The organism is Leucobacter sp., from assembly GCF_053528595.1.
On the sequence record NZ_JAIVPF010000036.1, the window covers coordinates 55,343 to 111,090 of the forward strand.

General features: G+C 68.4%; 55 protein-coding genes (2 of these 55 running past the window's edge). 26 read left to right on the forward strand and 29 right to left on the reverse strand.

What is annotated here, in order from left to right; all coding sequences use genetic code 11:
• A protein-coding gene (locus ACWKZU_RS07335) for a TFIIB-type zinc ribbon-containing protein (protein ID WP_024356160.1) crosses the window boundary here: on the forward strand, nucleotides 1-186 show its 3' portion. 174 nt of this gene lie to the left of the window's left edge; only the last 186 of its 360 coding nucleotides appear in the window; the start codon falls outside the window, past its left edge; its stop codon occupies nucleotides 184-186.
• Nucleotides 187-225: 39 nt separating this feature from the next.
• Here the strand turns inward: ACWKZU_RS07335 and ACWKZU_RS07340 are convergent, their stop codons facing one another.
• The gene (locus tag ACWKZU_RS07340) at nucleotides 226-1,242 is read right to left on the reverse strand and encodes a DinB/UmuC family translesion DNA polymerase (RefSeq protein WP_017883889.1); all 1,017 of its coding nucleotides are present in this window, start codon (nucleotides 1,240-1,242) and stop codon (nucleotides 226-228) included.
• A 174-nt stretch (nucleotides 1,243-1,416) separates the two neighbouring features.
• Between ACWKZU_RS07340 and trxB the strand changes: the two genes are divergently transcribed.
• From trxB to ACWKZU_RS07365, 5 genes are read left to right on the forward strand one after another with little or no spacing between them, the layout of a single operon-like run.
• Entirely contained in the window at nucleotides 1,417-2,391 is a 975-nt protein-coding gene (gene trxB, locus ACWKZU_RS07345) for a thioredoxin-disulfide reductase (protein WP_449281702.1), read from the forward strand.
• Nucleotides 2,388-2,714 (forward strand): thioredoxin, encoded by a 327-nt coding sequence (gene trxA / locus ACWKZU_RS07350; RefSeq protein ID WP_010157039.1) that lies wholly within the window; start codon nucleotides 2,388-2,390, stop codon nucleotides 2,712-2,714. Before trxB ends, trxA begins: the two co-directional genes overlap by 4 nt.
• Entirely contained in the window at nucleotides 2,711-3,799 is a 1,089-nt protein-coding gene (arsB, locus tag ACWKZU_RS07355) for an ACR3 family arsenite efflux transporter (RefSeq protein WP_010157040.1), read from the forward strand. Before trxA ends, arsB begins: the two co-directional genes overlap by 4 nt.
• Entirely contained in the window at nucleotides 3,796-4,800 is a 1,005-nt protein-coding gene (locus tag ACWKZU_RS07360; protein ID WP_010157041.1) for a metalloregulator ArsR/SmtB family transcription factor, read from the forward strand. The genes arsB and ACWKZU_RS07360 overlap by 4 nt, the downstream gene beginning before the upstream one ends.
• A gap of 16 nt (nucleotides 4,801-4,816) precedes the next feature.
• The gene (locus ACWKZU_RS07365; protein WP_010157043.1) at nucleotides 4,817-5,221 is read left to right on the forward strand and encodes an arsenate reductase ArsC; all 405 of its coding nucleotides are present in this window, start codon (nucleotides 4,817-4,819) and stop codon (nucleotides 5,219-5,221) included.
• Nucleotides 5,222-5,367: 146 nt separating this feature from the next.
• On the opposite strand, the gene ACWKZU_RS07370 is transcribed toward ACWKZU_RS07365, so the two are convergent.
• The 20 genes from ACWKZU_RS07370 to ACWKZU_RS07465 form a co-directional block, all read right to left on the reverse strand.
• Nucleotides 5,368-5,676 carry a hypothetical protein gene (locus ACWKZU_RS07370; RefSeq protein ID WP_010157044.1) on the reverse strand — a complete coding sequence of 103 codons (309 nt, stop codon included), beginning with the start codon at nucleotides 5,674-5,676 and terminating at the stop codon, nucleotides 5,368-5,370.
• The gene (lspA, locus tag ACWKZU_RS07375; protein WP_010157045.1) at nucleotides 5,673-6,227 is read right to left on the reverse strand and encodes a signal peptidase II; all 555 of its coding nucleotides are present in this window, start codon (nucleotides 6,225-6,227) and stop codon (nucleotides 5,673-5,675) included. Before lspA ends, ACWKZU_RS07370 begins: the two co-directional genes overlap by 4 nt.
• Nucleotides 6,224-8,134 (reverse strand): heavy metal translocating P-type ATPase, encoded by a 1,911-nt coding sequence (locus ACWKZU_RS07380; protein ID WP_193743400.1) that lies wholly within the window; start codon nucleotides 8,132-8,134, stop codon nucleotides 6,224-6,226. Before ACWKZU_RS07380 ends, lspA begins: the two co-directional genes overlap by 4 nt.
• Nucleotides 8,131-8,490 (reverse strand): Cd(II)/Pb(II)-sensing metalloregulatory transcriptional regulator CmtR, encoded by a 360-nt coding sequence (gene cmtR, locus ACWKZU_RS07385; protein WP_017883886.1) that lies wholly within the window; start codon nucleotides 8,488-8,490, stop codon nucleotides 8,131-8,133. The genes ACWKZU_RS07380 and cmtR overlap by 4 nt, the downstream gene beginning before the upstream one ends.
• Before the next feature lie 235 nt (nucleotides 8,491-8,725).
• The gene (locus tag ACWKZU_RS07390; RefSeq protein ID WP_031289979.1) at nucleotides 8,726-10,210 is read right to left on the reverse strand and encodes an ATP-binding protein; all 1,485 of its coding nucleotides are present in this window, start codon (nucleotides 10,208-10,210) and stop codon (nucleotides 8,726-8,728) included.
• Nucleotides 10,207-11,058, reverse strand: coding sequence for a hypothetical protein (locus ACWKZU_RS07395; protein WP_017883884.1), 852 nt, complete (start codon nucleotides 11,056-11,058; stop codon nucleotides 10,207-10,209). The genes ACWKZU_RS07390 and ACWKZU_RS07395 overlap by 4 nt, the downstream gene beginning before the upstream one ends.
• Before the next feature lie 61 nt (nucleotides 11,059-11,119).
• On the reverse strand, nucleotides 11,120-12,583 hold the full coding sequence (locus ACWKZU_RS07400; RefSeq protein ID WP_017883883.1) for an SCO6880 family protein: 1,464 nt from the start codon (nucleotides 12,581-12,583) through the stop codon (nucleotides 11,120-11,122).
• Between the two features lie 3 nt (nucleotides 12,584-12,586).
• Nucleotides 12,587-13,909, reverse strand: coding sequence for a hypothetical protein (locus ACWKZU_RS07405; protein WP_017883882.1), 1,323 nt, complete (start codon nucleotides 13,907-13,909; stop codon nucleotides 12,587-12,589).
• Nucleotides 13,910-13,926: 17 nt separating this feature from the next.
• A complete protein-coding gene (locus tag ACWKZU_RS07410; RefSeq protein WP_017883881.1) occupies nucleotides 13,927-14,199 on the reverse strand; it encodes a DUF6112 family protein in 273 nt (90 codons plus the stop codon).
• A gap of 83 nt (nucleotides 14,200-14,282) precedes the next feature.
• Nucleotides 14,283-14,549 (reverse strand): DUF6112 family protein, encoded by a 267-nt coding sequence (locus ACWKZU_RS07415; RefSeq protein ID WP_024356150.1) that lies wholly within the window; start codon nucleotides 14,547-14,549, stop codon nucleotides 14,283-14,285.
• The gene (locus ACWKZU_RS07420) at nucleotides 14,546-15,715 is read right to left on the reverse strand and encodes a M23 family metallopeptidase (protein WP_336992051.1); all 1,170 of its coding nucleotides are present in this window, start codon (nucleotides 15,713-15,715) and stop codon (nucleotides 14,546-14,548) included. Before ACWKZU_RS07420 ends, ACWKZU_RS07415 begins: the two co-directional genes overlap by 4 nt.
• A gap of 16 nt (nucleotides 15,716-15,731) precedes the next feature.
• On the reverse strand, nucleotides 15,732-16,394 hold the full coding sequence (locus ACWKZU_RS07425; RefSeq protein ID WP_024356148.1) for a hypothetical protein: 663 nt from the start codon (nucleotides 16,392-16,394) through the stop codon (nucleotides 15,732-15,734).
• An 87-nt stretch (nucleotides 16,395-16,481) separates the two neighbouring features.
• Nucleotides 16,482-17,585 carry a ParB N-terminal domain-containing protein gene (locus ACWKZU_RS07430; protein WP_017883877.1) on the reverse strand — a complete coding sequence of 368 codons (1,104 nt, stop codon included), beginning with the start codon at nucleotides 17,583-17,585 and terminating at the stop codon, nucleotides 16,482-16,484.
• Nucleotides 17,572-18,450, reverse strand: a complete 879-nt coding sequence (locus tag ACWKZU_RS07435; RefSeq protein ID WP_024356147.1) for a hypothetical protein — start codon at nucleotides 18,448-18,450, stop codon at nucleotides 17,572-17,574. The genes ACWKZU_RS07430 and ACWKZU_RS07435 overlap by 14 nt, the downstream gene beginning before the upstream one ends.
• 93 nt (nucleotides 18,451-18,543) lie before the next feature.
• Nucleotides 18,544-19,020 (reverse strand): hypothetical protein, encoded by a 477-nt coding sequence (locus ACWKZU_RS07440; protein ID WP_449281703.1) that lies wholly within the window; start codon nucleotides 19,018-19,020, stop codon nucleotides 18,544-18,546.
• On the reverse strand, nucleotides 18,993-19,853 hold the full coding sequence (locus ACWKZU_RS07445) for a DUF2637 domain-containing protein (protein WP_449281740.1): 861 nt from the start codon (nucleotides 19,851-19,853) through the stop codon (nucleotides 18,993-18,995). Before ACWKZU_RS07445 ends, ACWKZU_RS07440 begins: the two co-directional genes overlap by 28 nt.
• 2 nt (nucleotides 19,854-19,855) lie before the next feature.
• Nucleotides 19,856-20,761, reverse strand: a complete 906-nt coding sequence (locus tag ACWKZU_RS07450) for a bifunctional DNA primase/polymerase (RefSeq protein ID WP_029746569.1) — start codon at nucleotides 20,759-20,761, stop codon at nucleotides 19,856-19,858.
• The gene (locus ACWKZU_RS07455) at nucleotides 20,761-21,867 is read right to left on the reverse strand and encodes an ArdC-like ssDNA-binding domain-containing protein (RefSeq protein ID WP_017883872.1); all 1,107 of its coding nucleotides are present in this window, start codon (nucleotides 21,865-21,867) and stop codon (nucleotides 20,761-20,763) included. The genes ACWKZU_RS07450 and ACWKZU_RS07455 overlap by 1 nt, the downstream gene beginning before the upstream one ends.
• A 232-nt stretch (nucleotides 21,868-22,099) precedes the next feature.
• Entirely contained in the window at nucleotides 22,100-23,047 is a 948-nt protein-coding gene (locus tag ACWKZU_RS07460; RefSeq protein WP_449281704.1) for a helix-turn-helix domain-containing protein, read from the reverse strand.
• Nucleotides 23,048-23,426: 379 nt separating this feature from the next.
• A complete protein-coding gene (locus tag ACWKZU_RS07465; RefSeq protein ID WP_017883870.1) occupies nucleotides 23,427-24,209 on the reverse strand; it encodes a DNA cytosine methyltransferase in 783 nt (260 codons plus the stop codon).
• Nucleotides 24,210-24,543: 334 nt separating this feature from the next.
• On the opposite strand from ACWKZU_RS07465, the gene ACWKZU_RS07470 reads away from it, so the two are divergent.
• Nucleotides 24,544-24,987 carry a hypothetical protein gene (locus ACWKZU_RS07470; protein ID WP_017883869.1) on the forward strand — a complete coding sequence of 148 codons (444 nt, stop codon included), beginning with the start codon at nucleotides 24,544-24,546 and terminating at the stop codon, nucleotides 24,985-24,987.
• A 342-nt stretch (nucleotides 24,988-25,329) separates the two neighbouring features.
• On the opposite strand, the gene ACWKZU_RS07475 is transcribed toward ACWKZU_RS07470, so the two are convergent.
• The 3 genes from ACWKZU_RS07475 to ACWKZU_RS07485 form a co-directional block, all read right to left on the reverse strand.
• Nucleotides 25,330-27,519, reverse strand: coding sequence for a heavy metal translocating P-type ATPase (locus ACWKZU_RS07475; RefSeq protein WP_076623916.1), 2,190 nt, complete (start codon nucleotides 27,517-27,519; stop codon nucleotides 25,330-25,332).
• Nucleotides 27,520-27,624: 105 nt separating this feature from the next.
• Complete coding sequence (locus ACWKZU_RS07480; protein WP_017883867.1) at nucleotides 27,625-27,894, reverse strand: YHS domain-containing protein; 270 nt, start codon at nucleotides 27,892-27,894, stop codon at nucleotides 27,625-27,627.
• 180 nt (nucleotides 27,895-28,074) lie between these two features.
• Complete coding sequence (locus tag ACWKZU_RS07485) at nucleotides 28,075-29,649, reverse strand: MFS transporter (RefSeq protein WP_339975439.1); 1,575 nt, start codon at nucleotides 29,647-29,649, stop codon at nucleotides 28,075-28,077.
• Between the two features lie 162 nt (nucleotides 29,650-29,811).
• Between ACWKZU_RS07485 and ACWKZU_RS07490 the strand changes: the two genes are divergently transcribed.
• A complete protein-coding gene (locus ACWKZU_RS07490) occupies nucleotides 29,812-30,450 on the forward strand; it encodes a TetR/AcrR family transcriptional regulator (RefSeq protein WP_024356142.1) in 639 nt (212 codons plus the stop codon).
• 27 nt (nucleotides 30,451-30,477) lie between these two features.
• On the opposite strand, the gene ACWKZU_RS07495 is transcribed toward ACWKZU_RS07490, so the two are convergent.
• The 4 genes from ACWKZU_RS07495 to ACWKZU_RS07510 all read right to left on the reverse strand — a co-directional run bounded on the left by ACWKZU_RS07495 (nucleotide 30,478) and on the right by ACWKZU_RS07510 (nucleotide 33,962).
• Nucleotides 30,478-30,726: a hypothetical protein gene (locus ACWKZU_RS07495; RefSeq protein ID WP_017882575.1), complete on the reverse strand. Its 249-nt coding sequence runs from the start codon at nucleotides 30,724-30,726 to the stop codon at nucleotides 30,478-30,480.
• Nucleotides 30,727-30,756: 30 nt separating this feature from the next.
• The gene (locus tag ACWKZU_RS07500; protein ID WP_306407803.1) at nucleotides 30,757-32,310 is read right to left on the reverse strand and encodes a multicopper oxidase family protein; all 1,554 of its coding nucleotides are present in this window, start codon (nucleotides 32,308-32,310) and stop codon (nucleotides 30,757-30,759) included.
• Nucleotides 32,307-33,071, reverse strand: coding sequence for a M23 family metallopeptidase (locus ACWKZU_RS07505; RefSeq protein WP_238560272.1), 765 nt, complete (start codon nucleotides 33,069-33,071; stop codon nucleotides 32,307-32,309). Before ACWKZU_RS07505 ends, ACWKZU_RS07500 begins: the two co-directional genes overlap by 4 nt.
• Before the next feature lie 432 nt (nucleotides 33,072-33,503).
• The gene (locus ACWKZU_RS07510) at nucleotides 33,504-33,962 is read right to left on the reverse strand and encodes a DUF6153 family protein (RefSeq protein ID WP_152424142.1); all 459 of its coding nucleotides are present in this window, start codon (nucleotides 33,960-33,962) and stop codon (nucleotides 33,504-33,506) included.
• Between the two features lie 788 nt (nucleotides 33,963-34,750).
• Between ACWKZU_RS07510 and ACWKZU_RS07515 the strand changes: the two genes are divergently transcribed.
• The 3 genes from ACWKZU_RS07515 (at nucleotide 34,751) to mobF (ending at nucleotide 40,126) form a co-directional block, all read left to right on the forward strand.
• Nucleotides 34,751-35,359 carry a DUF305 domain-containing protein gene (locus ACWKZU_RS07515; protein WP_024356141.1) on the forward strand — a complete coding sequence of 203 codons (609 nt, stop codon included), beginning with the start codon at nucleotides 34,751-34,753 and terminating at the stop codon, nucleotides 35,357-35,359.
• 141 nt (nucleotides 35,360-35,500) lie between these two features.
• Complete coding sequence (locus ACWKZU_RS07520; protein WP_024356140.1) at nucleotides 35,501-36,382, forward strand: sialidase family protein; 882 nt, start codon at nucleotides 35,501-35,503, stop codon at nucleotides 36,380-36,382.
• Between the two features lie 195 nt (nucleotides 36,383-36,577).
• On the forward strand, nucleotides 36,578-40,126 hold the full coding sequence (gene mobF / locus ACWKZU_RS07525) for a MobF family relaxase (RefSeq protein ID WP_193743367.1): 3,549 nt from the start codon (nucleotides 36,578-36,580) through the stop codon (nucleotides 40,124-40,126).
• Nucleotides 40,127-40,208: 82 nt separating this feature from the next.
• On the opposite strand, the gene ACWKZU_RS07530 is transcribed toward mobF, so the two are convergent.
• Nucleotides 40,209-40,406, reverse strand: a complete 198-nt coding sequence (locus ACWKZU_RS07530; protein WP_017882583.1) for a hypothetical protein — start codon at nucleotides 40,404-40,406, stop codon at nucleotides 40,209-40,211.
• A 262-nt stretch (nucleotides 40,407-40,668) separates the two neighbouring features.
• On the opposite strand from ACWKZU_RS07530, the gene ACWKZU_RS07535 reads away from it, so the two are divergent.
• The 15 genes from ACWKZU_RS07535 to ACWKZU_RS07605 all read left to right on the forward strand — a co-directional run.
• A complete protein-coding gene (locus ACWKZU_RS07535) occupies nucleotides 40,669-41,046 on the forward strand; it encodes a hypothetical protein (protein WP_017882584.1) in 378 nt (125 codons plus the stop codon).
• Between the two features lie 499 nt (nucleotides 41,047-41,545).
• Entirely contained in the window at nucleotides 41,546-42,586 is a 1,041-nt protein-coding gene (locus ACWKZU_RS07540) for an LLM class flavin-dependent oxidoreductase (RefSeq protein ID WP_449281705.1), read from the forward strand.
• A 126-nt stretch (nucleotides 42,587-42,712) separates the two neighbouring features.
• On the forward strand, nucleotides 42,713-44,323 hold the full coding sequence (locus tag ACWKZU_RS07545) for an amidohydrolase (protein WP_449281706.1): 1,611 nt from the start codon (nucleotides 42,713-42,715) through the stop codon (nucleotides 44,321-44,323).
• Between the two features lie 39 nt (nucleotides 44,324-44,362).
• Nucleotides 44,363-45,799 carry an NAD-dependent succinate-semialdehyde dehydrogenase gene (locus tag ACWKZU_RS07550; RefSeq protein ID WP_449281741.1) on the forward strand — a complete coding sequence of 479 codons (1,437 nt, stop codon included), beginning with the start codon at nucleotides 44,363-44,365 and terminating at the stop codon, nucleotides 45,797-45,799.
• Nucleotides 45,796-46,137 (forward strand): hypothetical protein, encoded by a 342-nt coding sequence (locus tag ACWKZU_RS07555; RefSeq protein WP_449281707.1) that lies wholly within the window; start codon nucleotides 45,796-45,798, stop codon nucleotides 46,135-46,137. Before ACWKZU_RS07550 ends, ACWKZU_RS07555 begins: the two co-directional genes overlap by 4 nt.
• A gap of 11 nt (nucleotides 46,138-46,148) precedes the next feature.
• Nucleotides 46,149-46,475, forward strand: a complete 327-nt coding sequence (locus tag ACWKZU_RS07560; protein ID WP_449281708.1) for a hypothetical protein — start codon at nucleotides 46,149-46,151, stop codon at nucleotides 46,473-46,475.
• 114 nt (nucleotides 46,476-46,589) lie between these two features.
• Entirely contained in the window at nucleotides 46,590-47,375 is a 786-nt protein-coding gene (locus ACWKZU_RS07565; RefSeq protein WP_449281709.1) for an amino acid ABC transporter ATP-binding protein, read from the forward strand.
• Nucleotides 47,376-47,479: 104 nt separating this feature from the next.
• Nucleotides 47,480-49,207, forward strand: a complete 1,728-nt coding sequence (locus tag ACWKZU_RS07570; RefSeq protein WP_449281710.1) for a helix-turn-helix domain-containing protein — start codon at nucleotides 47,480-47,482, stop codon at nucleotides 49,205-49,207.
• Between the two features lie 182 nt (nucleotides 49,208-49,389).
• Complete coding sequence (locus tag ACWKZU_RS07575; RefSeq protein ID WP_449281711.1) at nucleotides 49,390-50,262, forward strand: substrate-binding periplasmic protein; 873 nt, start codon at nucleotides 49,390-49,392, stop codon at nucleotides 50,260-50,262.
• A 50-nt stretch (nucleotides 50,263-50,312) separates the two neighbouring features.
• A complete protein-coding gene (locus ACWKZU_RS07580; protein ID WP_449281712.1) occupies nucleotides 50,313-51,071 on the forward strand; it encodes an amino acid ABC transporter permease in 759 nt (252 codons plus the stop codon).
• Nucleotides 51,071-51,706, forward strand: a complete 636-nt coding sequence (locus tag ACWKZU_RS07585; RefSeq protein ID WP_449281713.1) for an amino acid ABC transporter permease — start codon at nucleotides 51,071-51,073, stop codon at nucleotides 51,704-51,706. Before ACWKZU_RS07580 ends, ACWKZU_RS07585 begins: the two co-directional genes overlap by 1 nt.
• Nucleotides 51,696-52,109, forward strand: coding sequence for a cupin domain-containing protein (locus ACWKZU_RS07590; RefSeq protein WP_449281714.1), 414 nt, complete (start codon nucleotides 51,696-51,698; stop codon nucleotides 52,107-52,109). Before ACWKZU_RS07585 ends, ACWKZU_RS07590 begins: the two co-directional genes overlap by 11 nt.
• Nucleotides 52,102-53,079, forward strand: coding sequence for a flavin reductase family protein (locus ACWKZU_RS07595; RefSeq protein ID WP_449281715.1), 978 nt, complete (start codon nucleotides 52,102-52,104; stop codon nucleotides 53,077-53,079). Before ACWKZU_RS07590 ends, ACWKZU_RS07595 begins: the two co-directional genes overlap by 8 nt.
• A 322-nt stretch (nucleotides 53,080-53,401) precedes the next feature.
• On the forward strand, nucleotides 53,402-54,889 hold the full coding sequence (locus ACWKZU_RS07600) for an aldehyde dehydrogenase family protein (RefSeq protein WP_449281716.1): 1,488 nt from the start codon (nucleotides 53,402-53,404) through the stop codon (nucleotides 54,887-54,889).
• Nucleotides 54,890-55,171: 282 nt separating this feature from the next.
• Nucleotides 55,172-55,748 carry the 5' portion of a transporter substrate-binding domain-containing protein gene (locus ACWKZU_RS07605; RefSeq protein ID WP_449281717.1) on the forward strand. The gene runs 317 nt beyond the window's last position, so 577 of the gene's 894 nt are visible here — the first part of the coding sequence; it begins with the start codon at nucleotides 55,172-55,174; the stop codon falls past the right edge of the window.

Consider the following 55,748-nt stretch of genomic DNA (forward strand, 5'->3'; position numbering starts at 1 on the left):
CGCTATGACGACTACGAGGCACCCCGGTACGACGATCGACGTCGCGACAGTCATCACGACGACCGCCGACGAGAAGGCCACCACGGTGACCGACGCGGCGGCTACTCCGACGATCGCCAACGCGACCCCCGCTACCGCAAAAAGAAGAGTCCCTTCGAGTTCCTCGGAGACATCTTCGACTCCTGAGAGCTTCAGCACAGTCGTAGCTGCAGACGGTAGTCGGCCCTACGCCCGGACGATCATGAGCTCGTCCCAATGAGTTGTCGCCCTGGGCGTCAGCAGTCCACGCTTCATCTGCCAGGCCGGGCCGGGCCGGAGACCGCCATAGCCGAGCCCGAGCACCTCTCGGCCGGCCTTCTTCTGCACCGCGTCCACGAGCGTCGCGATACTCGCATCCTCGTGGACGTGCCTGAACAACTCGAGGGCCTGGTGCGCCTCAGCCGCGTGCAGATCCGTAAGCAGGAGCCCGGCCCGCGCATACCGCGTTCCCTCCTGAATCTGCGGGAGCAGCAGATGTGCCGCTCGCGTCAGCATGACCGGATCGGCCGTCGGATAGGGGAGCGGCACCCGGACAGCCGGATAGTGCTGCTGCTCGTGCCAGTGACTCGTGCCGGCGAACGCCTGCACCGACTTCGCCACCTGCCGGTGCTTCACCAGGCGCGCCGCGGCCTGCTGCGCATAGATCGAGAGCGCCTGCCGCATCCCCTCAATCGTGGACACCTTCTCTGAGAAGGAACGCGACACGATCAGCTCGTCTTTCTTCCCCGTGCGATCCTCCTCCGGGCCGATGCACGCGACCCCGCGCAGCTCGAGCGCGGTACGCATGACGACCACGGAAAAGCAGCGTCGGATCTGCGCAGGATCCGCGGTGGCGAGATCCCACACGGAGGTGATGCCGTACCCTGCGAGCCGCCGCTCGAGGCGCCGCGCGATCCCCCAGACCTCCGAGACCGGCAGTCGGCGCATCAGCTGCTCGCGCCACGCCTCCCGCGTCGCCGGCCACACGCACACCCCTTCGAAGACCGGGATCTTCTTGGCCGCGCGGTTCGCGAGCTTCGCGAGGGTGCGGGTCGGCGCGATCCCGACGCAGACGGGCACGCCGACGAGCCGGCGCACCTCGTCTCTGATTGTGCGCCCGAGCACCGACATGGCCTCGGGATCGGCCGAAGTCCGACGATCCACCGCGGCGAACGCCTCGTCGATCGAATACACGTCGAGCTCGTGCGTGAAGCGCTCGAGCACCTCTACTGGTAGGTCCGATTGTTGAAGAGTGCACTTTTCATGCACTGTTCGTCGATGATGCGGAGGTCACGCGCGAAGGGCGTTGGCAGCCCTGCCTGAGCACGGTAGGTGAACATCCGGTGACAAAGCCGGCATGGGCTCGCGAACTGATTCGATAGATGTCAATATAGAAGTATGTCGAATCAAGAAGTCGAACTGGTCATCGTCGGGTCCGGTCCCGCCGGATACACCGCGGCGGTCTACGCGGCCCGCGCGGGTCTTGCGCCGAACGTGATCGCGGGCTCGGTCACCGCGGGCGGTGCGCTGATGACGACGACCGAGGTGGAGAACTTCCCCGGCTTCGTCGATGGCGTGCAGGGGCCGGAGCTGATGGAGTCGATGCGGGCGCAGGCTGAGCGGTTCGGCGCTCGGATCGTCTACGACGACGCGATTCGCCTCGAGCTCGACGGCGACGTGAAGACCCTCGAGACGGGTGCCGGGATGACGTACCGGGCGCGGGCGGTGATCCTGACGATGGGTTCCGCGTACCGCAAGCTCGGCCTCCCCGAGGAAGAGCGCCTGTCGGGGCACGGAGTGTCCTGGTGCGCGACCTGCGACGGGTTCTTCTTCCGCGACAAGGAGATCGCCGTGATCGGTGGCGGGGATTCCGCGATGGAGGAGGCGCTGTTCCTCACCCGGTTCGCATCGAAAGTCACCGTCGTGCACCGCCGGGACGAGTTCCGAGCGTCGAGAATCATGGCACAGCGCGTGCTGGACGATCCGAAGATCGAGGTCGCCTGGAACAGCGAGGTCGCCGCGATCCTCGGCGACGAGCAGGTCACCGGGCTCACGCTGCGCGACACGATCACCGGGGCCGAGCGGAGGCTCGACGCGACGGGGGTGTTCGTCGCGATCGGGCACGACCCGCGCTCCGAGCTCGTGACTGGGCAGGTCGACACCGACGCGGACGGGTACGTGCGGGTCGCGCGCCCGTCGACGCGGACGAATCTGGCCGGGGTGTTCGCGGCCGGGGATCTCGTCGACCACACGTATCGGCAGGCGATCACCGCCGCGGGCACCGGCTGCGCGGCCGCGCAGGACGCCCAGCACTACCTGTCGCACCTCGCACCCGCCACCGTTTCCGAGCCTGTTCTGGAGGTCTCCGTATGAGCACCGTCACCCCCGTCACCGACGCCACCTTCCAGGCCGAGGTGCTCGAGTCCGAGCTGCCCGTCGTGGTCGACATCTGGGCGACCTGGTGCGGCCCGTGCAGGGCGATCGCCCCGATCCTGGACCAGCTCGCCGGCGAGTACGAGGGCCGGGTGAAGATCGTGAAGATCGACGCCGACCAGAACCCCGAGACCGTGACCGCGGCCGGCGTGACCTCGATCCCGACCCTCGGCTTCTACCGGAACGGGGAACGTGTCGACGTGCTGATCGGCGCGCACCCGAAACCCGTCTACGTCGCGAAGCTCGAGGAGCTGCTCGCATGACCGACGCCCTGACCCGCACCACCCCGAAACGGCTCTCCACCCTCGACAAGTGGCTGCCGCTCTGGATCGGCCTCGCGATGGTCGCCGGCCTCGTGCTCGGCCGGTTCGTGCCGGCGCTCTCCGACGCGCTGTCTGCGATGGAGGTCGGCGGGATCTCGGTCCCGATCGGGCTGGGCCTGCTGGTGATGATGTACCCCGTGCTCGCGAAGGTCCGCTACGACAAGGTCGCAGCCGTCACGGGTGACAAGAAGCTCCTGGTCTCCTCGCTCGTGCTGAACTGGCTCGTCGGGCCCGCGGTGATGTTCGCGCTCGCGTGGATCTTCCTGCCGGACCTGCCCGAGTACCGGACCGGGCTAATCATCGTCGGCCTCGCCCGATGCATCGCTATGGTCGTGATCTGGAACGACCTCGCCTGCGGCGACCGCGAGGCGACCGCGGTGCTCGTCGCGATCAACTCGGTCTTCCAGGTCGTGATGTTCTCGGTGCTGGGCTGGTTCTACCTGACTGTGCTGCCGGGCTGGCTGGGCCTGGACGCACAGGGACTGGAGATCTCGGTCTGGCAGATCGCGCTGAACGTGCTCGTGTTCCTCGGGATCCCGCTCATCGCGGGCTTCGCGTCCCGCTTCATCGGCGAGAAGCGCAAGGGGCGCGACTGGTACGAAGAGAAGTTCCTCCCGAGGATCGGGCCGTGGGCGCTCTACGGGCTGCTGTTCACGATCGTGCTGCTGTTCGCACTGCAGGGCAACGCGGTGCTGGCGAAGCCTCTCGACGTGGCGCGCATCGCGCTGCCGCTGCTGGTCTACTTCGGCCTGATGTGGTTCGCGGGGCTGCTGCTCGGCAAGGGCATCGGCCTCGGCTACGCGCGGTCGACGACGCTGGCGTTCACCGCGGCGGGCAACAACTTCGAGCTCGCGATCGCCGTCGCCATCGGGACCTTCGGGGCCGCCTCCGGCCAGGCGCTGGCCGGCGTCGTGGGTCCGCTCATCGAGGTCCCTGTGCTCGTCGGCCTCGTCTACGTCTCCCTCTGGGCCGCCAGAGCCTGGTTCCGCACGGATCCGTATACCGCTGAATCGAGGACGTCATGACCGACGCTGCCACCATCCCCGACGCCGAGGCATGCTCGCCGTCGACGACCCACGCAATCGGCGCGGAGGCGGCGAGCACGGTCGCCAGTGCTCTGAAGGCGCTGGCGGACCCGCTGCGGCTGCGGATGCTCTCCGCGATCGCGGCCGACCCGCGCGGCGAGTCCTGCGTGTGCGACCTCGCCGAGCTGGCAGAGGTCTCCCAGCCGACGGTCTCGCACCACCTGAAGGTGCTCAAGGAGACCGGGATGCTGGCCTCCGAGCGGCGCGGCACCTGGGTCTGGTACCGCATCGCGCCGGGCAAGCAGCGCGCCGTCGCGTCCCTCCTCGACGCGTTCGCTCCCGCCGCGGCCGTCACCGACGAACCCGAAGACGCCGCAGCACGGGCCGAGGCCCTGCAGCAGATGGACGCCCGCGTGACCCGCCTCGCCGAAGAGCTCGCGGACGAGCTCACCGGGCTGAACCGGGACCTCGTGATCGCGATCGTGCGCGAGTCCTACGCCGGCCTGGTGCGTTCAGCGAAGCTGACGGCGCACATGATCCCGCTGACCGAACGGTTCGCCCGGCAGCGCCTCGCCGACCTGGCCAGGGACCGCTCGGCCGGGGTGCCGCAGGTGCTGTTTGTGTGCGTGCAGAACGCGGGCCGCTCCCAGCTCGCCGCCGCGATCGTCAACCAGCTCGCAGGCGGTGCCGTGATCGCCCGCTCAGCAGGCTCCGCCCCTGCCTCGGACATGCACCCGCACGTGCGCTCCCTGCTCACGGAGATCGAGGGCGAGCAGGAAGCCGAGACGGCGTTCCCGAAGCCGCTCACCGACGACGCCGTGCGCGCGGCCGACGTGGTGGTCACCATGGGCTGCGGCGACGTCTGCCCGATCATCCCCGGCGTCCGCTACGAGGACTGGGCCGTGGGCGACCCGGCTCTCGCTTCCCCGGACGGGGTCGACGCGATCCGCCACGATATCGAGGGCCGCGTCCGCGAGCTCCTCGCCACGCTCACCGACTGAACGAAAGCGAACAACAATGACTGACCAGAAGCCTTCCGTCCTCTTCGTCTGCGTCCACAACGCCGGGCGCTCCCAGATGGCCGCCGGCTGGCTCCGCGAGCTCGCAGGCGACCGCGTCGAGGTCCGCTCCGCCGGATCCATACCCGCCGACCAGATCAACTCCGTCGCCGTCGAGGCGATGCGCGAAGTCGGCATCGACATCACCGCCGAACAGCCGAAAGTGCTCACCACCGAAGCGGTGCAGGACTCCGACGTGGTGATCACCATGGGCTGCGGCGACGCGTGCCCGTTCTTCCCCGGCAAGCGCTACGAGGACTGGAAGCTCGACGACCCGGCCGGACAGGGCATCGATGCCGTGCGCCCGATCCGGGACGAGATCAAAGGTCGCGTCGAAACGCTGCTGGCGGAACTGCTCGTCTGAGGGACTGCGAGGGACTGCGAGCACGGGAGGGGCAGCGGCCAATGGCCCTGCCTCTCCGCTGTGTTTCCGGGTTTCCTGGTCCCTGCGGCGAACACCGATGTGCCGTGAGGCGTGCGCCATCGATCGCGCTACAGCCCGTTCTTGCTCTACCGGGACGCGCCTCGCAGCGCTGCTTCGATCTGCTCCTGCGTAGGCGCTCCGGCGAACCCGTTCCTCGTCGCATAGACGCGGCACGCGAGCGAGCGGACCGGTGCTGTCGGGAACAGGTCGACGCCGTCGACGAGGATCGTGGGCGAGCCTCCGAACCGGGTGCTTACCGCCTCGGCCTCGGTCCGGATCGTGACCAGCTCGACAGGCACGGCCCTGAATCCAAGAGCGTCCAGTGCTGCGCGCGCGTTGGCTTCGGCCACGTCCGTGTTCGGGCAACCGACAATGTGCAGCAGCTCGACCTTCATGCGGCATCCTCGAATCGCGCGTCGTTCGACGCCCGGTCCGGGCCTGGCGGGAGAAGGATCAGGCAGAGCAGGCCGACACCGGCGACGACGAAGACATCGGCGACGTTCCCGACGAACAGGTCGCCGTAGGCGAGGAAGTCCGTGACCTGCCCCTGTCCGAAGGAGGGCGGGTTCAGGAGCCGGTCGACGAGGTTGCCGACCGCGCCGCCGAGGACCAGGCCCAACGCGGCACCCCACCGCGCGCCACGCAGCCGCACAGCGAACACAACTACCGCGATGGCGGCGAGGAGGCCGACGAGGGTGAAGATCCAGGTGGACCCGGAGCCGAGCGAGAACGCGGCTCCGGGGTTGTAGACCAGGGACAGGCCGAACAGGTCGCCGACCAGCGGAACCCGCTCGCCAGAAGTCAACTGCGCCACAGCGAGGGCCTTCGACCCCTGATCGAGGGCCACGGCGAGCACGGCGACCGCGAGGGCGACGCCGAGTGCCCTCCGACCTTTCGGGGAGGGCGGGCTCGTCCCCTCGGCGACGACGGTGCCCTGCGCGGTCACGCGATCGACTTCCTGGTGCGCGCGGCGCGCAGCCCGTTGAGGATCACGATCACCTCGGCGATCTCGTGCACCAGCACCACCGCGGCCAGCCCCAGCACGCCGAACAGGGCCAGCGGCAGCAGGGCGGTGATGATCAGCAGCGACAGGATGATGTTCTGATTGATAATGCGCCGTCCGCGACGGGCGTGGTCGAACGCCCGCGGGAGGAGCCGCAGGTCGTGGCCGGTGAAGGCGACGTCGGCGGACTCGATCGCGGCGTCGGAGCCGGTCGCGCCCATCGCGATGCCGATGTCCGCGGCGGCGAGGGCGGGGGCGTCGTTGATGCCGTCGCCGATCATCGCGACCGAGCCGTGCCTGCCCAGCTCGCCGATCGCGGCGGCCTTGTCCTCCGGGCGCAGCTCGGCGCGCACATCCTCGATCCCGGCCTGCGCGGCCAGCGCCCGGGCGGTGCGGGCGTTGTCGCCGGTGAGCATGGTCATCCCGACGCCCTGGGCGGCGAGGGTGCGGACCACCTCGGGGACTTCGGGTCGCAGCTCGTCGCGGACCCCGATCGCGGCGACCGGGACGCCGTCGCGGTGCACGATCACGACGGTCATGCCCTGCTCCTCCAGGCCCGCCACCTGGTCCTTGAGCGTCCCGGCGTCCAGCCATCGAGGGCTGCCGACGGTGACTCGGGCCCCGTCGAGGGTGCCCTCGATGCCGTGCCCGGCCTGCTCGGTCACGTCCAGGGCGGCGGGGGCTCCGGGCGAGGCGGCGGTGATCGCGGCGGCCAGCGGGTGGGTGCTGTGCTGCTCCAGGGATGCCGCCCAGGCCAGGGCCTGCGCCTCGGTCACGCCGTCGGCGGTGAGGATGGCGGTGACGGCGGGCTCGTTGCGGGTGAGGGTGCCGGTCTTGTCGACGGCGACGTGGCGGATCACGCCGAACCGTTCGAACACGGCACCGGACTTGATGATCACGCCGAACCTGCTCGCTGAGCCGATCGCGGCGACGACGGTCAGCGGGACGGAGATCGCCAGCGCGCACGGCGACGCGGCGACGAGCACCACGAGGGCGCGGGTGATCCACAGCTCCGGGTCGCCCAGCAGCGAGCCGATGACCGCGACGAGGGCGGCGAGGATCAGCACGCCGGGCACGAGCGGGCGGGCGATGCGGTCGGCCAGGCGGGCGCGGTCGCCCTTCTCGGCCTGCGCCTGCTCCACCAGCTCCACGATCGTGGTCAGCGAGTTGTCGGTGCCCGCTGCGGTCGTCTCGACCTCCAGGGCACCGGCGGTGTTGATCGCCCCGGCCGACACCGCGTCGCCGGGCTCGACCTCCACCGGGATCGACTCCCCGGTGATCGCCGAGGTGTCCAGGCTCGACCGGCCCGTCCGGACGATCCCGTCGGTCGCGATCCGCTCACCCGGACGCACGAGCATCAGCTGACCAACGGCCAGATCCTTCGCGGCGACCTCCACGGGCGCGCCGTCCTGCCGGATGGTCGCGGTCTCCGGGACCAGCTTGAGCAGCGCCCGCAGCCCGCCGCGGGCGCGGTCCATGGCCTTGTCCTCCAGCGCTTCGGCGATGGAGTACAGGAACGCCAGCGCCGCGGCCTCCTCGACGTAGCCGAGGATGACCGCGCCGACCGCGCTGATCGTCATCAGCAGCCCGATGCCCAGCTTGCCCGTGAACAGCTTGCGGATCGCGCCGGGCGTGAACGTCGACGCACCCAGCAGCAGGCCGATCCAGAACGCCACCAGCGCCGGGATCTCCGCACCCGTCCATTCCAGGACCAGGCCCGTACCGAACGCTACGCCGGAGAGCACCGGGACCATGATCCCGCGGTCACGCCACCACGGACGCTCCCGCTCCTCCTCGGCCTCCTCGCCGACCCGGGTCTCCGGCTCGTCGCAGCCGCACGCCGCGCTCACGCGCCCGCTCCCGTCCCACAGCAGCCCGGCACCGTGCACTCGGCGTCCATGCACGGCGCGTGCTCGTCCACGGCCAGCGTCACGTCCACCAGCGCCGTGAGCGCCGCCGCGAGGTGCGGGTCGGCGATCTCGTAGCGCGTCTGCCGACCCTCGGGCTCGGCGACTACGATCCCGCAGTCGCGAAGACAGGTCAGATGGTTCGACACGTTGGAGCGCGTCAGCTCCAACTCGCGCGAGAGCACGGCCGGGTAGCTCGGGCCGTCCAGCAGGGTCATCAGGATCCGGGAGCGCGTCGGGTCCGCCATGGCCCGGCCCAGCCGGTTCATGACGTCGAGACGCGAAGCAATAGTCAGCATGCACTGAACTATACAGCAAGCACTGAACTATTGTCGATGATGGCGAACCATGCACCCGCGACCCAGCAGCGGCACTCCCGCCCCCGCGGAGCCCTCACGACACCCGCACCGGCGGGCGCGGTACAGTCGCAGAGGAGGCAGTTCCTCGAACATCCACCCGCACCCACACCAAAACGACGGCACGGGCGGAAGTTCCCGCCAAAACCGTCAATATTCACCGGAACATCTAGGTTTTTTAGAGCATTCGGGCGCGGGTGTCGAAGAGTTCCAGTTCGGCGGGGTGTAACTGCGCTTGCACGACGAAGCTGCGGTCTTTGATCTTCCAGAGGCCCTGCCCGATGCCGAGCCCAGGGAGAAGTGAGCGTTCGGTTCCGGTGAGTCCGAGGGTTTGTGCGGTGACGCCGAGCTGATCGCTCTCTTGCCGGTACACGATCCTCGTTTCGGCGTTCGCGAGCAGCGACGATGCGAGGGCGCGCATTCTGGAGCCTTGGTCGCCGACGTTCTCCAAGTCGGTGAGCTTGTGGAAGATGAGCAGGTTGCTGATGCCGTAGTGGCGGGCGAGCCGCCATTGCGCATCCATGCGGGCAAGCAAGCTTGGGTAGGACATGAGGCGCCAGGCTTCGTCGTAGACGACGAAGCGCTGACCGCCGGACGGGTCTTGGAGCGCTGATTCCATCCACGCCGCAGAGCAGGTCATGAGCACGGCGAGCAGGGCGCTGTTCTCCGAGACGCGGGACAGGTCGAGGGAGAGCATCGGCAGCGTCGGGTCGAACTTCTCCGTCGACGGCCCATCGAACAAGCCGCTGAGATCCCCGGCGACCAGCCGTCGGAGCGCGTGCCCGAGCATCCGCCCGTCTTCTGCGAGCCGGCCGTCGGGATCGTCCGCCGATGAGGGCGAGAGGATGCGGTCGACGACCATCGGTAGGATCGGCACCTCCGCTGATCTGACGGCGTCTGCGAGAGCGATATCGATCGCGGTGTGCTCGACCGGAGAGAGCCGCCGGTCGAGCACGGTCTCCGCGAGGGCGCCGATGAGATCCCGGCGGCGGGCTGCGACCTGTGTAGCCCAGTCGGCGTCCGGGATGCCCGCGGCCCGGTATCCCTCATCGAGCGGGTTCAAACGGGTCGGGAGCGAGGGGCCGAGGACGATCGCGCGGCCCCCGACGGCGCGGGCGACGGGGGTGTGCTCGCCTTTCGGGTCGCCGGGAACGTAGACGCGCCGCCCGAACGGGAGCGCCCTCGTGTAGAGCGCTTTCGCAAGCGACGACTTCCCGCTTCCGACGATCCCGGCGAGGATCAGGTTCGGGGCGGTGATGACGCCTTGCCGGTACAGCTCCCACGGGTCGTACACGAAAGATCCGCCGGAGTAGAGGTCTTGTCCGATGAAGGTGCCGGCGGAGCCGAGCCCGCCTTCGGCGAGGAACGGGTAATGCCCCGACAGCGTGGCCGAGGTGTCCTGGTGGCGCGGGAGCCGGAACCGGCCCGGCGTGCACAACGCCGCCGGTCCCTCCTCTCCGGCACGAGGCAGGTAGCGAGTGGCACGGCGGGCTTCGCGTGCTGCTGCCGCCTCCGCCCGCAACTTCGCCACAGTTTCGGCGCGGGCTTCGGCGTGGATGCGGGCGGCGGCCTGGGCGCGGGCTTTCCGGTGCCGGCGGAGCTCTCCTTCGGGCCCGACGAGCACCGAGGTATGCAGACGTCCCGGATCGGTGTCGTCGCTCATCGGCCGAGCCCCCGCCCCGTCTGCCTGCCGGGCTGCTCGCGGCGGATGGCCGGGGTGCCGAGGCGGTCTCGCCGCGACTGCTCCCGCGCGGCCTCGCGCGCGAGGATCGGCCCCGCCCGCACCCCAGACGGGGCGGCGATCGCAGACGACGGCGATTCGGTAGTGGTGGCGGCGTGGCGGGGGTCTTCGAGGCCGAGCAGCACCGGGGACGGGAGGACGTCCATGTGCCGGTAGAGGGCGAGGTGCCGGTGATCCTGGTTGTAGACCAGCGTGTAGGCGTCCAACTGGGCAGTGCAGTCGAGGAGGCCTTGCGGCGGCGTGTCGTAGACGTACCCGTTCTCGAGCGCGGCATCCACGGTCTCGTCACCGTAGTCGTAGCCCGCGAGTTCCTGGATCACGGCATCGGCGCCGCCCTGGTCGATGAGGTCGAGGAGCCGGTCGGCTTCGCCGCCTTGCAGGAAGACCACGTTGATCAGATGCCCGACTTCCGGCATTTCTGCGGCGGGGTGCCAGGCGATCCGGCCCGCCGCCGCGGATGCCGCATCGAGGCGTCGTTCCGCCTCACCGATGAGCGCCGCCGCCTGCCGCAGCTCCCCGGCGGTCGTGAGTGCATCGCGGACGCCCGTGGCGCGGTCTCCGGCGTCGTCGGCGGCGCGGTCGCGCGAGCTCTCGTGGGCGGTGGCGATCTGGGTGAGGACTTGTTCGAGGGATCGGACGCTGCCGAGGAGATCGCCGAGCACCCCGTACATGTCCTCCGGCTGCTCGAAGGTGCGGCTGGCGTGCGCGAGCGCCCGCATCGCCTCATAGGCTTCCTCCGCGTCAGCGACGGGATCGGTGAAGGTCAGCATGTCCGATGCTCCAATCGTGAAGATGATTCGTATGCCAGGTGCGCGAAGGTTCGCCGCTGGTTCAGATGGGGCGGCAGAGCGGGAGCGCGGCCGCGGTGAAGGCCTGCGCCTGCTGGCCGACCAGGCGGCGGGTTTCGCAGGACGCCTGGATCGCGGCCTGCTCGATCTGCGATACCGCGGCATCCAGTTCCCCATTGGTGGGTGCGGAGACGGAGACGAGGCCGACGACGCGGAGCACCCCGTGCCCCGCGGTCAGCTCAGATTCTTGTTGCAGCACGTCGCCGTATTCGGCGGTGGCCTGGGTGTCTTCGACCTGGCCGATCTTCCGGCGCTGGGCGGCGTCGGCGACCATCTCGGTCTTCTTCCGCCGCAAATCCCTGGCGGCCTGATCCGCCCGCACCGGCAGATAGTGCAGCGACAAGGAGCGCAGCACCCCGCCGGTCAGCACGAGCGGGGCGAGGAACCCGGGGAAGGTCTGCGCCCTCGGCCATTCGCTGATCCACAGCACCGCGTGGTGCGCGCTGTCGGAGCGCAGCCGGTCCCAGGCCTCGTTCACCGCAACCGGGCCCGCGGTCGCGAGCTCCCGGCCGAGCGCGCCGTGACGTTCCAAGGCGGGGCCGGCGGCGGGGTCATAGGCGGTGCGGAGGATCAGGGCGACATCACCCGGGGTGAGCCATCCCGTCATCTGCAGCTCGGCGGAGCGCAGCGCGGTCTGGAACGACTGCATCTCCTGCCCGAGCACCACCGCCGCTCCCTTCATGCCGCCGCCCGCGGAACGGATCTGCCGGGTAGCGGCTCGCATGTCAAGGGAGAGCGACACGGTGGTGGCGTGGCGTTCCCCGGCGGGGCCCGCCCGTTCGATGAGCTCCCGGTAGGTGTTCGCCGCCCAGGAGCCGTCGTCGTGGCCGTGTTCGCGCCACCACTCGGTCAGCCCCGACCCGGAATCGGGCAGGGTGCGCTCTTGCACCTGGATGCGGGCGATCCTCCCGGACCGGCACGCGGCCGCAAGGACGCGACCCCAGCCGGTGACACGGCGCTGCTGCTCGCCGGGGTCGAGAAGCACGAACGCGGGATGCGCCACCCCGCACACGACGGTGAGGGTCTGGGCGTGCGGGTCGTGGATCATCGCCGCCCCCGTCTCGGGGTCCACCCATTCCCGGAGCGCGGCGAGGTCGCCGGGGAGCGCGAGCGTGCCCGCCGGGCGCGGCTTCACCACCCTGCGCCGATACTGGGTTTGCTTCGCGCGGGTGCGGAGGAGCCAGCGGGTGACGATCGGCGCCCACTCGATCAGCTTCCGCCCGCCGACGGGCACCCACGCGATCACCACCAGGGATGCCCACGCCGGCGACGACCAGGCAAGGCCCTGTCCGCCGCCCGTGTAGAGGCCGGTGACGATGATGCCGAGCGCGGTCGCGAGGACGAGAAGCTGTGGCAGGGAGAGGCCGAGGAGCAGGCCGCGCTTGGTGAGGCGAGAGAACTGCACCGGACGCAGCTCGAGCGACGCTTCGGAGGTGTTCGCGCTCATGGGTTACTGCTTCCCGGTCGGGGCGGGCGGATCGGTCCTTGGCGGCGAGGGCGGCGGGAGCACCGCGGGCGGCTGCTGCACCGGCGGCCCAGGCGGCGGAGCCGCCGGCTCGGACGCACTACCCGCGTGCCCGTCCGCTGCGTCACCGATGGCCTCGCCGATCTTCGGGCCCGCGGTCGCGGTCTCTTTCACGACGACTCCTGCGGCGACGGCCGCCGCGACCGGCGGCGCAGCAGCCGCAGCCGGGGCGGCCGGTGCGGCCGTGCCTCCGGTGGCAGCCGGGGCTGCGGTGCCGGCCGCGGCAGGCGCCGCCGCTGGTGCTGGGGTGGGTGTGGGCTTCGGCGTTCCGGCGCCCTTGCCGGTGTCTGCGCCGTTGAGCACTTGCTTCGGGGCGGGGCCGTTCGGCTTCGACGGGAGCGGGACGGGCCGGTTGAGGGCGTTCTTCGCCTCCTGCTCCATCGAGGACGCCTGATACATGTCGAAGCCCACGAAGCTCAGGAACTTGTACGCCAGGTACGGGGCGAACGCGGCGACGAACAGCAGCACGATCCCGGCGATGGGTTCGGACAGGGATTTCAGGTCGAGGCTGATGGGTGCGGCGACCTGGGTGGTGGCGATGAGGAAGATCACCACGATCACGAGCTTCGACGCGATCAGCGCGACCACGAACGTCGCCCACTTCCCGAACCAGCCGCGGGACGCTTCCCAGGTGAGGCCGGCGAGCGCGACCGGGCCGAACACGATCGCGACCAGCAGCAAGGCCTTCCGGATGAGGAGGCTGAACCAGAGGATGAAGATCGCGGCGATCATGAGGCCCGCGAGAAAGATCGTCAGCAGCGCCCCCGCACCCCCAGCAACCGAGGTGATGGTGACCGCGGTGATGAGGAGCGCGAGCCGGTCGTCCATGCTCTCGATCGTCTGCCCGGTGGCCTGGATGATGCCGACGCAGAGCTGATCGGTGATTTCGAGCAGCAGGGCGGTGCAGGTGATGAGCACGAACGAGCCGAGCACCGATTTCGCGACCCCGAGCGCGGCGCGGGTGAGTGCGGACGGGTCGCGGCGGGCGAGGCCGGTGATGAGCTGGAAGCAGAAGAACAGGAGCGTCACGAACACGGCGATGCCGAACAGGATGTTGTAGACCTTCACGTATCCGTCGCTGGTGACGTCGACCGAGGTGGTGGTGGAGAACACGTCCCACATGCCCTGGAACAGGGTGGACACGGCGAGCCCCATCGCGGAGGCGATCCACCCGAAGAAGAGGCCGGCGGGGCCCTCGCCGATCGCGGTGCAGACGGTGGAGACGCCGGGGATGTCGCAGATACTCACCCTGAACCACCACCCGGCTAGTTGACGGCCTGGCCGACGGTCCAGAAGAAGTTGATGAGCGTGACGGCCGCACCAGCGAGCACCGCCGCACCGCACGACACGAGCACGCCCGTCTTTCCCCTCGACGCGAGGTGCGGGTTGCTGCTATTCGCGCCGAAGCCCCAGACGATCGCGGACACGATGAGCGCCAGCACGCTGAGGATGAGGCCGACGGTCATCACCGCGCCGACGATGTCGCGCAGTTGCGCGATCCCCGGAAGCCCGTTGCTGTTCGGGTCGATATCGATCATGGTTGGGCACTCCTGCCGGTCGGTGAAGCGGACGCGATCCGTCCGACAAGCAGGTGCACTCAGCAGGCCCGGTGGCCGAGCCCTTAGATGCGGTCGCCGATGGTGAGGAGAAAGTTCGCCCAGGCGATGCCGGCGCCGGCGAGGGCTGCGGTGCCGAGGGCGACGAACACGCCGACGCGGGCTTTCTGCGCCGTGTAGGGGTTCCCGGTGTGGGAGGCGATGGCCCAGATGGTTGCAGAGACGAGGAGGGTGAGCACGGCGCCGATGAGGACGTAGGTGAGGAGCGCGCCGATCACCGACGCGAACTCCCCGGATGCGCCGACGGCGCCGAAGTCGGGAAACACGTTCACCGGGCACCTCCAAGGTTCGCGCGACACCCGGGCGCGCCCGTCGTGCCGTCACTCGGGACCGCGCCGTGCTGCGCCAGCCACTCGACTGCGTTCACCGGGGGCTGGGCCTGCCCGCCGGGGCGGATCTCGACGTGCAGGTGCGGGCCGGTCGAGCGGCCGGAGGAGCCGACATCGCCGATGTGCTGCCCGGCCGCGACGGTCTCCCCGCTGGTGACGTAGATGCCGTCCTGCCACATGTGCGCGTAAGAGGACGCGACCCGGGCGCCTTGGACGGTGTGTTCGATGACGATGAGGCCGCCCCATCCGGAGCTGAACTCCGCGACGGTCACGCGGCCGTCGGCGACCGCGTAGATCGGGGTGCCGTCGGCGGCGGCGAGGTCGGAGCCGGAGTGAAACTGCCGCTCGCCGGTGAAGGGGTCGGTGCGCCAGCCGAAGCTATCCGTGTTCGTGTACGAGCCCTCGGGAAGCGGGAACACGACGCGGCTGGTCTCCGGCACCGCCCCGCCACGGTTCCCGCCGCCGCTGGGGGCGGGCTTGGTGAGGGCGGTGAGGATCGCTTCGGCGACGGGCTGCCAGTTCCGGTACCGATCCGGGAACGCCGACACTTCGACGGCTTGCGCGGCGGAGCCTGGGTCCATCTGCTGCCAGCCGGGAATGTCGAGCAGGCCCCGCGGCGAGGGGAAGTTCGGGCCCTGCTCACCACCGTAGAACGCCTTCGCCTGATAGGTCGGGTTCATAAGCTCAGCGACCGTACCCCAGCCCGCGGCCGGCCGCATCTGGAACAACCCCAGGCTGTCGTGATCGGAGGCGTCGCCGTCGTTCGGGTAGTTCCCGGATTCGGGGTAGGCGCCGGTGTTGGCGAGCATCCGCAGCCGGGACTCGGTGAGCGCCGCCATGAGCGCGATGCGCACACCCGCCTGGCCGACGCCGGGGATGCTCGCCCCGGTGGTGATGATCGTCGCCGCGTGGGTGAGCTGCCGCTTCTCGAGCGTAACCGAGGTGCCATCGGCAGTGGTCGCGGCGAGCTTGTCCGGGATCGGGCCGACCGTCAGGGAATCCGTGAGGCAGAACCCTAACGGGCCCATGAACGCTCCCATGCCGACCAGCGCGGTCGACGGTCCGACGCAGAACAGCACCAAGAACAGGACGAGCAGCTTCTTCACCATCACCGAGCCGTCCTCGCTATCGGAGCGGGGTGTCGAGAGCGGAGAGCCGCAGCAGCCGGCAGTCCTCGTCGTCCGGGCAGGCGGCGAAGATCGTGAACGACACCGGGCGCGCATCGGTAACGCCCTGCCCTTCCCAGACGCCGGTCCGGTGCCGGGTGCCGGTGACTGTGTACGCGGTCGCACCCGGCAGGAGCGTGCCGGGGCGGGCGTCGGCGGCGATGCCCGCCCAGCTCTCGGGAAAGGTGATCGTGTCGATGGTGAGCCATTGCCGGGTCGAGTAGTTCCGCAGTTCGGCCCAGGCGGCATCGTCTGGGAGGTAGGCGCGGAGGTCTGCGGCGAGGCCTGGTGCTTCGTCCGGGTCCGCGACATCGATGATCGCCTGCATGTACTCGTGCGGGCTGTAGCCGAGGCCGGTATCCCACGCGAACAGCCCCTCGGCTACGTCCCGCGCAAACCGTTCCGCGTCTGAGACGGCCGGGAGCTCGCGCGGCGAGAGATCCCGGTCAGCACCAGGCGTCTCGGACGCCGAGACGCGGGGGCCGGGTGATGATTCGGGGGCGGGGCCGCGCAGCAGGCCATAGATGCCGGCGCCGACGAGCAGGGCGAGGACGATGCCGCCGCCGATGAGGGCGATGCGCAGGCGCCGCGACGCCTGCTCCGGCTCGGTGGTCTGACGCATACGGGCTTCCTTCCGGCGAACGGGCGAGTTCGGTACCCGGAAGGTGCACACGCACAGCCGGCGGCTCGTAGCCGCCGGCAGGCAGGTTTAGACGGCCTGCACCTCCGTGCTGCCCGCCGCAGCGTTTTCGCGGGCGGCGCGGATGAGGGCGAAGAACGCGATGGTCTCGGCGAGCACGGCTTCGGCGCGCTCCCACTCCGCCCCGGTCAGTTCCGCGGCGAGGGTGCCCGGGTCGTATTTCTGGGTCCAGCCGTCCATGTCGGCCCAGAGCGCGACGAACGCGCGCGGCGGCAGCACCACGAGCGTCAGCTTCGGACGCTCCACCGGCCGTACCGGCTTCTTGCCCTTCTTGCGACCCGTGGAGGTGATGCGGGCGATCGCCGCAGCGGCGAGCTGCGCGAGCTCCGCCGTCCGTGCCTCCCTGGCGGCTGCGGCACGCACTTGCTCGGCAGAGGCGGCGGCCTGCATGCGCACGGGGTCCGGCTGGGCGGGGTTGACGGCGATCCGGTCGAGCTCGTGCAGGGAGAGGGCGGTGTTCATGCGCAGGTGCGCGCCGTGCACTTTCCCGCCGGCCTCGATCCGCGCCAGCTCCTCGACGGCCTGGGCGCGGATGTGCTCGGGTCGGGTGTCGTCGTTTGCGAGATCCTTCAATCTGCCGATTTGTTCGAGCATCGTCTGCGATCCGTGCCCGGTGACCATGCGGGCGGCCTGCACCCGGGCTTCCCCGGCGGAGCGCGGTGCCGTCGATTCGACGGCACCGTGGACTTCCGCAGAATCCTGCGGATTCTCGCCGTCGGCTCCGAACCGTGTTGCGGCCTGCCGGCGGGCGGCGTCTTCGGCGAGCACGACCTTCAGCTCCCGGTAGAGGGATTCGGCTTCGATCAGGGAGAGGGGTTTGTGCAGCGAGTTGTCGTTCTGTTCCGCGAGGAGCTGGGAGAGGCGGCCGGAGAGGTTCGACCGCACCCACACGTTCGTGGAGCGCTGCCCGAGCAGGCGCAGCGCTTCGAGGCGGCGGCGCCCGCAGACGAGCACCCCGTCCGGGGTGACGGTGATCGGCTGCAACAGGCCCTCTGCACGGATGGACTCGGCGAGCGCCGGAATGTCGCCGAGGTCGGTGCGGTGGCGCTTCCCGACGGTGATGGAGTCGAGGGAGCGTTCCAGCTCGATATGCCCCGGGCTACTGGCAGCCATGGCAGCCACCTCCGTCTGGGGTGGACAGCACCACCTCCGACAGCACCCGGTCGTCGGCGAGGAGCGCGCGGAGGGGTTCGCCGGTGACCAGGCGGTGCAGGATGCCGCGTGCGGCGCTGGTGTGCGCCTGGTTCGGGTCCGGCGTCCCCAGCGCCACCCGCAGCATCGCAAGCCACGAGGCGGCGGGGATGTCGAGGAGGGCGCGGGCGTGGTAGTCGCGGCGCAGCGACTCGAACGCGGAAGCCCGCGACGCTGATTCTGCGAGCCGGGTGATGATGTACTCGATCCCGCCCCGTGCAGCCTCGACCGGCCAGCCGAGCAGATGGAACAGCGCGACCGCGTCTTCGACGGCCTGCCCCACCCGGGCGGGGGTCTCGTCGTGCTCGGGTTCCTCGATGAGGTCGGGGGCGGGGATTGTGAGGCTGTGGTGGTAGTCGGTCAGCGGGTTCTCCCGGTCCGAGAAGCGCTCTGCGTCGTGGTGGGTGGAGAACTTCGGTCGCCGCGCCTGATGCACGGAGCACAGCAGCCCGTTCGCGCGTTCCTCGGCGATGCAGGTCACTTTCACTGCGCGGGTGATGACGGCCCAGGGGTCGTCGGCGCGCCTCACGGCGCCGGTGCGCATCGCGTCGAACGCCGCGGCGGCCGCTTCCCACGGGTCGAGGCCGTGCCGGCGCGCGAGCGCGGCGTACTTGTCGGCCGCGTGCCGCATGAGGGCTGCGACTTCGGGGTCGTGCCGCCACGCCCATCGGCCTTCCTCGTGCAGGCGGATCAGCAGGGCGCGGAGCCCTTCGGAATGCTCGAACCCCCACCGCGCATCCCGTTCGGGACGTGCGGCAGGGGTGCTCTTCGTGCGGGTCTGGTTCATGATGACGGCACCTCCTACATGGCAGGTGCGCCCCGCGTGCCTGGGGCCGGGAAGGTCCTGCGCGAACCGGGCTGCTGACTCGTGCATGGCGGATCACCTCAGCCCCATCCCCGAACGCGCGGGCTCCGGTCGTGTCTGGCGTCTGCGGCCCCGGATCGACAGATCGGGCAATCGCGATGCCCGCTCACTCCGGACCGCACGCTGTTCGGCGCGGTCCTGCTTGCGGTCGGCGCGGGCGTCGCGGAGGCGCTGGGCGAGCTCGGCCCGCAGATCGAGCCCCCACCTGGTCGCGCGGGCGCCGCCCTGCATCGCCAGCTCGGTCGGCCGCACCCACCGAATCTGCGTCCGCCGCTTCGCCTCAGCATCCGGCTCGGCTTCTACCGTGTCGCGCTCGGCGCGGTCGCTCCCGGTCAGGGAGGGGTCGCGGTGTACGGCGAGCATCGACCGCTCCGCCTCCACCTGCTCAGGCCCGCCCGGCGAGGTTCGTTCGGCGTTCATCGCCGCAGCGAGCGCGGGATGCAGACGCGACCGCGCCGCCTCCGCTACTTCGGGGCCGTGTTCGTGGTACATGACGGGTCCTCCTCGTCTCTGGGGTCATCTGCAGCCGTCGCGGCTGCTGCATCGGTCGTTGGCGTAGCGATGACTGGCTGTTCGGTGCCGGGCTCGGCTTCCGGCGTGGGGCTGGGTTGCGGGAGCCAGCGGCCGACGGTCGAGGGGTGCACGTCGAGGTAGCGGGCGATCTTCTTGTTCGACCAGCCGCCCGCCCGCAGCACCTCCGCCACCTCACGCCGCGACCACCCATCCCGCCCCTGCTCTGGCATCGGCGGATCACCCGCTTCGGCGCCGGGCTCCGCATCGGGCGCCAGCACCGCAGCGAGCACCGGCGCTCGGAGCGCCGGTTCCAGCGACGCCACCGGCACCGGCCCGCCCGGCCGCTCCGCGGCCTCGACGTGCAGTTCCGCGGCTTCCTCAGCAGCCGTCTCAGGGGCCGGTTTGGGTTGGTGGCGGGTGAGGATCACGGTGAGGTGCGTGATCGCGAGCAGCACCAGCGGTGGCACTGCCGCAACCGACGCCGCGAGCACCGCAGGCACATCCGCATCGGCGGCGACGATCGCGTGGATCGAGTTCGCCGTCACCGACAACCCAGCTCCAGCGATGAGCAGCATCCAGGGGTACCAGGCGGTGCGGGTGCCGGCGAGCGCGACGACGGCGACGGTCGCAACGACGATGACGCCGTCCACGATCAGCGGCCACGCCCACGCCTGCCCCTCCTCGATCCCGGAGCGGCGGGCGAGATCGGCCAGCGCAATGAAGGAAAGCCAGAACGCCCCGCACGCGATCAACACCGTCCCCGCCACCGCCGTCACCACGGCGAGCCAGCCACCCCGGCGCTCCCTCCTCATGTTCATGCGAGCACCCGCCCTCGATCAACTGGGGCACGCTGCGCAACCGGGCGCGCCGTGGCAGGTGCGGGTGCTGCCGGGGTGGTGTTCGGAGTGCGGTAGGCGGAGCGGATCGTGCGCTCGATCTCCCGCGGCGGCAAGCCAATCCCTTCCGCAACCGGCCCGAGCGCCTGAAACGCTTCCGCCAATGTGGCGCCGTTCTCCGCGAGGCGGCACGACGCCCAGAACAGGCCCTGGTTCCGTTCGCCTTCGCCTTGCCCTTCCAGCCATGCCGCGATCCGCTTCGCCCGCTCCTCCACAGTGCCGCGGAACGGGCGCGCCTCCCACGACGACCGCACGGGCCTCGGGTCCAGAAACTCCCGCAGCGCGCCCGCGTCGACGGGATGCACGTCGCCAGTGGCGAGGTCGAGGAGCTGATACGCGACCGTCTCGCCGTCGATGATCGTTCTCGACGGCGGGGCGACGATGTAACCAGCGGTGCCTCGGAAATCGAGCTGCGCCGCCCCCGACGCCCACGACCGCTGCTCGATGGCGGCTGCCGGATAATAGGCGTGCAACCCGCCCGACGGGGTGACGACCTGCACCGCCCACCCATCGAGCAGGCCCGCCTCGGTGGCCTGCTGCCAAGAGGCGGGACCGCGCGGCGGGTCGCCCTTCACATCGACATCGACAACCTCGATCCCCGAGATGGGGCCGGTCGGGATGCCGATGTTCGCATCCGGCCACCGCCGCCACCACGCCTCAACCTGCGCGGGATCGGTGCTGGCATCCTTGAAACCATGCGCGACGAGCGGCCGCTTCTCACCCGGCACACAAGGAAACACCGGCACCCCCAGCGAAACATAGTGGCGGGCGGCGTCCGCGAGACTCATGCGGGCGACCGGCGCGAGGAGCTGTTCGACGTCCATCACAGCCCCCGCACCAGCGACGAGGAACGCGCCGACCGTGCCGCAGCTGGCTTCCGCGCGGACGAGCGGGCCGACGGCTTACGCTCGACCTGCTTCGCCGCCGAGACTTCGGGACCCTCGCGGGTGAGGCCCGGCGGGGTGCCGTCGCCAAGCTGTTCGGTGTCGAGCCGATCCAGGATCTCGACGGCGACCTTCCGCACCCGCTCCGCGGTCGCCTGCACCACCTGGATCGGGTTCTTCCCGTCGGCGGCCATCGCCCACCCCGACACATACGGGATCGTGAAGGCGGTCGTGTCCATCCCGTGCGCGGCCCCGACCATGAGCGCGACGGACTCGGCTTCGACTTCGCCGATCCCGCGATGCTGGCGGGCTTCCTCCTGGTCGGGGCCGTGCATCTTCACGTGCGCGAGCTCGTGCACGAGGGTCTTCACCTGGGCGGCATCGTCCATATTCGTCCGCACCGCCACCTGCCGAGTGTCGAAGTTCGTGCTGCCGTTCGCGCCGTGGATCATGCCCTCGTGCGGCACCGGCAAGAACTGGAACCCAGCCTCGGCAACCTGCCGGATCAGCCCATCACGAAGCCCCGCCGGGGCCTCGCCTTCGAGAAGCTGCGGCGAAGGCGGGAGCGGCACATCCGGGCCGCTGGTTTGAGAGATGTCGAAGACGTAGGCGACTTTCGCGCCGATCATCCGCGACCTGACGACCTCGCCCGGCTTCGGCTGCTCTTTCGGGGCGAGCTTGCGCCACGACATCGGACCAGCAGGAGTCTTCGACGCGAACTTCCCGGTCACCGGCGCGAGAATCGCGTACCCCTTCTGCCCCTTCTGAACCTGGCGGCCGAGCTGCTCCCACTGCCGGAACCCGGCCACGTACGTCGGCATCGGCTCGGGCACCCGGCCGGCTTCCCAGGCGGCCTGATGCTGGGCGAAGATCAGCCACGAGTTGTTCACGCTGCGGGACCGGAACTTCGCCGCAAACGTCAGCGCCTGCTTCCAGTCTTCACCGGTGACCAGCTTCTCGACCTGCGCGTTCAGCTGCTCGCGCACCTCGTCGAGCTTCGCCTCCCGCGCGGCGCGCGCCTCTTCGGGGGTTCTCCTCGCAGCCATGACCGCCTCCTCTCGTCATCGGGGCGGCCCGAGAACGGGGTGCCCGTGCAAGCGAGGTACGCCGGGGATGCCGGCGGCGGGTCGAGACGGTCAGCGAACAGTAAGAGGTAGGTTGGCCGTCAGGACCCAACGGCACCTGACGTAGGACTACCGATAGCAGCCCATGAGAGATTCGTTCCCGCGGTCGGGCGAACTGCGTCCATTCCCTGCGCAGAGAATGTCTAAATGCTGGTCACAACGATTTTTCTTGCATCGCCCGGTACCGGCCCGGAGTGAGACCAGTGCATTCCCGAAAAGCCGTCGCAGCACGATTCCGACTCACCCACCCAACCAGGTTGCCGGCCTCGGCAATCGACACTCCAGACTCACGAAGGAGCCGCGCCATCTCCTCAACACGGAGCATCGTGAGATATGCCAGCGGCGTCTTCCCGTAAGCGTTCGTGAACACTCGGACGAGTTGCTTTTCGGAAAGGTGTACCGCTCCTGATAGTTCCGAGAGCAACCATGCACGGCGCACATCAGAGGCCAGGAGCTCTCGCACAGCACGGGCCTCGGCCCGCAGCGGTGCGAACCGCCGCCCACGCGGGACCGACGGGCGCGTGCGCGCCCGCTGAGCCGGAAGAGCGCGAGTCGGCGAGACGTGGATGAACGGGGACACCTGGTCGATCACCGCGTGCCAGAGCGCCTGCATCCGGTGGAATCGTTCCCGGTACTGCCCGTCGACGCTGAGCGCGACCAACTCATCAAGCCACGGCATCAGCATCCCGATCCGATCCTCACCAAGCCCCATCAACTGTGCGGGCTCGGTGTAGATCGTGTCCGCGACACTCTGCGACGCGAAGCGATCCTTGACGATATCGATGTACTGCCAGAAGAACTGATCCAGGATGAAATCGAGATCGAGATAGATCACCGTGACGGTGACGTGGCCCTCGGGTTGCGCGCCGCAGAGCACGTTCGCGCCGAGCAGCAGCACGTCACCGACCTTCGCGTGCTTCTCCCCAAACTCGCTGTAAACGATTGCCGATCCGTCGCGCACGGTGGCGAGCTTTACGCAGTCATAGGTCTCGGGGCCGACTGGTCGGTGAAAGGTGCGGGTGCGGGCGAGCAGTGGCTGGTAGCCACCAGTAGCCACCAGGTCCTGATTCGCCAGCGAAAGCCGATCGTTCCCGCTACTCATCGCTGACGCGCTCATGGTGAGCCCGGCCAGATCAGAGAGCGGGCTCCCCATGAGCGCGTCAGAGGACTTGAGCGGGACACCTGGCTTCCTTCCGTCGAATTACTCCCATTGTCGCAGGAGGGCTTCGAGAGCCGCGGCCGCTTGGAGCGGGAGCACGCCGTTGCCGAGCGCGGTTATCTGTTGGTTCGCGGTCAGTACGTAAGCCGGGCCCGTAACCCAGCCCCGTTCAAGTCCCATCAGCCATTCGAGGAACGCCGGGGCCGGTCTCGGTCCGCCGGACTCATGAAGGAGTGCCGGGCTCGGAGCCGCACTCCCTGTGATGTACTCCCATCGGGCTATGGCGTCGGCGTATCGTCCCCAGCGGTGAAGATGCCATCTATCAGCGACCACAGACTCTCCGACTCGTTCCGACATTCGGTCGAGCCATTCGGCCCGTGCAAGGCGAGGTCGATGACCTGATGAGAGAGCGCGATTGTTCCCGCTCTCCCCGCCGCGGGAAGCGTCCGAGGCGAGCGGCGTGCGAAAGAGAATCGGCGCGATGCGCGAGAACGAAGACGCGGAACCGGGGATGCGGTGCGCCGATGAGGGAAGCGGGTAGGCCGATCCAGCGCGCGTCGTACCGGAGGTCGGCCAGGTCTCCGAGTACGGCGCCGAGCGCCCGGAGAGGTCGAGCTGGCTCGTCTCCCACACCCCAGAGGCCGGGTTCCAGATCGCGAAGGGTTGCGGGGTCAGGGGTTGCATCGGAGACTCCTTCGGGGGTTGCACGAACGGCGGATGCGGAGAGCAGACCGCGCACGTTCTCGATCACGACGTACTCGGGGCGCAACCGGTCGATCGCGTCGGCCATGTGCGACCAGAGCCCGGAGCGGGTGCCAGGTGTGAGGCCGGCCATCTTCCCGACAGTCGAGACATCCTGACAGGGGAACCCGCCGCAGAGGATATCCACCGGCGGCACGTCCGCCCAGTTGATCGTGGTGATGTCGCCGAGGTTCGGCGCGTCCGGCCAGTGGTGCGCGAAGACGCGCTGCACGGGACTGATCTCGGAGAACCAGACCGTCTGCGCGTGGAGGGCATGTTCGACGGCGAGGTCGAGACCGCCGTAGCCGGAGAACAACGACCCGACGCGGAGAAGCGCGGCGCTTGGGGCGGGGTCTTCTCGCATCGGGGCTCCCGGTGATCGGTGCTCCCGGCCCGCACGCCCAGTGCTGCCGGATGGTCACCTCTCAGGTGCACCCCGCGCCCACCTCGAACGCTCGGAACTCTCACTCGCAAGTTCCGTCGCCGACGCACGCCAGCCTGACCTCGCCGAGGCGCAGGCGATCAGCTCGTCGTACGTCTCGTTCCTGACCTTCCACGCGTCTTGCATCTGCGGTTTGACGCGTGCATCACTCGCCTCAGAAGTCACACGCTGCTCGCGCCGATCTGCTCGTTGCGCCGTAGCTGTCTACGCGCACCTTCTTCCTGACCGAGACTCCACGGAGGAAGGGACGCGCGCCATGAGCACGGGAGCACCGAGGTACCAGCCAGCCCAGTTCGAGGCGTCGGGGTGGGAGTCGGGCACGCCGGAGCGCAAGGCCCGGTTCGTGAACTCGCTGCTGCGGTTCATCGCTGCTGACTTCCCGCGTGAGCGCTTCACCCGATCCCTGTACGGCGGGTTTTCCACTCACGGCTGCTTCGGGTTCATCGCGCACTACAACCTCGACGGCTTCTACGAAGCCCAGCTCTCCACCCCAGACCGACGCGCCCGCTTCCTCCACGACCTGCGCCAGGAATGCGAACGCGACGCCCGGCATGATCGGCCTGATCTATGGAGCGACGTGAAACGCGTGCTCGCCGAACGTCTGCAACCCCAGGAACTGCAGCCACCAGCCCGACGGCTGCCAGCACCTACGCGGCGGCACTCCTCGCCGAGCAGGCGCGACTGCCGGACGCTCTTCTGACCCGGCACCGGGGTTGCGTGAGGTTGCACAGTGCAACCTCACGCAACCCGATTGCACCTGCTTGTGGGGAGAGCGGAGCCGTTTGAGGCGATGGTTCAGTCGCTAGCGCGAGGGGACTTGAACTGACCTCGACCCCCTCGCGCCGCGAATCTCGGGCGAGCATTCTACTGTATGAAATCAACGATCTACGGCATATAACCTATGGATAACTCCACCGCGATACCCCGACCTACAGGCTGCTTAGCACTTTCGTTAGCACTTTTCGCAGCCCGAGCTAGGAGTCGTGCAAATTGCAGAGTAGCTAGCCACCGCATAGGCATGATGGGGAAGTTTCACGGGCTCTCAAGCTGAGCGATCCAGGATCCGGGCGGTGCTGGCCTCTGGGGTGAGGTCGAGCCTGCGGAGTAACTGCGCGTTGAGGGCGACGACGACGGTGGAGACGGACATGAGGATCGCCCCGATGCTCATCGGCAGTACGAAGCCGATCGGCGCGAGGACGCCCGCGGCCAGCGGCACGGAGACGAGGTTGTAGCCGGCCGCCCACCACAGGTTCTGCTTCATCTTCCGGTACGCCGCGCGGGAGAGCTCGATGACGGACAGCACCGACCGGGGATCGGAGGAGGCCAGGATCACACCCGCCGAGCCGATCGCCACGTCGGTGCCCGCCCCGATCGCGATGCCGACGTCGGCCTGGGCGAGTGCGGGAGCGTCGTTCACGCCGTCGCCGACCATGGCGACCCGGCGACCTTCGTGCTGCAGCTCGGCGACCTTGGCGGCCTTGTCCTCGGGGCGCACCCCGGCGAACACGCGGTCGATGCCGAGATCCCGCGCGACCGTCTCGGCGACGGCCCGCGCGTCGCCGGTGATCATCACGACCTGGACCCCGGCGGCGTGCAGCGCGTCGACGGCCTCGCGCGACTCGGGTCTGATCTCGTCGGCCAGCCGCAGGGCGCCGATGACCTTGCCGTCGGCGATCACGTGCAGGATGATCGCGCCCTCTTCGCGCCAGGTGTCGGCGACGGGGAGTTCGTCCGCCCCGTGCTGGTCGAGCAGGTACGGTCCGCCGACCTCGATGACGATTCCATCGACGGTCGCCTTGACGCCGACCGCCGGGGAGGATGAGAAGTCCGAGGCCACGGGCACGTCGAGCTCCCTGGCGCGCGCGGCGCCGACGATCGCGCGGGCGAGCGGGTGCTCGCTGTCGGCCTCCGCGGCGGCGGCCAGGGCCAGCACCTCGGCCTCGGTCCGGGTGTCGGCGGGATCGATGGCGGTCACCGTCGGCTCGCCCTTGGTGAGGGTGCCGGTCTTGTCGAACAGAATCGCATCCACGGTGCGCATAGACTCCAGCGCGAGGCGATCCTTGACGAGCACTCCGCCGCGGGCGGCGCGTTCGGTCGCGATGGACACCACCAGCGGGATCGCCAGGCCGAGCGCGTGCGGGCAGGCGATGACCAGCACGGTGATCGTGCGCACCACGGCGGCGTCGGGCAGCCCGACGAGCGACCAGATAGTGGCGGTGATTGCCGCCGCGCCCAGGGCGAACCAGAACAGCCACGCCGCCGCGGTGTCGGCGATCCGCTGCGCCCGGGACGAGGACGCCTGAGCGTCTGCGACGAGCTTCTGGATACCGGCGAGGGCGGTGTCGTCGCCGGTGGCGGTGACCTCGACGCGCAGGCCGGAGTCGGTGGCGACGGTGCCGGCGACCACCTGATCGCCGGTCTCCCGGCGCACCGTCTTCGACTCGCCGGTGACCATCGACTCGTCCATCGAGGCCGCCCCGTCGACGATCCTGCCATCAGCGGGTACCGAGGAACCCGGGCGCACGATCACCACGTCGCCGACGGCCAGATCAGCAGGAGCGACCTTTGCTACGTCGTTGCCGTCGATTTTCTCGGCCTCGTCGGGCAGCAGCGCGGCGAGCGAGTCGAGGGCGGAGGTGGTCTGCGCGAGCGAGCGCATCTCGATCCAGTGCCCCAGCAGCATGATGACAACCAGCAGCGCCAGCTCCCACCAGAAGTTCAGCTCGTGGTGCAGCATGCCGAGGCTCGCACCCCAGGAGGCGAGGAATGCGACGGTGATCGCCAGTGCGATGAGCAGCATCATGCCCGGCTTGCGGGAGCGGATCTCGCTCAGCCCGCCCGAGAGGAACGGCCTGCCGCCCCAGAGGTAGACGACCGTGCCCAGGATCGGCGACACCCACGGCACCCACGCGGCCTCGGGCAGCTGATAGCCGACGAGGTGGGCGAACATGTCGTTGCAGGCCACCACCGGCACGGCGAGCACGAGCATGATCCAGAACAAGCGCCGGAATTGCCCGACGTGATCCCCGTGTCCGGCATGCCCATGATCATGTCCGCCGTGTCCCTCGTGGTGCGCGTGGGCGTCGTGGTGATGGCTGGAAGGCTCGCCGTGACTCTGGTGGTGGTCGTGCGAGTGGTGACCGGAGTGGGTGTTCGGCTCGTCGTGGTGCGCGTGCTGAACGTCCACGTGCTCAGGATGCGCGTGCGATCGTGTCGAGGGATCGTTGCTCATGGTCTCGTCTCCTTCGTTCGTCACCCCAGCCCAGAGGCGAGACCGGGGCGAAGGTTCCGCGCTCCCGTGCACGTCCGCACGTCGGGAGCGCGGAACCAGATGCCGTCAGGCGGCGTAGGCGTAGCGGTCGGGGTCGGCGTCGAACAGGGGCCCGCAGGCCGCGCAGCAGAACCAGTACCGCTGCCCGTTGTGGTCGCGGTAGAGTCCGGCGGCCTCAGCGTCGGCCTTCACGACCGGGGTGCCGGCCATGACCTGGCACTCGGTCATCGCATCGGCCGGCGTCTGGGCGATGGTCTCCGCACTGGGCGTATGGTCGCAGCAGCTGCCACCCGTGGCGGAGGTGTCGGTGAGGTTGAGGTTCTCGTATGCAGTCATCAGGTAGATCTCTTCCTTTGGTTGATTACGGTTCGATCGGATACGGATCAGATCGCAAGTGAGCGCCCGGCGGCTTGTAGTTGCATGTATCTGCCACTCATTATGGTGACTCGCTCCCGCATTCTCGTGACAATCTTCTCGGGCTTTCGCTAGGACATGGCTCCTCCAACACAATACCCCTTAGGGGTATTCCTGGCTGGTGTGAACTTCCTCAGCGAGGCGCTGCGCTTGCCCGGTGGGGCGGATGTGACGCAGGCGGGTAGCGGCGATGATCGCGGCCACCGCGGCGATGACCGCGGAGACGATCGCCGCCATGTTCAGGCCGCCGGAGAAGGCCGCCTGTGCGGCGGCGATCAGCTGTTCGCCCAGCGCGCCGGGCAGTTCCGCAGCGGCGGCGAGGGCGCCGTCGATGCTGTCCGACGCGGCGGCCGCGGCCTCCGGGGAGAGCCCGTCGGGCAGGGTGCCGTCGATCCGGTTGCGGTAGGCGGCGAGGCCGACGCTGCCGATGACGGCGACACCGAGCGAGATGCCCAGGTCGTTCGCCGTGGTCGCCAGCCCCGAGGCGCCGCCGGTCTTCTCCGGGGGCACCGAGCCCACCACGAGCTCGGTGGTCAGTGCCATCGAGGGGGCGACGCCGGGGTAGGTGATCACGAAGCTCGCGATCACCAGCGCCAGGCCTGTGCCGGCGTCGAGCTGGGTGAACAGGATGTAGCCGACGACCTGGGTGAGCAGGCCGATCGCGATCACGTTCCCGGGCCGGAACTTCCGTGCGAAGACCGGCGAGAGGGTCGAGACGACGATCAGCACCGCCGCCGCAGGCAGGATCGCCAGGCCCGCCTGCAAGGGCGAGAGGCCTTGCACCGTCTGGAGGTACTGGGTGAACAGCGAGTACACCCCACCCAGTGCCGCCGCCGAGAGCAGGAACACCGCCAGCGCACCGGAGACGGTGCGATTGGCGAACAGCCGCACGTCCAGCAGGGGCTGCTTGGCGCGCAGCTGCCGGAGCGTGAACCACAGCCCGATCAGCACGCCTGCGGCGAGCAGCCCGAGTGTGGGCCCGACGGGCTCTTGGGCGGCGAAGCGCTTGATGCTGTAGATGATCGCGAGCAGCCCGCCGACCAGCAGCAGGGCGCTGAACAGGTCGATCTTCGCCGACGGATCGCGGTGCTCGGGCACGAGGATTGGGGCGCCGATGGCGACGAGCGCCATGATTGGCACCGCGACGAGGAACGTCGCCTGCCAGCCAAACCCTTCCAGCAGCAGGCCGGACAGGAGTGGGCCGAGGGCGACGCCGGCGGAGATACCGCCCGCCCAGACCCCGATGGCGACGCCGCGCTGTTTCGCGTCGGCGAAGATCACGAAGATCAGTCCGATCGTTGCGGGCACCATCATCGCTGCGGCCAGTCCGAGGACGGCGCGCCAGACGATCATCAGCTCGGGGATCGTGGTCAGGGACGCCGCGATGGAGACGGCAGCGAACAGGGACGCGCCGATGACCATGAGCAGGCGCTTGCCCACCCGGTCGCCGAGCACGCCCATCGCGACGAGGAACCCGGCCATCACGAAGCCGTAGATGTCGAGAATCCACAGCAGCTGCGTGCTCGTCGGGTTCAGGTCCGCGGCGAGGTTCGGGGCTGCCAGGAACAGGATCGTCAGCATCATGAACAGCAGCGTCGAGGGGATCACCAGCACGGCGAGCCCCCACCACTGCCTCGCCCCGGCCTTCGGGGCCGCGGGGGTGCCGGGCGCGCTCATGTCGCACCCCCTCGGGGTGTGCGTGTCGTGGTCATGGTCGTGTGCTCCTCTCTGCCGGATCGCCGCCCGGGCGGGCGACCTCCCGCACAAGTCGTATATGTGTGTACGAGTTGCAACGAATACAATATCTCATACATTCCAGTACGACTTGTGAGGTAGAGCATGGCGACGAAGAACGCCCAGCCGACCGGCGGCGCTCGACGTGGCCCGGCGACAGTGAGCCGGGCGGCTAACCAGCGCGCCGACGCGCAGCGCAACCGGGTAAAGATTCTGGCCGCGACAGTGACCGCGATCCGCAAGAACCTCGACGCGTCGGTCGCCGACATCGCTGCTGAGGCGGGAGTGGGCCGGATGACCCTTTATGGGCATTTCCAGACTCGCGCAGAGCTCATTGAGGCCGCACTGGTAGACAGTCTGGAACGCGCCGAGGACGTGCTCAGTCAGATCCCGCTGGACGGCGACCCGCGTGCGGCCTTCCAGCGACTCATTGCCTCCAGCTGGATGTTCGTCGACCAATCCCGTGCCCTGCTGGCCGCGGCACAGAAGGAACTCTCCGCCGCCCGCATTCGCGAGCTGCACGAGAAGGCTGAGGCGCGCATGCGCGGACTGCTGCTGCGCGGACAGCGCGAAGGTGCCTTCCGCGCCGACTTGCCGGTGTCCTGGCTGCTGACCACCACGCACGTCGTTCTCAACGGTGCGGCCGAGGAGGTGCGCACGGGCCGGATCGACCCTGACGATGCGCCATGGTTCATCGACGCGATCTTGCTGCCGGCCTTCACCGCCCCGCCGTCGGCGAGATGACCTCGCCCGCGTATTGCAGGGGCGAGGTCAAGGGGCTTTGCGTCCGGCGAGGACGCCACCGCCGAGGAGGAACAGGGCGCCCATCGGGTAGCCGGCGACGAGGTCGACCCAGCCCTCGGGCTGGGCGGGGCCGAAGGTTTCGAGGTGCGCGAGCCAATGCACGATGAGGATCACCGCACCGAGCGCCAGGAGCAGTTGACCTAGGCGCACGAAGCGGCGGTGTCGGCGGTAGGCGGAATCGGGGCCGGGGACGCCGGCTGGCTGCTGAGATTTCATGAGGTTGTGTGCTTTCACGCTGTGGATGGGCTACTGCTGGTAGGCGATAGTCGCCATCATCCCGGCTTCGCCGTGGTAGAGGTTGTGGCAGTGGGTGAGCCACCGGCCAGGATTGTCGGCGTCGAACTCGAGGCGGAAGCTCTGGCCGGGAAGCACGATCGAGGTGTCCTTGCGAGGGCCGCCATCGGGGTGCTGGTAGGTGTGCCCGTGCAGATGCATGGGATGCCACATCGTGGTCGAGTTCGTGATGGTGAGCGCGACCCGCTCCCCTTCACTGATCGCGAGGGCGTCGCGGAGGGGGTCGTCCATGTCCAGGCGGGTGCCGTTGATCGCCCAGTCGTATTTCTCCATGGTGCCCGTGAGTTCCAGGGCGATCGTGCGATCCGCGCGCTTGGGGGCCAGCGCCACCTCCTCCGCGGCCGTCAGGTCGGCCGCGATCGTGGGGGTGCGGGCCTGCGAGAGGGTGGTGCCTGCCGGGGGCGGGGAGCCGGCCCCTGTGGAGAGGATCGCGAGGGCCTGGTCGACTTTGCCGAGCGCCTCGGCGACGACGGCGAACATGCCGTCGCCGGCGGTGAGGATCGCGTCGTAGCGTTCCCCCATCCCAATCACGATGCTCTCCGCCTCGTGCGGCGCGACTGGGTACCCGTCGGTGTGGGTGATCGTAAGCTGATGCCCGGTGACCCCGAAGCGGAAGGCTGTGTCGCCACCGGCATTGATGATCCTGAGCCGGATCCGTTCCCCGGGTTTCGCAGTAAAGGTTTCAGGATCGAGCTGGGGGCGTCCATTGATGAGGTAGAGCGGATAGTAGACGTCGCCCGCATCGCCGCCGAGGAGGTCGGAGGTAGCACCCATGAGGGTATTGCCCATCCGCATCGGCATGCCGCCATGATCCATTCCGCCCATCCCGCCCATGCCGCGGCTGAGCTCAGCGAATACGTCGTCGGGGGTGGCGTTGATGCCGTCGAGCCAGTCGTCGAGCACGATCACCCATTCCCGGTCGTAGTCGCCCCGCTCCCGGGGGTCGTCGATGATGAGCGGCGCGTATAGACCCCGGTCGAGCTGCGTGCCGACATGGGGGTGGAACCAGTAGGTGCCCGCGTGCGGCAACGCGAACTCATAGGTGAACGTGTCGCCGGCCGCGATGGCAGGCTGCGTGAGACCCGGCACCCCGTCCATGTCGTTGCGCAGAGCGAGGCCGTGCCAATGCACGGTCGTCGGATCGGGGAGGTCATTGGTGAGGGTGACACGGAGCAGATCGCCGACGTTGCCGCGGATCGGCTCCGCAGCCGTCACACCCCGGTATCCCCAGGTCTTGACGGTCTTCCCGCCGAGATCCAGGGTGACCGGCTCAGCAGAGAGCGTGCGTGTGACTGTCTGACCCGTGGTCAGTCGGCTCGCCTCGGCCGCATCGACCGCGTCCGCCGTGGGCGAGAGGAACGCAGAGCTCTGCCTCGGGGTGCAGGCGGCCAAGCCCATCGCGGCAAGCGTCAGCGTGCCGGCGGCGAGGAACTGGCGGCGATTCAAAGAGCCGGTCATCAGTGGTCTTCCCGTGGTCGAGGATGGTTTGTGCGGTGCGGGGGTCATTGCGCGTTCGCTTCGATGAAGGGGAGCGGGTCGATCGGCTCACCGTTCAAGCGCAGCGCGAGATGCAAATGCGCACCGAAAGACATACCGGTGTTGCCCACGCGCCCCGCCTCATCGCCGATACTCACCCGATCGCCGACCTGATAGGCATGGGACTCGCCCTCCATGTGGCAGTAGCGACTGGTGAGGTCTTGCCCGTCGACGAGATGCTGCACCTTGAGCGAGAACCCGCAGCCGTCGCTCGCCCAGCCCGCTTCCACGACTACCCCGTCGCCGATAATACGAATCGGGGTGCCGTTGGCGGCAGCGATGTCCTGGGCATCGTGGAACTGCGCCACGGGAGCAGTGCGATATCCGAAACCGTCGGTGAGGGGCATGGTCTGATCGAAGGGGTAGCGCAGCTTCGTATCCGTCAGCTGATCCGGATCGACGAGGCCCTGCTCGGTGTTCACGCGTCGCGGTGCGACGGGGGCGGCCTGAACTTCGACCGCACCGATCGCATTGAACGTCTCGGCGCCGATTGCGGCGGGCGCGCCGACGAGCTGCTGCGCGGGGAGCTCGGCGGCGGCCGCCGCGGACACTGGGGCGAACGGGGCGGGGAAGGCGACGGGGCTCATCATGCCAGCCACGCTCAGCACCGCCGTCGCGGTGGCCATGAGGCTGCGCCGTGCCCGCTGTTGGGGTGGGGTGCCGCCGCCAGTGCCGTCAGTGAGGAAGTCGAACGACGGCATAGGGGTGAGATAGATCTGCTGGCCGTTCACGCGAAGAGCCCTCCGATGACGTAGTAGTTGCCGATCGCGACCGCGATACTCAGGGCGAGGGTGCTGGGAATGAAGACGACGGGGTTCTTGAATGGGTTTCGACGGGTATGCATAACTGTTCCGTGAGTCGGTGGCCAGGGAAGCGAAGGGTTCGAAGCTGCGACAGGGAAGCCGCAGTCACTCGGGCGCATGAGCGACAGGCACACGCACCGGCGGGGTGGGCGTGATCGAACTGCGCGCCTTAGCGAGACGCTTGGAGGACGACGGCCGGGCAGCGACGCGCGCCAGGCACACGCTGCGTGCAGGCCCTCGGCCAGGGTCGGCGTCCGGCCCGGTTGATCCCGGAGAAGGCCGGGCGTCAGTCGATCAGCCGCACCGCTCGTCGCGGCTCAGTGCCGGGGTGCGCGGGCAGGCTCGTGCCGAGATCCTAGTTCAAGTGCGGCTGATCGACAGTGCGAACAACGACGGCGGACGGGCCGCCGGAGGCGCGGGAAGTGCGCGGTTCAGCCAGCCGGCGGACTGTGCGGCGGCGCGGGAGAGACGGAACAGGGCGGGCCTGAGCAGGAAGAGCACTCCGGTCAACAGGGCCAGCATGCACAGCATGAGCATGCTCAGGTGCCCGTGATCAGGAACTGTGCCGTGCGCGCAGCTCGCGTCACAGCCAGCGGACGCTCCGCTCACTGAGCCGTCTAAGGTTAGCGCGTCGGCCGCGCGTACTGTGTCGCTGGCGGTAGCTGTGCCCGCGGGCACGAGCGCGTCGCGCGCTGTAGCGTTGCCGGACAGGGAGTGCATCGCCACCAGGCCAAAGATGAGCATCAGCACGATCGCGAAGACCGTTCCGGCGCTCTGGATAAAGGGGCGCGTGGTCGCACGGTTCACCGCATCTCGCACACCAGCCCCTTTCGTTATGGTTTTGTTACCGTATCATGCTCGCCTGAGCCGTCGCCAGCTGCCCCTCACAGGCATGCCCTGCGATCCTCCTGGGGGTCGCGGCTCCCAGCCTGTGTCTCCCGGAATGCCCTAGCGTAGAACTAGGACGCTCCAGCGATCTGCGGGTGCGGTGCGCGGCAAAGGAGAGGAGGCGGCGATGCTGACCTGTGGTGGAACGCCGCACAGAGACTCGCCTCGCCGACGCCTAGTTTCCTTCAGTCTGCTCGCTCTGGTGCTGGCAGGAATCTTCGGTATGCATGTCCTGAGCAGCTCGGCCGGACACGGCGGCCACGACACGAGATCCCCCGTCGCGCTTATCACGAGCGATCACGAAGCCGCGGATGTCGGCATGGGCGGCAGCTTGGGCACGTTAGCGGGGGCGCACGCATCCGGCACAATGGCCGCACCGGATGTGGCACCGGGAGATGCGCAGTGTCCCAACTCGTGTGAAGATCCGGCGCCTGGTCATGCCGCTCTGATGGTGGGGTGTGTACTCGCTCTGTTGGCGGGCGTCGTGCTGCTACTCATTCCGCTCGTGCTGGAGCACTCCTGGCGCTCCCTCGTCCTCGCGATCCGCTCCCTGCCACTTGCGGGCACTGTGTTGCCGCGACCACGGCCGCCGTCTCTTCTCGTTCTGTCGATCAGTCGCACCTGATTCGCGCCCGCTCCGGCCTCGGCTGGAGCACGGCTGCGCCCTGCCCGGGGCGCGATTCTCTGACTTTGTTGACTGAATGAAAGGACGCATACTGATGCGTATTCGCACGCTTGCGCTGGCTTCGGCCGCGCTGTCCACCGCCCTCCTGCTGGCCGGCTGCTCCCCGAGCGGAACGTCGGACGGGATGGCCGGCATGGATCACGGATCCACCGCTTCTAAGACGCCGACTGAGTCCGCAGCGCAGTTCAATGCAGCCGACCAGATGTTCGTGACGATGATGATCCCGCACCACGAGCAGGCGATCGAGATGGCCGACATGCTGCTCGCCAAGGACGGCATCGACGAACGGGTGGTTGCCCTCGCGCAGCAGATCAAGGACGCCCAGGGGCCCGAGATCAAGACTATGCAGGCCTGGCTCGACAATTGGGGCGTCTCCGCCGATGATTCGTCGACGGGCGGCATGGATCACGGCGGCGGCATGATGTCGGAAGACAGTATGACCGCCTTCGAATCAGCCACCGGAACCGAGGCGACGCGCCTGTTCCTCGAAGGCATGATCGAGCACCACACCGGCGCGATCGAGATGGCCCAGTCCGCCCTCGATGGCGGCAAGAACCCGGACGTGCTCGAGCTTGCGCAGCAGGTCATCGACGACCAGAGCGCAGAGATCACCACGATGCAGGAGCTCCTGAACAGCCTCTGATTCCGGCCTTGACCCGGGTCCCCGCCCACGCAGGAGCGGGGACCCCGCCCGCATCCTCGCAGCTCGCACCGCTCCCCAGTGCCCCCTGCATCCTCTCCGTTGACCGGGCCGCCCGCCCGCGTCCCACAGAAAGATGATCCAATGCCCGCATCTCTCCTCTCCAGCACGCCCCGCCTGCGCGGGCGGCTGCTCGTCACCGCGGCGACGGCTGCCCTCGCCATCGTGCTGACCGGCTGCGCCGCTGTCGCTCCCGCTGCGCCAGCATCCTCGCCACCGCCAACCTTCGGCCATATTCATGCCGTGATCCCAGAAGCCGGGGGAACCCTCCTCGTCGGCACCCATACCGGCCTCTACCGCGTGGACGAGGACGGTGCAGTGGACGGCCCACTCGGCGACTACGACTTCGATCTAATGGGACTCACCGACACCCAAGGCGCGCTGATCGCTTCCGGGCACCCAGGCCTTGAAACCCCGACGGAGCTGGGCTCCCCGAATCTCGGCATTATCCGCAGCGACGACACCGGGAAGAAGTGGCACCCGGTCGCCTTCACCAACGATGAGGACTTCCACGTCCTCACTGCCAGCCCGGACGGTCAGCTCTACGGCATCGGATCAACCAGCCCCGCGCTGCGAGTCAGCAACGACCTGGGGACCACTTGGGAGTCCCGCACCGAGCTCGACGCCGTTGATCTCGCTGTAACCACAGATGGCACGATCTACGCGGCCACCCCTGAGGGCGTGCGCACCAGCACCGACGGCGGGGCATCGTTCACGCCACTCGGAGATGCGCCGCTGCAGTACCTGCTCGAAGCTGCCGGAGACACAGTCGTCGGGGTCGGCACCGACGGACAGATCTGGCAGCGAGTCGGTAAGGGCGAGTGGAAGGCAATCGGATCAGCGACGGGCACCGTCGAAGCATTGGGGCTCTCCCCGGCCGGAGACGTCATCCTCGTCGACGAACGCGGCATCGTTGCACTCGACGACGACGCCACGATCATCCTGCCCGCACTATCGAGCCCCTGACCGATATCGAAGGAGCCCTCACACCCTGAACCTCCAAGCCTCAGCGACTGCTTTCGCACCCCGGTCTCGCCACTCCGACACAGCCTCCTTAGCGCCACATGTGATACCCCTGTTCTGCTGTATACACATAGGCTACGAATCGTAGGCAAAGGCGCGCAGGACTTGGCTTCGCACCTGTCTTCTGTGACGGTCTCGATGCGGGTGATGAGCGCCGGTGACGGCTACAAGTACCTCCTGCGCTCCGTCGTCACCGGCGACTGCGACCGCTCGCTGTCCACACCGCTCACACGCTACTACGCCGAAGCCGGGACCCCGCCCGGCAGGTGGCTCGGCGCCGGGATCGCGCAGCTCGCCGGCGGTCAGATCACGACCGGCGATGAAGTGTCGGAGGAACAACTGCAGCTCCTCATCGGCATGGGCCGAGATCCCGTGACCGGTGATCCGCTCGGGCAGGCCTACCCGGTCTATTCGACCCCGGTAGAGCGCGTCGACGCACGGGTCGAAGCCCTCGACCCCGAGCTCGGCCCTGCCTCCCGCGCGGAGGCTGTCGCGCAGATCGAGAACGAGGAACGCAAGCGCGGCACCCGGAAGGCGGTCGCAGGCTACGACTACACCTTCTCGTTGCCGAAGTCGGCCTCCGTGCTCTGGGCGGTCGCCGACGCGGGCACGCAAGCGCTGATCGCCGACGCGCATCACGCGGCGATCGCGGAAGTGATCGAGTTCATGGAACGCGAAGTCGCTGCCACGCGTGTCGGCTCGACCGGCGCCGACGGCGGCGCGGTCGCCCAGGTCGATACCTTCGGGCTCGCCGCGACCGCCTACGACCACTACGACTCCCGCGCGAACGACCCGCACCTGCACACGCACGTGGTGGTCTCTAACAAAGTGCGCACGGTGCTTGATGGGAAGTGGCGGTCGCTCGACGGCCGCCCTATGCACGCCGCCACGGTCGCGCTCTCCGAGTTGCACGAGGCGGTCATCGCCGACCATCTCACCCGGCTTCTCGGCGTCGAGTGGGAGGCACGCGAGCGGGGCCGGGGCCGGAACCCGGCATGGGCGATCGCGACGGTCCCGGAAGACCTCGTGCTCGAGTTCTCGACCCGCTCGTATCAGATCGATTCGGAGAAGGATCGCCTGATCGCCGAGTACGTGCAGCGGCATGGGCGGCAGCCGTCGGCGGCGACGGTCATCAAGCTCCGCGCTCAGGCCACGCTCACGACCCGGCCAGAGAAGAAAGTGCGCTCGCTCGCCGACCTCACGACCGAATGGCGCAAGCGCGCCACCAGGAAGCTCGGCCGGGATGCCGGCGAGTGGGCGCGCGAGGCGATCCCGGCGGGGATGATGCGGGTGCTGCGGGCGGATGACGTGCCGCTCGATGAGATCGAAGCGATCGCGCTCTCCGTGGTCGAGGCCGTTGGGGCGAAGCGGTCGACCTGGCACCGCTGGAACCTCACCGCCGAGGCCGCACGGCAGACGATGGGGTATCGGTTCGCGACGACTCGGGATCGGGAAGCCGTCAGCGGCATGGTCGTCGATGCGGCCGAGCGCGCCTCGCTGCGCCTCACCCCACCCGAACTCGCCTCCACCCCGGCACGGTTCCAGCGCCCGGACGGCACCTCGGCGTTCCGGCCCCGCCACTCGACCCTTTACTCCTCGACCGAACTCCTGGAAGCGGAAGCACGGCTCTTGAAACGCTCCCGCACCCTGACTGGGCCGACGCTGCCGCTCGCGGTGATCGAGCGCGTCACGGCCGCCCCGGATCGGGACGGGCGGATGCTTGGCCCAGACCAGGCCGACGCCCTCACCAAGATCGCCATATCGGGGCGAGTGCTCGACATGCTGGTCGGCCCCGCCGGCACCGGGAAAACCACCGCTATGAACGCACTCCGCCGCGCGTGGGAAGCCGAGCACGGGGCGGGGTCGGTGGTGGGGTTGGCGCCGTCGGTGGTCGCGGCGGAAGTCCTCGCCGACGACCTCGGCATCAAGACGGAGAACACCGCACGATGGTGGACGCTCCACAACCTGGGCCGGGTGTCATTCCGGGCAGGGCAGCTCGTCATCATCGATGAAGCCAGCCTCGCAGGCACCCTCTCACTCGACCGCATCACCAAGATCGCCGAAGAAGCCGGCGCGAAAGTCCTGCTCGTCGGCGACTACTCCCAGCTCCAAGCCGTCGAAGCCGCCGGCGCCTTTGGGCTCCTCGCGGGTGACCGCGACGACACCCCGGAGCTGTCCACGATCTACCGGTTCACGAACGAGTGGGAGAAGATCGCATCCCTCGGGCTCCGCCTCGGCCAAACCGATGTGATCGACACCTACCAGGATGCGGGCCGGATCGCCGGCGGCGATACCGAGGATGTGACCGCCCTGGCGTATGAGGCGTGGCGTGCCGACCGGGAGGCGGGGGTCGCGTCGATCCTCGTCACCGATTCCAGCGAATCCATGACCGCGCTGAACCTCCGCGCCCGCACCGAGCTGATCCTCGCGGGGGTCGTGCAGCCGATCCGTGGTGAAGTCGCCCTCGACGGCGGCGCGACCGCCGCGGTCGGGGATGTCGTCATCACGCGGGATAACCGCCGGGATCTCCGCTCACGGTCGGCGTGGGTGCAGAACGGGAACCGGTGGACCATCACCCGTGTGCGGCGCGACGGCTCCGTGACGATCCGGCCCGCCGCCCAGGATCGGGGCGGGTCGATCGTGCTGCCCGCCGACTACGTCGCCGAGCACCTCGACCTCGGCTACGCCGTCACCGCCTACCGCGCCCAGGGCGTCACCGTTGACACTTCGCATGTGCTGGTCGAGCCGTCGATGACCAGGGAGAACCTGTACGTCGCCATGACTCGCGGCAGGGACGGGAACTACGCCTACGTCGCCGTCGACACCCCAGACGACGCGCACCGGCACCCGCACGAAGCCTCGGATGTGGAGGAGGCCGCACGGCGGGTGCTGTTCGGGGTGCTCAATCATTCCGGTGCGGAGCTGTCGGCGCACGAGACGACCGAGCGGGAGCAGGAGAAGTGGGGGTCGATCCGGCAGCTCGCCGCGGAGTACGAGACCATCGCCACCGAAGCTCAACACGACCGCTGGGCCACCCTCATACGTGCATCTGGCCTCACCACCGCCCAAGTAGGCGCCGTGCTCGACTCCGATACTTTCGACGCCCTCGTCGCTGAACTCCGCCGGGCCGAGGCGAACCATCACGACGTTGACCGGCTTCTCCCACGCCTGGTGAGGGCTCGGGGCTTCGATGACGCCGACGACATCGCCTCCGTCCTGCACTGGCGACTCGCCACCGCCACCGAACACCCTGCCAGCAGCGGGCGCGCGGCGCAGGTGCCGAGGTTGATTGCGGGGCTGATCCCCGTCGCTGGCGGCATCACGGAACCGGATATGCGGCAGGCGCTCGCGGAACGGCATCAGCTCATCGAACAACGCGCCGCGGCCATCGCTGAGCAAGCCGCGGCAGATGGTGCGCCGTGGGTGCGGGCGCTCGGGGCGCGGCCGGATGATCCACGCAAGCAGGAGGCCTGGGTACGGTATGCGCGCACGGTCGCCGCGTACCGTGACCGATACGGCATTACGAGTGACGATGCTCTCGGGCCGGCTCCGGATGGGCTCGCGCAGAAGATCGACCAGGCCCGCGCCACGCAAGCGATCCAACGCGCGCGAGCACTCACGACTCAGCGGGCGCGCCCGAAGGCCGCGTCGAACGCGCTCACCAGACGGGGCGCACGGTCACTCTGATGAAATGCCCGCACATTATCGGCGGGTGCATGACAAAGGCGAGAGCGCCGTTCAGGTGCCCCCGCCTGTATCGGGAGCAGTGCTATTCGGGCAGCTGCGAGGTGGACAGCACAAGTCGGTATGCCTCGGTGTTCTCGTCGCCGTAGTCAACGACATCTTCCAGCGTCATGATGTTGCGCACGTGCTCGATGGCCTCTGCCTGGGTCATCGGCGGTTCGTCGCCCCAGTCGTTCTGGTTCTGATCAGCGGTGACGATCGCTGCCGCTTCTTGGAAGTCCATCGTCGCATCTCCACGCTCGGTCTGTTCGGTGATGTGTCTTCAGCGCAACGTAGCGCCTCCTACTGGGTGCGCTCTCGTCTTCACCATCGCCAGGCGGCGGCCAGTGACGAGGGTTCCGCTTCCGCGCTGGCCGACGTACAGTGGAGGCGTAGGCAGTCTCTACAAAACGTTCGCCGCTATCGGATGTAGTGGCACGGCCACCCGGGAACGGGAAGCCCTTTTCAAATGACTCACTGCCGAGTGATCTGAAAGGGCTGTCCTCATGCTCTCGACCATCTTCTCCGGCGTCGTCCGCTGCTACTACTTCCTCGCGAGGTACGCACCCGGCCCTCGGCTCATCTCTCGCATCCTCCGTCGCGACGGATTGAAGTGGGGCACGCCCGCGATGCTCGTCGCCGCCCCGTACTACTTCCTCGCGAACTTCCTCAAAGGGCTCATCGAGCAAGGCGGTGACGCCTGGCTCAGCTTGCCGATGCTGTGGTGCCTCGTCATGGGAACCGTGTTCCTCGTGCTCGGGCCGGTCAGCCTTCTTAAGCTAGCGAAGGCTCGCATACTAGAAGCTGTGCAGGCACGCCGCGGCGACCGCAAGAAGGGCGTCCCTGCGACAAAGAACCCCGCGCCCGCGAGCAATGACGAGTAAACTTCGTAGTGTGTCACCGGTTCGCTCAGGCGAACGGAACCAGGTTCCGACGCGAGTGGCACGCAGGTGGCATACAGGTAGTGACGGGCTCAGAAAACCGCATGATTCCGCGCCTCTTGTCAAAACTGGGATTTCTGAGCCCCATGATCTAGGCCTGCCGCGAAAGGCCTGAAAAGAGGCCCTGACCTGCGAAATGTCGCGGGTCCGGGCCTCTTTCTCGTGCCGTCTCCAACCAGGATTCCGAGGATCCGGGTGCTGATGGTTCCCGAGGGCGCGGGGTGGTTACGACTGCCCGCGTGAGTCGAGTCGAGACCACCGGCGGGCGGAACCGGCGGATGATCCCCGGAATCACGCGGAAGGCACCACGAAGGCCGGGCAACTTCTCAATCGCATCCCGCCGCAGCGCCACCCCGCCTCGCGGGAAGGTAGGAATGCGGTGCCCAGAGTCCATACGTTTCGTCGAAGCCGCCGCCCGTCTCCGATTCCTAGCCTGTCTCACATGGAATATGGCGTGTTTCTCCCGTACGGTGCGTTTCCCGATGAACTCGAGAACGGAGGTAAGCCTGTCTACGAGCGGATGCTCGAGCTCGCGCAGGTGGCCGATGCGAACGGGTACGGCTACGTGTGGGTGCCCGAGCACCACCTGATCTACTTCAACCAGTCGCCTTCGGCGCTGCTGCCGCTGGTGCAGATCGCGCAGCACACGCAGCACGTGCGAGTGGGAGCCGCGGTGATCGTGCTGCCCTACCACCATCAGCCGATCCGCACCGCGGGGGAGATCGCGCAGGCCGACAACCTGGTCGGCGGCCGGTTGGAGGTCGGCCTGGCGCGCGGCGCGTACGCGTACGAGTTCAAGAAGCTCCACATCCCGTTCGAGGAGAGCCTGGACCGATTCATCGAGAACCTGGAGGCGATCAAGCTCCTGCTCGAGACCGAGGAGACCGAGTCGAGCTTCGCGGGCAAGTTCGTGAACTTCGAGGACGTCTACGTGTGGCCGCGTCCGCTGCAGCGCCCCCGGCCGCGCTTCTGGATGGCCTCGCAGACGCCGCGGGCGATCGAGGACGGTGCGCGGCGCGGATACGACGTCATGCACTCCACCTTCCTGTGGAGCGACGACCACGTCGCGGAGATGGCGGCGGCGTTCTATCGCGGTGCAGCCGAGAGCGACCGCGACGACCAGAAATTCGCGATCACGAAGTTCATGTACTGCGCCGAGGACGAAGCCGACGCCGAGGCCCGCATCGATGAGCTGCTCGAGCACTGGCGGATCCACCAGCAGCTCCACGATTTCTCCCACGACGAGAACCCCCGAGGGATCATCCGCGCACGGGTGCAGGAGAACGAGCCGACGCGCGAGGAGATCCGGGAGAACCTGCTGATCGGCACCGAGCCCTGGATCAGGGAGAAGCTCGCCCGCTACGAGGCGATGGGCATCTCGATGATCAACGTGTCCCCGTTCGCGCGCGACCACGAGAAGGCCAAGGCCTCGCTCGAGAGGTTCGCCGCCATCGCTGCGCCGGCCGCGGCCGCTCGCCGGTAGCCGAAGCCGCAACAGTGTCAGAAGCAGTAGAGCCGCAGAAGCACCCGTAGACAAGCAGCATCAGAAAGCAGCAGGAGGAGCGCCCTCCACGAGGAGCGCTTCCCGGACCCCGGAAGGACACGCACCATGCGCGAGTACGTCATCGAGTTCGGACGCGCGATCCCGTACGAGGGAGATCCGACGATCTCCACGATGCACGTGAGGGACGGGAGGATCCTGCGAACGGGGCACCGCGACCTGGTGGCGTCGGCCGAGCAGAACGGCATCCCGTACATCGATCGGCGGGAGAGCGTCGCGCTCCCGGGGTTCGTCGACTCCCACCTCCACTTCGACATGTACGCGGCGAGACGTTCGCAGAACAGCGTGGACTGCGGCTACCCCCGCTGCAAGTCGATCGATGAGATCCTGCAGGCGCTGAGCGATGCCGAACCGCATCGCGGCTGGATCATCGGTCACGCGAACCTGTTCCTCGATCAGAAGATCGCCGACCACCGCCTCCCCGACCGGCGGGATCTCGACCGGGTGAGCAAGACGACCCCCATCATCCTGCACTGCGGCGGCCACATCTCGGTGCTGAACAGCGCGGCGATCGCACTGATCCCGGAGCAGGTCTTCGACGCCGGCCTGGCCGGGCTCTGGGGTGCGCCGCGGGTCGAGCGCGACGAGAACGGAGAGCTGAACGGGCGGTTCGCGGAGATCACCGGGCACCTGCCGATTCCCGAGCCGACCCGCGAGGAGCACGCGGCGGCGCTCGTCGAGGAGGGACGGAGATATCTGGCCAGGGGGGTCACGACCATCGGGGAGATGACCGAGAGCCGGCTGTCGCTCGAACTCCTCGAGGAGCTCACCGCGGACGAGCGGCTGCAGCTCCGTGTGCGGTCGATGCTCGTGGCTCGGGCGATCGCACCCGAGGAGCAGGTCATCGCGATGGCGGCGGAGGACGCGGGGCGTGCGAGAAGCGCGGCGAAGTTCGCCATCAGCGGGGTGAAGATGTTCTCCGACGGGGGCTACTCCTCGCGCAATGCGGCGACGCTGACGGAGTACCTCGCGACGGAAGCCGTGCGTCCGCATGATCGGGGCAGGATCAACCTCTCGTACGGCGAGCTGCGTCGTCTCATCGCGCTCTCCCGGGAGCAGGACGTGCAACTCGCGATCCACGCGAATGGCGCCCGCGCGCAGAAGGAGGTGCTGAACGCGATCATCGACTCGGGCGATCCGTTCCTGCATCGGCGCATCCGCATCGAGCACCTGGGCAACCTCGTGCCGGAGCTCTCGATGCTGGACGACATCAAGCGGTCCAACGCGATACCGGTGATGAATCCCGGATTCCTCTACGTCTTCATCGGAGACTTCGTGCCGGTCGTGCTGGGGGATGTCGCACGGAGCGGGCGGATGCCGACCCGCACCATTCTGGACGACGGCATCGTGCCGGTTTTCGCATCGGACGGGTCGCACGTGAACCCGCTGTTCAACTGCGGGGTCGCGGTGCGTCGCCGGGGTTTCTGGGGAGACGAGATCGAGCCCTGGGAATCGATCAGTCTTGCCGAGGCGCTCCCGCTCCACGGCATCGAGGCGGCGAAGGCGCTCTCGCTCGATCAGGTGCTGGGAAGCCTGACCGAGGGCAAGGAGGCTGATTTCATCCTCTACGACGAGGATCCACTCGCCTCCGCGGGAGACCTCGCGGATCTGGTGCCGAGCGAGGTCTACATGCACGGCGAAGTGGTCCATCAGAGATAAGAACCGGTCAGCGAAGACGGCGGAGGTGCAACGACGGTGATGCAGCAGAGAACGGCAGTGTCGGGATTCAGGACGGAGAATCCCATGACGGGGGAGGTCGAGAAGCGTTTCGAATCTCTCACCGACGCGGAGGTCGAAACGGCCCTGGCGCGAGCCGCAACGGCCTACACCGAGTGGTCGGAGCGGCCCCTCGGAGAGCGGAGCGAGGCCGTGGCGCGCGCCGCCGACCTCTTCGAGGAGCGGTCCGATCAACTCGCGGCTCTCGCGTCCCGGGAGATGGGCAAATCGCTGAACGAGGCGGCCGGCGAGGTGGCCTTCTGCGTCAGCATCCTGCGGCACTACGCGGCGGAAGGGGAGCGCCTGCTCGCCGACCAGACGCTCAAGGATGAGGCCGGGATGCGAGCGGTGCTCGAAACGCGCTCGCTCGGTCCGGTACTCGGGATCATGCCGTGGAACTTCCCGTTCTACCAAGTGGTGCGCTTCGCAGCACCCAACCTCGTGCTCGGCAACGCGGTGCTCGTCAAGCACGCGGCGACCTGCCCGCAATCGGCGCTGGCGATCGAGCGTGCCATGCGCGACGCGGGCCTTCCCGACGGCGTGTACCAGAACCTCTTCGTCGATCATCGTCAGGTGGAGGACGTCATCGCCGACGACCGGATCGTGGGGGTCTCGCTGACCGGTTCGGAGCGCGCCGGTTCGCGGGTCGCGGAGGTGGCCGGCCGACACCTCAAGAAGGTCGTCCTCGAACTCGGCGGATCCGACGCGCACCTGTATCTCAGCACCGACGACGTCGTGCAGGCGGCCCGCGGCGCCCTGCGGAAGCGCCTGGTCAACAGCGGTCAGGTGTGCACCTCGAACAAGAGGATCCTCGTGGCCGAGCGGCTCTACGATCGATTCGTCGCCGAGCTCGTCGCCGCCGTCGCGGAGCTGACTCCCGGCGATCCCTCCTCGCCGGCGCCAGGGGCCTACTATCCGCTGTCGTCGGTGCAGGCGGCCGACGAGGTGGCGCGGCAGATCGAACGCGCGGTCGAGCAGGGGGCGGTGCTGCGCATCGGCGGCGAACGACTCGACCGGTCCGGCGCCTGGGTGACGCCGGCCGTTCTCACCGGCGTCGCGCCGGGGATGGACGCCTACACGGAGGAGATATTCGGTCCGGTGCTCGTCGTCTACCCGATCACCGACTCCGAGCACGGCATCGAGGTCGCGAACAGCTCACCGTACGGCCTGTCCGGCGCGGTGTTCTCCACCGACCAGGACGAGGCGCTGCAGGTGGCCGCGCGCATGCAGGTGGGCATGGTGCACATCAACGCGACCGATGGGGGTGGCCCCGACCTCCCGTTCGGCGGTGTGAAACGCTCCGGGTTCGGACGGGAGCTCGGGGATCTGGGCATCTACGAGTTCGCGAACCGAAGACTGGTGTCGCTCCGGGATCCCGAGCCGGGGCCGGTGCGCGCGTCGGAGGGGAGCGCGAAATGAGCGAGCAGCGGACCTTCATGCTCCGCAGGTACCGGCTGGTGCCGGAGCGCGCGGCGGAGTTCCTCACGGAGATCTTCCCGCTGGTCGTCGACTCCCGGACCGCGAGCGGCTTCACGGTCGAGCAGACCTGGGTCGAGGAGCATCAGATGGAGTTCACGTGGATCCTCTCCTACCCGGGCACGGTCGATGAGACTCGTGCGGCTGAAGAGCACTGGATCGACTCCGACGCCCGGCGCGGCATCTTCGACGGGAGGCCGAAGTACGTCTCCGAGGCTTCCATCACCATCGTCGACCCGTTGCCGGAGCAGGGAGGGAGGAGCGCATGTGGATCAGAATGAGCAGGTGGTCGGTGCGCCCGGGCCTGGAGGACATCGATCATCGGCGGCGCTGGTACGAGGGGGTCCGAGAGACGTGGTATTCGCAGCCAGGGCTGCTGCACGCCCACGTCCTCGGCATTCCGGGAACCCGGGATCGGATGACATTCTCGGTATGGGAGACGGAAGGGCACTACCGGGACTTCGTCGCGAGCGGCGCGCTGCAGGAGGTGATCGCCGAATCCGACGACATCTACGCTCCTGACGGGCGGCCGATCGCGGAGGAGTGGGTGGTGCTCTCCGAGGACTGGCCGGTCCGTGGGAGGAATGCGCGCGATGATGTCGAGAACCGTGACGTGTGACCCGTAGACTGCCGCACACCTCATGACGGCGCGACGCGCACGAGACACGGGGCTCCAATGACGGAGTTCCGCACCAGCAGAACGGGGAAGACCCGGAAAGTGATACGTGAAACCATGAATGACCAGCAGCCCGGCTCGCCGATGCTCTCTCTCAAGAACATCAGCAAGACCTTCGGCGACAAACAAGTGCTCAAGGGCGTGAGCCTCGACGTGCAGCGCGGCGAGCGCATCTGCATCATCGGGCCGAGCGGCTCCGGGAAGTCGACCTTCCTGCGATGCTGCGATCTGCTCGAGGAGCCCACCTCGGGGAGCATCGAGTTCAACGGCGAGAAGATCTTCTCCCGCGGACTCGACGAACCGACGGTGCAGCTCTCAGCCGCGCAGAAGAACCGCGCCAGGGCGAAGATGACGATGGTGTTCCAGCAGTTCGATCTGTTCCCGCACCTCACGGCCCTCGACAACGTCGCGATCGGCCCGCAGCGAGTGCTCGGAACGCCGCGCGCGGAGGCCCGGGAGAAGGCGGCGGAGCTCATCGCGAGCGTTGGGCTCGGCGACTTCCTCGAAGCGCACCCCCGCACCCTCTCCGGCGGTCAGCAGCAGCGCATCGCCATCGCCAGAGCGCTGGCGATGGAACCCGAACTCGTGCTCTTCGACGAGCCGACCTCTGCGCTGGACCCCGAGATGGTGGGCGAGGTGCTGGGACTCATGACGGAGCTCGCGGCCGGTGGACTTACGATGGTGACGGTGACGCACGAGATGGGCTTCGCGCGCCAGGTCGCCGACCGGCTCGTCGTGATGGACGAGGGCGCCGAGGTGGAGTCCGGCGATCCCGATGCGGTGCTGAGCAACCCGCAGAATCCGAGGACGCGGAAGTTCTTGGAGGCGGTTGTGCATCTCTAGGGGCCGCAGGAGGCGGCGGCGCGACTACGAGGAGGTAGTGGTACTTGCAGTCCGGTGAATTCAGATTCGAGCAGGTCTCGGATTACTTCGAGAGCATCCGGCGAATGGCGCTCAACGTCAGCGGGTCGATGGAGTTGACCGAGGTGCTCCAGTCGATCGCGGACTCCATCTGCGATCATGCGTCCTGGCAGATCTGCTGGATCTACGCGATGGACCTCGGAGGGGGCTTCGGCGAGATCATCGCACGACAGGATCGGCTGCACTACACGGAGAAGAGCCGTGTACCCCGCTGGGATCTCGACGGTTCGGTCTCGTCCGAGGCGCTTCGCCGGGAGGAGATCATCATCATTCCGGACCTTCGCGAAGCCTCCGATTTCCCCACGAGCCAGGAGTGGGCGCGGAGCGAGGACATCGTGGCGGCGGTGACCGTGCCGCTCCGAGGCACGGATCCGCTGGGGCGCAGGATGGTGCTCTCGCTGCGGTCCCGAAACGATCTCCTGCGCGATCCGTTCCAGCTCTCCTACATCAAGGCGGCCGCTTCGCTGATCACCCTTGCGGCGTCGAACGCCGCGCTGCTCGACGAGACGCGCCGATCGGCGCTCTCGACGGCGCGAGCGGCGTCGCTGCTCGCAGCCACGACCGATGCGGTCGCGAGCGGCTGCCAGTCGGACGAGCAACTGCGCATCATCGAGCAGGAGAGCGAGCACTCGGTCGTGCTGTTCGACCGGGCGGGGAATCTGCAGTTCGCCGGGACGGCGCCCCCGTCGCCGGGCCTCGCGCAGGCCATGTGGGAGCAGGAGATCCACGAGCAGAAGGCGGAACTCTACCGCCGGGCCAGATCCTTGCGGGATTCGGCGGAGGCGTCCGTGCCGGTTTCGGTGGGCGGGAACGACCTGGTGGGCGAAGCCGTCGGTTTCGGCGGCACCCGGGAGTGGGCGGCCACCGGGATCGTGTTCCCGTGGTCGGCATCCGCTGATGCGCACGGCTTCGCGTCCGTCAACGCGGCGACCGCGATGGTGCTGCTGCGGGACCGGATCGCGGCGGAGTCGGAATCCCTCTTGCAGAGGGACGTGTTCCGTCAGATCCTCGAGGGCGAGCTCGCGAACACCTACGAGTTCACGACTCGTGCGGGCCTCGTCGGGCTCGCCACCGATCACGAGTACTTCCTCGTCGTCGTGCGCGACTCCTCGGCGGAGACGCTCGATCGGGATCTCGACGCCGACCTGCGGGAGCTGCTGCGGCGCTGGCCCGGAGCCTGCCTGCAGTTCCTCGAGAGCCTGCACGTCTTCTTCGTACCGGTGAGGCTGGCCCAGGGACGAGGGGAGGAGATCCTGCATCACGAGATGGGCAGGGTGATCTCGAAGCACCCGGGCGCCGTGATCACCTTCTCGCCGAAGGCGCTCCCGCTCGATGAGATGCCCGAGTCGTGGAGGAGCTGCCTGCAGGTTCTGGAGCTCGCGCAGAAGATCGGCCGAACCGGACTGGTCGGCGCTCGTGAGTTCGGGTCCAGCCGGTTCCTGCTCTCGGCCATGCGAGGCTCGGAGATCGCCGAGTTCATCGACGAGACGATCGGCCCGCTGATGGTGCACCAGGGCGAGCGGTACGGGGACCTCTTCCTGACGGCGGAAGCCTTCATGAACGCGCACGGCCGCTATCAGGAGACGGCTCGGCAGCTGAACGTGCACGTGAGCACCCTGCGGTATCGCCTCAGCAAGATCGCAGAGCTCCTCGGCAGGGACCTCGAGGATCCCGACACCCGATTCGACCTCACTCTCGCGATGCGGTTCGCCCGCCTGCAGCGGGAAAGCGCGTCGGACGAACGAAAGATGTGAACCGGCACCCGCTTTATCCTGCGAACAGTGCGATGCGTGCGCAGTTGGCGCTTTCTACGCTGTACCAGACGGACTCGCACCGACCTGCTTCAGCCCGGTGCGACGGACCGTTCCGAACGCCCGATCCGGCGACCGCCCCACGACAACTCAGCACTGAACTGATCAAGCCAATGGAGGAAATCATGAAGAAGCGCTCAACGGTCCTGAAACTCCTGATCCCCGTCTCCGCCGCGGCGCTGCTCCTCTCCGCGTGCAGCGGTGGAGCGGATGCTCCCGCGAACGGTGAGGAGCCGGCCTTCCGCACGGTGAAGGAGGGGGTGCTGACCGTGGCCCCCTACAGCGAGTCGGCGCCCGTGGTGACCCGTGACAGCGGAGTCCTCGGAGGCCTCACCGGCGACTTCATCAACGGCTTCGCCGAGGAGAACGGCTTGACGGTCGAGTTGCTCAAGGCGGACTTCTCGGGGTCGCTCGCGGCCACGCAGCAGGGGCGCGCGGATGTCACCCCGTACATCTACTACACACCCGAGCGCTCGAAGACGGTCTTCTTCACCGCGCCGAACTTCGTGCTCCCCAGCGGCGTGTACACGATGGAGGACTTCGATTACTCCGGGGTCGAGAGCCTCGACGGCATGAAGGTCGGAGCCGTGGTCGGGCAGGTCTGGGAGCCGTACATCAGGGATGCGTTCGGCGACGACGGCGTGCTCTTCCAGACCGCGGTCGACGCGGAGACCGCCCTCGTGAACGGGCAGATCGACGCCTACGTGAACAGCAACTTCCAGATGCTCGTCGCACCGTTCAGCGAGCGCGACGATGTGGCGTTCCACGAACTCGCGGAGGGAGACCTGGACATGCCCGACGAGGTGATCAACACCTACTCCTACAACGTCGTCTCGTGCAGCAACCCGAACCTCGCAGACGCCATGGACGAGTACCAGCGCGGCCTGGTGGAGTCGGGGGACTGGATCGGCCTGTACGACGCGAACGACTTCCCCGAGGAGTCGCGTCTCCTCGACGCGGCCGACATCGTGCAGCCCGCGCAGGGCTGCGGCAGCTGACCGGGCCCGCCTGACCGAGGTCCACGCAGGTTCGGAGAGGAACGCGCATCATGCCGAGTTGGGACGTATGGAGCCAGTGGCTCGAGCTCATGTGGGGTGGGCTCCGGTTCACATTCGCGCTCAGCGCCATCAGTTCGGTGACCACACTGCTGTTCGGCGCGGTGCTCGCGCTCCTGGCCGTGGCGCCGTCGCGATGGGTGCGATTCGCCGCCCGAAGCTGGATCGAGGTGTTCCGCAGCATCCCCCTGCTCGCGATGATGATCCTGTTCTACTTCGGCATGGGGCCGCTCGTGGCGAAGATCGGAATGAACGCGTTCACCATCGCCGTCATCTCGCTGACCTTGAGCATGTCCTCGTACGTGGCCGAGGTGTTCCGCGGCGCGGTGAGCGGAGTGAGCAGGAAGCAGTGGGACGCGGCGAGCAGCATCGGCATGAGCCACTCCCAGACGCTGCGCTGGATCATCATCCCGCAGGTGCTCGCCCCGCTCGTGCCGCCCGCCGTCAACATCGTGATCGGGGTCATCAAGTTCAGCTCGCTCGCCTCGCTGATCACGGTCAACGAGCTCACGCTCTCCGCCACGCAGGCGGTGTCGATCAGCTTCTATCCACTCTACGTGTACGTGCTGGTGGGGCTGTTCTACGCGGCCCTGATCCTGCCGCTGATCTACTTCAGCCGGTGGCTCGAGCGGTGGGTGCAGCGTCGGTTCGGCCTCGTGTCGGCGCCGGTCAATCGCGGCCTGGCCTCGCTGTCCTATGAAGACGTGAGCAAGAGCACGGCGCTCGCCGCCGGAGCGAGAGGGGAGAAGTGATGGACCTCGGAGTCTTCATCCCGGCACTCTGGGTGACGCTGCAGATCGCGGTCGGCGCGTGGCTGGTCTCGATCGCGATCGGTCTCGTCATCGCGCTCTTGCGCGAAGCCGGTTCCCCGGCACTGGAACGTGTGCTCGGCGGTGTCATCACCTTCCTGCGGGCGATCCCCGAGCTCGTGATGCTCTACATCGTGTTCTTCGGCCTGGCGTATGTGGGGATCCGGCTCGAGAACGTCACCGCTGCGATCGTGGCCCTGGGCGTGATCGAGGGGGCGTTCATGTCCGAGTACTTCCGAGGGGCCATCCTCACCGTCTCGCCGCGACAGCGCGCCGCGGCGACCTCTCTCGGAATGTCGAAGCCGCAGGTGTTCCTGCACATCGTGCTCCCGCAGGCCGTCCCGTTCTCCATCCCTCCCGCGGTGAACGGATTCGTCGCCCTGCTGAAGACCGCGACGCTCGCCGTGGCGATCGGTGCGACCGAGCTGCTGCACGCCGCGCGGGAGCAGATGGTGGTGACGGGCGACATCCTGGGTGTCTCCCTGGTGGTCGTTTGCATCTATCTGGTGCTGACGATTCCCCTGACCTGGGGTGCGACGGCGATCGAGGCGAAGGTGAGGACGCGTCTTGTCGCATGAGGTCTACGTAGAACGTCCACTCGACCATCTCCGCGATTCGGCCGCCACGATCTTCGAGGGACGCGTGCAGTCGACGGCGCTCGAGGCGCCCGCTGTCGGCCTCGAGGTGCCGGGGTTCCTGGTGAGCTTCCTGCCGGGCGCGTACACCCGGCTGCACACCCACTCGGCCGATCAGGTGCTGATCGTCGTGGGAGGGCAGGGATACGTCGGGGATCCTGAGCATCCGGAACTGGTGCAGAAGGGAGACATCGTGAGGATACCCGCGGGAATGCCGCACGTGCACGGAGCGGGCGATGGCATCGGATTCAAGCACATCGCGCTGCTCGCCGGCGACACCACCGTCCTGGACGCAGAGTTCCACTGGCCGCCGATCATCGCTGTCTCGAGGTATGACGATGAGTGAACTCACCCGCCAGCAGGTGCGCGCCGCGTACACGAGTTTCGCCACCGGCGTCACGGTCGTCACCGCGTTCGACGGCGCCGGTCGGCCGTGCGGCATGACGGCGAGTTCGCTCAACCCCATCTCGCTGGATCCCCCGCTCGTATCGGTGGCGCTCACCCACGGATCGCCGAACTACGACAGTTTCGTGCAGAGCCCGGTGATCTCGATCTCCATCCTCAATGAGCGGCAGAGCGACCTCGCACGCCACTTCGCCATGCCCCATGACGACAAATTCGCGGGGGTGCCGCTGGAGGATGTCGAGACCGGTGTGCCGCCCGTCATCCGCGACGGCGTCGCCTCGATGATCTGCGAGACGCAGCAGACCTTCGAGGTCGGCGACCACACGCTGCTGATCGCTCGAGTGGTGAAGACCGCAGTGCGGGAGAACCCGCCGCTGATCTATCATCGCGGCACGTTCTTCGAAACCGCGCAGCAGGCCGGCAACGAGGTCGAATCTCGACGGCAGCGCGCGACGATGGTCGGGTTCATCGTCGAGGACGATGACCGTGTGGCGCTCATGGCCGATACGTACGCTTCGGGGGATCTCGTCATCCCGATGGCTCGGCTCGTGGGCGGGAGCAGCACGAGCGACGCGGTGTCCCGAGCGGCTCAGAGGATCTTCAAGGAGGAGATCGAGATCGACTTCCTCTACTCCATCGTCGACGTGAGCGACAGCCACACCTGCCTGGTCTACCGCGGTCGCCGGCTCGGAGGTGCCACGACCGCCCAGGACGTCACGTGGTACCGAGAGACCGAGCTGCCCTGGTCCCTCGTGCGCACCCGATCGAGCGAGGTGGTGCTGCGACGGTACTTCAGGGAGCGGGTGAAGGACCAGTTCGGCGTCTACGTCAGCATCGGGAACGGGCGCATCGCCACCATGAGCGCGCCGTCGGAGTGGGAGGACGCGCAGACGATCGGTTCGCGGGGATGAGCGATCGGATGTTCTCGAGTGGCACGCGGACGGACGGAGCACCCTCGATCTGTAGAGCTCCGCATGATTCCGAGCTTCTCCTGAGAGCTGGGACTTCTTAGCCCGACGCACCGTCTCCGCGAATGCCCCGCGCGAGCTGAAGCCGCGCGGGGCATTCGCGCGCATCGGGGCGCTCCGCGGGAGGGGCCGATACTCGAGCTCGTGGTGGCCCCGGGGCGTCGGTCATCACCGCGCGCATTGACGGGCGACCCCCGCACGACATAACATACCAATCGGTATGCAAATCGACTCGAGGAATCTCGAAGAGAGGGTGCGTGAAGCGATGCCCGGAACATTCAACGCCGCGGACTGGGCGATCGACCCGGTCGAGGCCGGCCCCTACATCGGCGGCGCCTTCGTCGGGTCCGACGGGGCCGGGCGCTACGCCTCGATCAGCCCGGCGACGGGCGAGGAGGTCGGCGGCTTCGCCCTCGGCACCCCGGTCGACGTCGACCGCGCCGTCGCGGCGGCGCGCGAGGCCTTCGGCCCGTGGTCGCGGCTGAGCGTCTTCGAGCGGGCCGAGTACCTCGAGGAGGCGATGCGGATCATCGCGAGCCGCCGCGAGCACCTCGCGCGCGTCATGACGCTGGAGCAGGGCAAGCCGTACCACAGCGAGGCCCTGGGCGAGGTCGACGACAGCATCACGAACTTCCGCGTCACGATCGATCTGGCGAAGTACCGCACGCAGGAGATCCTGCCGAGCGCCGAGGCGAACATGCGCGCCTACCTCTACCGTGTGCCCAAGGGTGTGGTCGCCGCGATCCAGCCCTGGAACTTCCCGCTCGGCAGCGCCGCGGGCCAGATCGCGCCCGCCCTGATCACCGGCAACACGGTCGTGGCGCTGGCCGCCCCCTCGACCACGCTCATCGAGTACGAGTGGTTCCGCTGCTTCCACGACGCAGGGATCCCGGCGGGCGTGATCAACTTCCTCACGGGCCTCGGCGCCGACATCGGCGACGCGATGACCGGGCACGAGGACGTGCAGGTGGTCGCCTTCACCGGCTCGGTCGCCACCGGCCGGCGGGTGATGCAGCGCGCCGCGGGCAAGTCGACCCTCATCGAGCTCGGCGGCAACGGGCCCACGGTGATCCTCGACGACGCCGACCTGGATCGGGCCGTGCCCGACTCCGTCGCATCGGTCTGCGGGGCCGCCGGCCAGTCCTGCACCGCGGCCGGCCGGTTCCTGGTGCACGAGCGCATCTACGACGAGTTCGCCGAGCGGCTCGCGGCCGAGATGCGGCGGCGGATCCGCGTCGGCCACCCCTTCGACCCCGAGACCACCATGGGGCCGGTGAACAGCCCGGCGCTCGCCGACCGGCTCGACGCGCACCTGCGCGACGCGACGGCGGCCGGCGCGCGCGTGCTGCTCGACGGCGGCCGGGCCGAGGGCTTTCCGACCGACCTCTACTTCAATCCCGTGGTGCTCGCCGACGTCGACGAGTCGATGACGGTCACCGTGCAGGAGACATTCGGGCCCATCGCGCCGCTGCAGCGGATCTCGAGCGATGAGGAGGCGCTGCGGCTGCTCGACGCGTCGCCCTTCGGCCTCTTCGCCGCCGTCTACTCCCGCGACCTCGGCCGCGCGCTGCGCTTCGCCGAGCGGGCCTCCGCCGGCACCGTGAACATCAACCGTCCGAGCGGCAGTGTCGAGACGCACTGGCCGGTCGGCGGGCACGCGGGCAAGCAGAGCGGTCACGGCCGGATCCAGGGCGTGCAGCTGATGGATCAGATCTTCACCGAGTCCAAGCTCATCCTGATGCCGCTCGACTGATCGCCCCGCGGGGGAGTCGCACGCGGACCGGGGCGGCGAGGGGCGGGAGTGGCCCCTCGCCGCCCCGCCCCTCGTGCGCCCGGAATGCGCTCGCCGCGGGGCGACGGCCCCGGATCGAGCGGTCGCCGGCCGCGTCTCCGATTCCGATTCCGCAGGGGCTTGACGAATAAGGTTCAATCTGTGAACCTTATGGAGATGCCGACCGGTCGGTCGCTTCGGGCGAGAGGATCGCCCGGGGTCTCACCGGATCTCCGGCACGGCGCGGATCCAAAGGAGAATCGAATGCGTACACGTCCACTGCTGATCACCGCCGCGGTTGCCGCGGCCACGGCTCTCATGCTCTCCGGCTGCAGCTCCTCGGCCCCCGAGGAGCCCGCCTCGGCCGGAACGGCCCCGCAGGCGGGCGACATCGCGCTGCCCGCGAAGATCGCCGACAAGGGGGCCATCGACGTCGGGGTCTACTTCAACTACCCGCCCTTCACCTTCGAGGAGGGCGGCGAGCTGCAGGGCATCGAGGCCGATCTCGCGCGGGCCGTCGGCGAGCAGCTCGGGGTCGAGGTGCGCTTCCACGATCTCGCCTTCGAGGCGATGGTGCCGTCGGTGATCAACGGCCGGACCGACATGCTCATCGGCCCGATGGCCGACACGACCGAGCGCCGCAAGGAGGTCTCCTTCATCGACACGCTGTCGACGAAGATGCAGGCCCTCGTGAAGAAGGGCAACCCCACCGGCTTCGACATCGCCGACCCGTGCGGCGCGAAGGGCGGCGAGGTCGCGGCGAGCAACAACCTGACGACCGCTCAGGCGATCGCCGACACCTGCGCGGCGGAGGGCGAGCCCGAGATCAGCCTGCTGAAGC

Excerpts from the sequence above, each read along its gene's own strand:
- trxB (WP_449281702.1), top strand. The coding sequence starts at position 1,417 with ATGTCGAATCAAGAAGTCGAACTGGTCATCGTCGGGTCCGGTCCCGCC.
- trxA (WP_010157039.1), top strand. The coding sequence starts at position 2,388 with ATGAGCACCGTCACCCCCGTCACCGACGCCACCTTCCAGGCCGAGGTG.
- arsB (WP_010157040.1), top strand. The coding sequence starts at position 2,711 with ATGACCGACGCCCTGACCCGCACCACCCCGAAACGGCTCTCCACCCTC.
- ACWKZU_RS07360 (WP_010157041.1), top strand. The coding sequence starts at position 3,796 with ATGACCGACGCTGCCACCATCCCCGACGCCGAGGCATGCTCGCCGTCG.
- ACWKZU_RS07365 (WP_010157043.1), top strand. The coding sequence starts at position 4,817 with ATGACTGACCAGAAGCCTTCCGTCCTCTTCGTCTGCGTCCACAACGCC.
- ACWKZU_RS07370 (WP_010157044.1), bottom strand. The coding sequence starts at position 5,676 with ATGAAGGTCGAGCTGCTGCACATTGTCGGTTGCCCGAACACGGACGTG.
- cmtR (WP_017883886.1), bottom strand. The coding sequence starts at position 8,490 with ATGCTGACTATTGCTTCGCGTCTCGACGTCATGAACCGGCTGGGCCGG.
- ACWKZU_RS07390 (WP_031289979.1), bottom strand. The coding sequence starts at position 10,210 with ATGAGCGACGACACCGATCCGGGACGTCTGCATACCTCGGTGCTCGTC.
- ACWKZU_RS07395 (WP_017883884.1), bottom strand. The coding sequence starts at position 11,058 with ATGCTGACCTTCACCGATCCCGTCGCTGACGCGGAGGAAGCCTATGAG.
- ACWKZU_RS07400 (WP_017883883.1), bottom strand. The coding sequence starts at position 12,583 with ATGAGCGCGAACACCTCCGAAGCGTCGCTCGAGCTGCGTCCGGTGCAG.
- ACWKZU_RS07410 (WP_017883881.1), bottom strand. The coding sequence starts at position 14,199 with ATGATCGATATCGACCCGAACAGCAACGGGCTTCCGGGGATCGCGCAA.
- ACWKZU_RS07420 (WP_336992051.1), bottom strand. The coding sequence starts at position 15,715 with ATGGTGAAGAAGCTGCTCGTCCTGTTCTTGGTGCTGTTCTGCGTCGGA.
- ACWKZU_RS07425 (WP_024356148.1), bottom strand. The coding sequence starts at position 16,394 with ATGCGTCAGACCACCGAGCCGGAGCAGGCGTCGCGGCGCCTGCGCATC.
- ACWKZU_RS07430 (WP_017883877.1), bottom strand. The coding sequence starts at position 17,585 with ATGGCTGCCAGTAGCCCGGGGCATATCGAGCTGGAACGCTCCCTCGAC.
- ACWKZU_RS07435 (WP_024356147.1), bottom strand. The coding sequence starts at position 18,450 with ATGAACCAGACCCGCACGAAGAGCACCCCTGCCGCACGTCCCGAACGG.
- ACWKZU_RS07440 (WP_449281703.1), bottom strand. The coding sequence starts at position 19,020 with ATGTACCACGAACACGGCCCCGAAGTAGCGGAGGCGGCGCGGTCGCGT.
- ACWKZU_RS07445 (WP_449281740.1), bottom strand. The coding sequence starts at position 19,853 with ATGAGGAGGGAGCGCCGGGGTGGCTGGCTCGCCGTGGTGACGGCGGTG.
- ACWKZU_RS07450 (WP_029746569.1), bottom strand. The coding sequence starts at position 20,761 with ATGGACGTCGAACAGCTCCTCGCGCCGGTCGCCCGCATGAGTCTCGCG.
- ACWKZU_RS07455 (WP_017883872.1), bottom strand. The coding sequence starts at position 21,867 with ATGGCTGCGAGGAGAACCCCCGAAGAGGCGCGCGCCGCGCGGGAGGCG.
- ACWKZU_RS07460 (WP_449281704.1), bottom strand. The coding sequence starts at position 23,047 with ATGAGTAGCGGGAACGATCGGCTTTCGCTGGCGAATCAGGACCTGGTG.
- ACWKZU_RS07465 (WP_017883870.1), bottom strand. The coding sequence starts at position 24,209 with ATGCGAGAAGACCCCGCCCCAAGCGCCGCGCTTCTCCGCGTCGGGTCG.
- ACWKZU_RS07470 (WP_017883869.1), top strand. The coding sequence starts at position 24,544 with ATGAGCACGGGAGCACCGAGGTACCAGCCAGCCCAGTTCGAGGCGTCG.
- ACWKZU_RS07475 (WP_076623916.1), bottom strand. The coding sequence starts at position 27,519 with ATGAGCAACGATCCCTCGACACGATCGCACGCGCATCCTGAGCACGTG.
- ACWKZU_RS07480 (WP_017883867.1), bottom strand. The coding sequence starts at position 27,894 with ATGACTGCATACGAGAACCTCAACCTCACCGACACCTCCGCCACGGGT.
- ACWKZU_RS07485 (WP_339975439.1), bottom strand. The coding sequence starts at position 29,649 with ATGAGCGCGCCCGGCACCCCCGCGGCCCCGAAGGCCGGGGCGAGGCAG.
- ACWKZU_RS07490 (WP_024356142.1), top strand. The coding sequence starts at position 29,812 with ATGGCGACGAAGAACGCCCAGCCGACCGGCGGCGCTCGACGTGGCCCG.
- ACWKZU_RS07495 (WP_017882575.1), bottom strand. The coding sequence starts at position 30,726 with ATGAAATCTCAGCAGCCAGCCGGCGTCCCCGGCCCCGATTCCGCCTAC.
- ACWKZU_RS07500 (WP_306407803.1), bottom strand. The coding sequence starts at position 32,310 with ATGACCCCCGCACCGCACAAACCATCCTCGACCACGGGAAGACCACTG.
- ACWKZU_RS07515 (WP_024356141.1), top strand. The coding sequence starts at position 34,751 with ATGCGTATTCGCACGCTTGCGCTGGCTTCGGCCGCGCTGTCCACCGCC.
- ACWKZU_RS07520 (WP_024356140.1), top strand. The coding sequence starts at position 35,501 with ATGCCCGCATCTCTCCTCTCCAGCACGCCCCGCCTGCGCGGGCGGCTG.
- mobF (WP_193743367.1), top strand. The coding sequence starts at position 36,578 with ATGCGGGTGATGAGCGCCGGTGACGGCTACAAGTACCTCCTGCGCTCC.
- ACWKZU_RS07530 (WP_017882583.1), bottom strand. The coding sequence starts at position 40,406 with ATGGACTTCCAAGAAGCGGCAGCGATCGTCACCGCTGATCAGAACCAG.
- ACWKZU_RS07535 (WP_017882584.1), top strand. The coding sequence starts at position 40,669 with ATGCTCTCGACCATCTTCTCCGGCGTCGTCCGCTGCTACTACTTCCTC.
- ACWKZU_RS07540 (WP_449281705.1), top strand. The coding sequence starts at position 41,546 with ATGGAATATGGCGTGTTTCTCCCGTACGGTGCGTTTCCCGATGAACTC.
- ACWKZU_RS07545 (WP_449281706.1), top strand. The coding sequence starts at position 42,713 with ATGCGCGAGTACGTCATCGAGTTCGGACGCGCGATCCCGTACGAGGGA.
- ACWKZU_RS07550 (WP_449281741.1), top strand. The coding sequence starts at position 44,363 with ATGCAGCAGAGAACGGCAGTGTCGGGATTCAGGACGGAGAATCCCATG.
- ACWKZU_RS07555 (WP_449281707.1), top strand. The coding sequence starts at position 45,796 with ATGAGCGAGCAGCGGACCTTCATGCTCCGCAGGTACCGGCTGGTGCCG.
- ACWKZU_RS07565 (WP_449281709.1), top strand. The coding sequence starts at position 46,590 with ATGAATGACCAGCAGCCCGGCTCGCCGATGCTCTCTCTCAAGAACATC.
- ACWKZU_RS07570 (WP_449281710.1), top strand. The coding sequence starts at position 47,480 with ATGGCGCTCAACGTCAGCGGGTCGATGGAGTTGACCGAGGTGCTCCAG.
- ACWKZU_RS07575 (WP_449281711.1), top strand. The coding sequence starts at position 49,390 with ATGAAGAAGCGCTCAACGGTCCTGAAACTCCTGATCCCCGTCTCCGCC.
- ACWKZU_RS07580 (WP_449281712.1), top strand. The coding sequence starts at position 50,313 with ATGCCGAGTTGGGACGTATGGAGCCAGTGGCTCGAGCTCATGTGGGGT.
- ACWKZU_RS07585 (WP_449281713.1), top strand. The coding sequence starts at position 51,071 with ATGGACCTCGGAGTCTTCATCCCGGCACTCTGGGTGACGCTGCAGATC.
- ACWKZU_RS07595 (WP_449281715.1), top strand. The coding sequence starts at position 52,102 with ATGAGTGAACTCACCCGCCAGCAGGTGCGCGCCGCGTACACGAGTTTC.
- ACWKZU_RS07600 (WP_449281716.1), top strand. The coding sequence starts at position 53,402 with ATGCCCGGAACATTCAACGCCGCGGACTGGGCGATCGACCCGGTCGAG.